At 60.3% G+C, this 56428-nt stretch carries 61 protein-coding genes and 1 tRNA gene (2 of these 62 only partly in view); 29 read left to right on the forward strand and 33 right to left on the reverse strand.

The features are described from left to right. The 3 genes in view from mutL to RJT48_RS02280 are tightly spaced (at most 42 nt apart) and all read right to left on the reverse strand, a layout consistent with a single transcriptional unit that may run on beyond the window. Positions 1–392: the beginning of a DNA mismatch repair endonuclease MutL gene (mutL, locus tag RJT48_RS02270; RefSeq protein WP_311170605.1), read on the reverse strand. Its footprint begins 1345 nt before the window's first position; 392 of the gene's 1737 nt are visible here — the first part of the coding sequence; its start codon is at positions 390–392; its stop codon lies off the left edge, out of view. Next, complete coding sequence (mutS, locus tag RJT48_RS02275) at positions 385–3240, reverse strand: DNA mismatch repair protein MutS (protein ID WP_425604690.1); 2856 nt, start codon at positions 3238–3240, stop codon at positions 385–387. The genes mutL and mutS overlap by 8 nt, the downstream gene beginning before the upstream one ends. 42 nt (positions 3241–3282) lie before the next feature. After that, positions 3283–4011: a TVP38/TMEM64 family protein gene (locus RJT48_RS02280; protein WP_311170606.1), complete on the reverse strand. Its 729-nt coding sequence runs from the start codon at positions 4009–4011 to the stop codon at positions 3283–3285. 225 nt (positions 4012–4236) lie between these two features. On the opposite strand from RJT48_RS02280, the gene RJT48_RS02285 reads away from it, so the two are divergent. Genes RJT48_RS02285 through yciH form a run of 4 tightly spaced genes read left to right on the forward strand, consistent with a single transcriptional unit; the run spans position 4237 to position 9297 of the window. After that, a complete protein-coding gene (locus tag RJT48_RS02285) occupies positions 4237–5199 on the forward strand; it encodes an AAA family ATPase (RefSeq protein WP_311170607.1) in 963 nt (320 codons plus the stop codon). A gap of 10 nt (positions 5200–5209) precedes the next feature. After that, complete coding sequence (locus RJT48_RS02290) at positions 5210–6739, forward strand: DUF58 domain-containing protein (RefSeq protein ID WP_311170608.1); 1530 nt, start codon at positions 5210–5212, stop codon at positions 6737–6739. Next, positions 6736–8952: a transglutaminase TgpA family protein gene (locus RJT48_RS02295; RefSeq protein WP_311170609.1), complete on the forward strand. Its 2217-nt coding sequence runs from the start codon at positions 6736–6738 to the stop codon at positions 8950–8952. The genes RJT48_RS02290 and RJT48_RS02295 overlap by 4 nt, the downstream gene beginning before the upstream one ends. A 51-nt stretch (positions 8953–9003) precedes the next feature. Further along, a complete protein-coding gene (yciH, locus tag RJT48_RS02300) occupies positions 9004–9297 on the forward strand; it encodes a stress response translation initiation inhibitor YciH (RefSeq protein WP_311170610.1) in 294 nt (97 codons plus the stop codon). Positions 9298–9431: 134 nt separating this feature from the next. Here yciH and RJT48_RS02305 read toward each other — a convergent pair whose 3' ends face one another. The 3 genes from RJT48_RS02305 to RJT48_RS02315 all read right to left on the reverse strand — a co-directional run bounded on the left by RJT48_RS02305 (position 9432) and on the right by RJT48_RS02315 (position 12109). Further along, positions 9432–9722 (reverse strand): hypothetical protein, encoded by a 291-nt coding sequence (locus tag RJT48_RS02305; RefSeq protein ID WP_311170611.1) that lies wholly within the window; start codon positions 9720–9722, stop codon positions 9432–9434. A 146-nt stretch (positions 9723–9868) separates the two neighbouring features. Then, positions 9869–11431, reverse strand: a complete 1563-nt coding sequence (locus RJT48_RS02310; RefSeq protein WP_311170612.1) for a sensor histidine kinase — start codon at positions 11429–11431, stop codon at positions 9869–9871. Between the two features lie 264 nt (positions 11432–11695). Then, the gene (locus RJT48_RS02315) at positions 11696–12109 is read right to left on the reverse strand and encodes a type IV pilin domain-containing protein (RefSeq protein ID WP_311170613.1); all 414 of its coding nucleotides are present in this window, start codon (positions 12107–12109) and stop codon (positions 11696–11698) included. Positions 12110–13279: 1170 nt separating this feature from the next. Here RJT48_RS02315 and RJT48_RS02320 point away from each other — a divergent pair. Genes RJT48_RS02320 through RJT48_RS02330 form a run of 3 tightly spaced genes read left to right on the forward strand, consistent with a single transcriptional unit; the run spans position 13280 to position 17045 of the window. Then, on the forward strand, positions 13280–13759 hold the full coding sequence (locus RJT48_RS02320; protein WP_345784723.1) for a (2Fe-2S)-binding protein: 480 nt from the start codon (positions 13280–13282) through the stop codon (positions 13757–13759). Next, the gene (locus tag RJT48_RS02325; RefSeq protein ID WP_311170615.1) at positions 13756–16131 is read left to right on the forward strand and encodes a xanthine dehydrogenase family protein molybdopterin-binding subunit; all 2376 of its coding nucleotides are present in this window, start codon (positions 13756–13758) and stop codon (positions 16129–16131) included. Before RJT48_RS02320 ends, RJT48_RS02325 begins: the two co-directional genes overlap by 4 nt. After that, entirely contained in the window at positions 16131–17045 is a 915-nt protein-coding gene (locus RJT48_RS02330) for an FAD binding domain-containing protein (protein ID WP_311170616.1), read from the forward strand. The genes RJT48_RS02325 and RJT48_RS02330 overlap by 1 nt, the downstream gene beginning before the upstream one ends. A gap of 68 nt (positions 17046–17113) precedes the next feature. Here RJT48_RS02330 and RJT48_RS02335 read toward each other — a convergent pair whose 3' ends face one another. Continuing rightward, positions 17114–18139: a tyrosine-type recombinase/integrase gene (locus RJT48_RS02335; RefSeq protein WP_311170617.1), complete on the reverse strand. Its 1026-nt coding sequence runs from the start codon at positions 18137–18139 to the stop codon at positions 17114–17116. Positions 18140–18477: 338 nt separating this feature from the next. Between RJT48_RS02335 and RJT48_RS02340 the strand changes: the two genes are divergently transcribed. Next, a complete protein-coding gene (locus RJT48_RS02340; protein ID WP_311170618.1) occupies positions 18478–18744 on the forward strand; it encodes a winged helix-turn-helix domain-containing protein in 267 nt (88 codons plus the stop codon). Between the two features lie 494 nt (positions 18745–19238). On the opposite strand, the gene RJT48_RS02345 is transcribed toward RJT48_RS02340, so the two are convergent. The 9 genes from RJT48_RS02345 to RJT48_RS02385 form a co-directional block, all read right to left on the reverse strand. Beyond that, positions 19239–20513, reverse strand: a complete 1275-nt coding sequence (locus tag RJT48_RS02345) for a hypothetical protein (RefSeq protein WP_311170619.1) — start codon at positions 20511–20513, stop codon at positions 19239–19241. Between the two features lie 397 nt (positions 20514–20910). Further along, positions 20911–21885 (reverse strand): hypothetical protein, encoded by a 975-nt coding sequence (locus RJT48_RS02350; protein ID WP_311170620.1) that lies wholly within the window; start codon positions 21883–21885, stop codon positions 20911–20913. Next, positions 21878–22666, reverse strand: a complete 789-nt coding sequence (locus RJT48_RS02355; protein ID WP_311170621.1) for a DUF8125 domain-containing protein — start codon at positions 22664–22666, stop codon at positions 21878–21880. The genes RJT48_RS02350 and RJT48_RS02355 overlap by 8 nt, the downstream gene beginning before the upstream one ends. After that, positions 22666–23205 carry a DUF8063 family protein gene (locus RJT48_RS02360; RefSeq protein ID WP_311170622.1) on the reverse strand — a complete coding sequence of 180 codons (540 nt, stop codon included), beginning with the start codon at positions 23203–23205 and terminating at the stop codon, positions 22666–22668. The genes RJT48_RS02355 and RJT48_RS02360 overlap by 1 nt, the downstream gene beginning before the upstream one ends. A gap of 4 nt (positions 23206–23209) precedes the next feature. Continuing rightward, positions 23210–24901 carry an Env/VP5 family phage fusion protein gene (locus RJT48_RS02365; RefSeq protein WP_311170623.1) on the reverse strand — a complete coding sequence of 564 codons (1692 nt, stop codon included), beginning with the start codon at positions 24899–24901 and terminating at the stop codon, positions 23210–23212. After that, positions 24898–25437, reverse strand: a complete 540-nt coding sequence (locus RJT48_RS02370; protein ID WP_311170624.1) for a hypothetical protein — start codon at positions 25435–25437, stop codon at positions 24898–24900. The genes RJT48_RS02365 and RJT48_RS02370 overlap by 4 nt, the downstream gene beginning before the upstream one ends. After that, positions 25430–25687, reverse strand: coding sequence for a hypothetical protein (locus RJT48_RS02375; RefSeq protein ID WP_311170625.1), 258 nt, complete (start codon positions 25685–25687; stop codon positions 25430–25432). Before RJT48_RS02375 ends, RJT48_RS02370 begins: the two co-directional genes overlap by 8 nt. A 7-nt stretch (positions 25688–25694) precedes the next feature. Then, positions 25695–26102: a DUF8023 family protein gene (locus RJT48_RS02380; RefSeq protein ID WP_311170626.1), complete on the reverse strand. Its 408-nt coding sequence runs from the start codon at positions 26100–26102 to the stop codon at positions 25695–25697. Positions 26103–26107: 5 nt separating this feature from the next. Next, a complete protein-coding gene (locus RJT48_RS02385) occupies positions 26108–26479 on the reverse strand; it encodes a hypothetical protein (RefSeq protein WP_311170627.1) in 372 nt (123 codons plus the stop codon). Positions 26480–26618: 139 nt separating this feature from the next. Here RJT48_RS02385 and RJT48_RS02390 point away from each other — a divergent pair, with 139 nt between their 5' ends. Continuing rightward, complete coding sequence (locus tag RJT48_RS02390) at positions 26619–27947, forward strand: HEPN domain-containing protein (RefSeq protein WP_311170628.1); 1329 nt, start codon at positions 26619–26621, stop codon at positions 27945–27947. Positions 27948–28006: 59 nt separating this feature from the next. Here the strand turns inward: RJT48_RS02390 and RJT48_RS02395 are convergent, their stop codons facing one another. The 7 genes from RJT48_RS02395 to RJT48_RS02425 all read right to left on the reverse strand — a co-directional run bounded on the left by RJT48_RS02395 (position 28007) and on the right by RJT48_RS02425 (position 33702). Continuing rightward, positions 28007–30058: a DUF8148 domain-containing protein gene (locus RJT48_RS02395; RefSeq protein ID WP_311170629.1), complete on the reverse strand. Its 2052-nt coding sequence runs from the start codon at positions 30056–30058 to the stop codon at positions 28007–28009. A 524-nt stretch (positions 30059–30582) separates the two neighbouring features. Continuing rightward, on the reverse strand, positions 30583–31620 hold the full coding sequence (locus RJT48_RS02400; RefSeq protein ID WP_311170630.1) for a tyrosine-type recombinase/integrase: 1038 nt from the start codon (positions 31618–31620) through the stop codon (positions 30583–30585). Beyond that, positions 31617–31787, reverse strand: a complete 171-nt coding sequence (locus RJT48_RS02405) for a hypothetical protein (RefSeq protein ID WP_311170631.1) — start codon at positions 31785–31787, stop codon at positions 31617–31619. The genes RJT48_RS02400 and RJT48_RS02405 overlap by 4 nt, the downstream gene beginning before the upstream one ends. Before the next feature lie 35 nt (positions 31788–31822). Continuing rightward, entirely contained in the window at positions 31823–32167 is a 345-nt protein-coding gene (locus RJT48_RS02410) for a hypothetical protein (protein ID WP_311170632.1), read from the reverse strand. Positions 32168–32252: 85 nt separating this feature from the next. Further along, the gene (locus RJT48_RS02415; RefSeq protein ID WP_311170633.1) at positions 32253–33095 is read right to left on the reverse strand and encodes a hypothetical protein; all 843 of its coding nucleotides are present in this window, start codon (positions 33093–33095) and stop codon (positions 32253–32255) included. After that, positions 33092–33289 (reverse strand): hypothetical protein, encoded by a 198-nt coding sequence (locus RJT48_RS02420; RefSeq protein WP_311170634.1) that lies wholly within the window; start codon positions 33287–33289, stop codon positions 33092–33094. The genes RJT48_RS02415 and RJT48_RS02420 overlap by 4 nt, the downstream gene beginning before the upstream one ends. 149 nt (positions 33290–33438) lie before the next feature. Continuing rightward, positions 33439–33702, reverse strand: a complete 264-nt coding sequence (locus tag RJT48_RS02425; RefSeq protein WP_311170635.1) for a hypothetical protein — start codon at positions 33700–33702, stop codon at positions 33439–33441. 462 nt (positions 33703–34164) lie between these two features. Between RJT48_RS02425 and RJT48_RS02430 the strand changes: the two genes are divergently transcribed. The 5 genes from RJT48_RS02430 to RJT48_RS02450 all read left to right on the forward strand — a co-directional run bounded on the left by RJT48_RS02430 (position 34165) and on the right by RJT48_RS02450 (position 36310). Further along, on the forward strand, positions 34165–34431 hold the full coding sequence (locus RJT48_RS02430; protein ID WP_345784724.1) for a winged helix-turn-helix domain-containing protein: 267 nt from the start codon (positions 34165–34167) through the stop codon (positions 34429–34431). A 208-nt stretch (positions 34432–34639) separates the two neighbouring features. After that, positions 34640–34981, forward strand: coding sequence for a hypothetical protein (locus RJT48_RS02435; RefSeq protein WP_311170637.1), 342 nt, complete (start codon positions 34640–34642; stop codon positions 34979–34981). Between the two features lie 8 nt (positions 34982–34989). Then, positions 34990–35391 (forward strand): hypothetical protein, encoded by a 402-nt coding sequence (locus RJT48_RS02440; RefSeq protein ID WP_311170638.1) that lies wholly within the window; start codon positions 34990–34992, stop codon positions 35389–35391. Next, positions 35384–35584, forward strand: a complete 201-nt coding sequence (locus RJT48_RS02445) for a hypothetical protein (RefSeq protein WP_311170639.1) — start codon at positions 35384–35386, stop codon at positions 35582–35584. Before RJT48_RS02440 ends, RJT48_RS02445 begins: the two co-directional genes overlap by 8 nt. Before the next feature lie 120 nt (positions 35585–35704). After that, positions 35705–36310, forward strand: a complete 606-nt coding sequence (locus RJT48_RS02450) for a site-specific integrase (protein WP_311170640.1) — start codon at positions 35705–35707, stop codon at positions 36308–36310. On the opposite strand, the gene RJT48_RS02455 is transcribed toward RJT48_RS02450, so the two are convergent. Further along, positions 36311–36568: a DUF8053 family protein gene (locus tag RJT48_RS02455; RefSeq protein ID WP_311170641.1), complete on the reverse strand. Its 258-nt coding sequence runs from the start codon at positions 36566–36568 to the stop codon at positions 36311–36313. Positions 36569–37098: 530 nt separating this feature from the next. Here RJT48_RS02455 and RJT48_RS02460 point away from each other — a divergent pair. The 9 genes from RJT48_RS02460 to RJT48_RS02500 are packed head-to-tail and all read left to right on the forward strand — an operon-like array spanning position 37099 to position 44729. After that, positions 37099–38604: a hypothetical protein gene (locus RJT48_RS02460; protein ID WP_311170642.1), complete on the forward strand. Its 1506-nt coding sequence runs from the start codon at positions 37099–37101 to the stop codon at positions 38602–38604. Positions 38605–38610: 6 nt separating this feature from the next. Further along, complete coding sequence (locus RJT48_RS02465) at positions 38611–39054, forward strand: hypothetical protein (protein WP_311170643.1); 444 nt, start codon at positions 38611–38613, stop codon at positions 39052–39054. 46 nt (positions 39055–39100) lie between these two features. After that, the gene (locus RJT48_RS02470) at positions 39101–39457 is read left to right on the forward strand and encodes a hypothetical protein (protein ID WP_311170644.1); all 357 of its coding nucleotides are present in this window, start codon (positions 39101–39103) and stop codon (positions 39455–39457) included. After that, positions 39457–39954 (forward strand): hypothetical protein, encoded by a 498-nt coding sequence (locus tag RJT48_RS02475; protein ID WP_311170645.1) that lies wholly within the window; start codon positions 39457–39459, stop codon positions 39952–39954. The genes RJT48_RS02470 and RJT48_RS02475 overlap by 1 nt, the downstream gene beginning before the upstream one ends. Then, complete coding sequence (locus RJT48_RS02480; RefSeq protein WP_311170646.1) at positions 39951–40187, forward strand: hypothetical protein; 237 nt, start codon at positions 39951–39953, stop codon at positions 40185–40187. Before RJT48_RS02475 ends, RJT48_RS02480 begins: the two co-directional genes overlap by 4 nt. A 58-nt stretch (positions 40188–40245) precedes the next feature. Beyond that, positions 40246–40686, forward strand: a complete 441-nt coding sequence (locus tag RJT48_RS02485; protein WP_311170647.1) for a hypothetical protein — start codon at positions 40246–40248, stop codon at positions 40684–40686. After that, a complete protein-coding gene (locus tag RJT48_RS02490; RefSeq protein WP_311170648.1) occupies positions 40683–42443 on the forward strand; it encodes a hypothetical protein in 1761 nt (586 codons plus the stop codon). The genes RJT48_RS02485 and RJT48_RS02490 overlap by 4 nt, the downstream gene beginning before the upstream one ends. Next, the gene (locus RJT48_RS02495) at positions 42436–43353 is read left to right on the forward strand and encodes a hypothetical protein (RefSeq protein WP_311170649.1); all 918 of its coding nucleotides are present in this window, start codon (positions 42436–42438) and stop codon (positions 43351–43353) included. Before RJT48_RS02490 ends, RJT48_RS02495 begins: the two co-directional genes overlap by 8 nt. Further along, positions 43350–44729 (forward strand): hypothetical protein, encoded by a 1380-nt coding sequence (locus RJT48_RS02500; RefSeq protein WP_311170650.1) that lies wholly within the window; start codon positions 43350–43352, stop codon positions 44727–44729. Before RJT48_RS02495 ends, RJT48_RS02500 begins: the two co-directional genes overlap by 4 nt. Before the next feature lie 462 nt (positions 44730–45191). On the opposite strand, the gene RJT48_RS02505 is transcribed toward RJT48_RS02500, so the two are convergent. Then, a complete protein-coding gene (locus RJT48_RS02505) occupies positions 45192–45452 on the reverse strand; it encodes a hypothetical protein (protein ID WP_311170651.1) in 261 nt (86 codons plus the stop codon). 661 nt (positions 45453–46113) lie between these two features. Between RJT48_RS02505 and RJT48_RS02510 the strand changes: the two genes are divergently transcribed. From RJT48_RS02510 to RJT48_RS02535, 6 genes are all read left to right on the forward strand, one after another. Further along, positions 46114–47544, forward strand: a complete 1431-nt coding sequence (locus tag RJT48_RS02510) for a hypothetical protein (protein ID WP_311170652.1) — start codon at positions 46114–46116, stop codon at positions 47542–47544. A gap of 1 nt (position 47545) precedes the next feature. Beyond that, positions 47546–47854 carry a hypothetical protein gene (locus RJT48_RS02515; RefSeq protein ID WP_311170653.1) on the forward strand — a complete coding sequence of 103 codons (309 nt, stop codon included), beginning with the start codon at positions 47546–47548 and terminating at the stop codon, positions 47852–47854. Further along, positions 47851–48351, forward strand: coding sequence for a hypothetical protein (locus tag RJT48_RS02520; RefSeq protein WP_311170654.1), 501 nt, complete (start codon positions 47851–47853; stop codon positions 48349–48351). Before RJT48_RS02515 ends, RJT48_RS02520 begins: the two co-directional genes overlap by 4 nt. Positions 48352–48567: 216 nt before the next feature. Then, complete coding sequence (locus tag RJT48_RS02525; RefSeq protein WP_311170655.1) at positions 48568–49008, forward strand: hypothetical protein; 441 nt, start codon at positions 48568–48570, stop codon at positions 49006–49008. Further along, positions 49005–50420, forward strand: a complete 1416-nt coding sequence (locus RJT48_RS02530) for a hypothetical protein (RefSeq protein WP_311170656.1) — start codon at positions 49005–49007, stop codon at positions 50418–50420. Before RJT48_RS02525 ends, RJT48_RS02530 begins: the two co-directional genes overlap by 4 nt. A 50-nt stretch (positions 50421–50470) precedes the next feature. Beyond that, positions 50471–51424: an alkaline phosphatase family protein gene (locus RJT48_RS02535; protein WP_311170657.1), complete on the forward strand. Its 954-nt coding sequence runs from the start codon at positions 50471–50473 to the stop codon at positions 51422–51424. 72 nt (positions 51425–51496) lie between these two features. Here RJT48_RS02535 and RJT48_RS02540 read toward each other — a convergent pair whose 3' ends face one another. The 8 genes from RJT48_RS02540 to tuf form a co-directional block, all read right to left on the reverse strand. Beyond that, a complete protein-coding gene (locus RJT48_RS02540) occupies positions 51497–52258 on the reverse strand; it encodes a site-specific integrase (RefSeq protein ID WP_311170658.1) in 762 nt (253 codons plus the stop codon). Between the two features lie 473 nt (positions 52259–52731). Further along, positions 52732–54375 carry a DUF7845 domain-containing protein gene (locus RJT48_RS02545; RefSeq protein ID WP_311170659.1) on the reverse strand — a complete coding sequence of 548 codons (1644 nt, stop codon included), beginning with the start codon at positions 54373–54375 and terminating at the stop codon, positions 52732–52734. Continuing rightward, complete coding sequence (locus RJT48_RS02550; RefSeq protein WP_311170660.1) at positions 54372–54839, reverse strand: hypothetical protein; 468 nt, start codon at positions 54837–54839, stop codon at positions 54372–54374. The genes RJT48_RS02545 and RJT48_RS02550 overlap by 4 nt, the downstream gene beginning before the upstream one ends. Continuing rightward, entirely contained in the window at positions 54836–54958 is a 123-nt protein-coding gene (locus tag RJT48_RS02555; protein WP_311170661.1) for a hypothetical protein, read from the reverse strand. Before RJT48_RS02555 ends, RJT48_RS02550 begins: the two co-directional genes overlap by 4 nt. A 190-nt stretch (positions 54959–55148) precedes the next feature. After that, on the reverse strand, positions 55149–55415 hold the full coding sequence (locus RJT48_RS20730; RefSeq protein ID WP_425604691.1) for a DUF7563 family protein: 267 nt from the start codon (positions 55413–55415) through the stop codon (positions 55149–55151). Between the two features lie 284 nt (positions 55416–55699). Beyond that, a tRNA-Ala gene (locus RJT48_RS02560) sits at positions 55700–55771 on the reverse strand. Between the two features lie 121 nt (positions 55772–55892). Next, positions 55893–56201: a 30S ribosomal protein S10 gene (rpsJ, locus tag RJT48_RS02565; protein ID WP_092538099.1), complete on the reverse strand. Its 309-nt coding sequence runs from the start codon at positions 56199–56201 to the stop codon at positions 55893–55895. Further along, positions 56202–56428, reverse strand: partial view of a translation elongation factor EF-1 subunit alpha gene (gene tuf / locus RJT48_RS02570; RefSeq protein ID WP_311170662.1) — the final stretch only. Its footprint extends 1039 nt past the window's final position; the window shows 227 of its 1266 coding nt (coding positions 1040–1266); its start codon lies off the right edge, out of view; it ends in the stop codon at positions 56202–56204.

Genomic DNA, 56428 nt, shown 5'->3' on the forward strand with positions numbered 1-56428 from the left:
GTTCCCGCCGGGCCGCTGTCGTTCGTCAGGATTTCGAGTCTGGCGACGGTCGCGATGCTCGCGAGCGCCTCGCCGCGAAAGCCGAGCGTCCCGGCCGCTTCGATCGATCCCTCGGGCGGCAATTTGCTCGTCGTGTGTCGCTCGACGGCGAGTTCGGCGTCGCGCCGGCTCATCCCGTGGCCGTCGTCGCTGACGCGGATCCGCTCGGTGCCGTCGCCCGCGACGTCGACGTCGATCCGGCTGGCACCCGCGTCGAGCGCGTTCTCGATCAGTTCGACGACGACGTCCGCGGGCCGGGTGATCACCTCCCCGGCGGCGACGCTCGCGACCGTCTCCTCGGACAGGCGGCGAACGTGGTCGCCGCGTATCGACGCCGACGGATCGTCACTCATCTAGTTTGCGTCGTAGTTCCTCCAGCGTGTTGAGCGCTTCGAGCGGCGTCGTCCGCGCAACGTCGAGGTCGCGGAGTTCCGCGAGGACGGCGCGTTCGGCGTCGCTCAGGTCTTCCTCGCTGACGCCGTCGTACCCGTCTGAGTCCTCGATGCCGTCGACGTAGGCCGCGAGGGTGTCCCCGCGGTCGGTGGACGACCCGTCAGGTGGTTCGGAATCGCGGTCGACGTTGGCGTCCTCACTTTTCGCACCGTCCGACGAAGAGTCCGCTTTCTCGCCTCCCGACCCCGCCCGGATGTAGTCGTGTGCGCGTTCGACCACCGTATCGGGAACCCCCGCGAGTTTCGCGACCTCGACGCCGTACGACGACGACGACGGGCCGTCGGCGACGCGGTGGAGGAACGTCACGTCCGAATTGGAATCGTCGGCGTTGCCACCGTCCGCGTCGCCGACGGTCCCGTTCTCCGCTGCCGTCTTCCCGGACGCCGAGCCGTCTTCGCTTTTACTCACCGTGAAATGCAGATTGAACGCCGCCGGGAGGTCGGCCGCGAGATCGGTCAGGTCGTGGTAGTGTGTCGCAAACAGCGTCGTCGCGCCCACCTCGTCGTGGATGAACTCCGTGGTCGCCTTCGCGATCGCGAGGCCGTCCGTCGTGGAGGTCCCCCGGCCCACCTCGTCGAGGAGGACGAGCGACTCCTCGGTGGCGTCGTGGAGGATCTCGGTAAGTTCCGACATCTCGCGCATGAACGTCGATTGGCCGCCCGCGATGTCGTCGGAGGCGCCGACGCGGGTGAAGATCCGATCGAGGACCGGCAACTCCGCCGCGTCGGCCGGGACGAAACTGCCGGCCTGGGCCAGCAGACAGATCAGCGCGACCTGCCGCATATACGTCGATTTGCCGCTCATATTCGGCCCGGTGATGACCGCGACGTGGCCCGGTGTGAAGTCGATCCCGTTGGGGACGAACTCCGCCTGCGTCCGCTCGACGACCGGGTGGCGGCCGGCGTCGATCCGGAGCGTGTCGGCGCCCATCTCCGGTCGGACGTAGTCCGACCCGGCGGCGACGGCAGCGAACGACGAAAGGGCATCCAGCCGAGCCAGCGCGTCCGCGAGCGACTGGAGCCGTTCGGTCGCCTCTGCGACCCGGGCGCGGACGGAACAGAACACGTCGTACTCCAGGGAATCAGCCCGCTCTGCCGCCGAGAGGATCTCGTCCTCCCGCCGCTTCAGTTCCGGCGTGTAGAACCGCTCGGCGTTCTTCAGGGTCTGCCGCCGCGTGTAGTCGTCGGGCACGGCGTCGAGGTTCGGGTTCGTCACCTCGATGTAGTAGCCGTGGACCTGGTTGTAGCCGACCGCAAGCGAGTCGATCCCGGTCCGCTCGCGCTCTCTGGCCTCCAGATCCGACACCCACTCGCGGCCCTCCCGCTCGGTCGCCCGGAGGTCGTCGAGTTCGTCGTCGAACCCCCCGCGAATGACGCCGCCTTCGGTGATCTCCTGTGGCGGATCGCTGACGATCGCCCGCTCGATCAGGTCGCGGACGTCTTCGAGTTCGTCGAGTTCCCCGCGGAGGTCACGGAGCGCCGCCGACTCCGCCTCCTCGAGTGCGGCTTTGATCTCCGGGACGACCCCAAGCGTCGTCTGCAGCGACCGGAGGTCGCGGGCGTTCGCCCGCTCCCGGGAGATGCGCGCGGCGAGTCGTTCGAGGTCGTACACTTCACGAAGGTACTCGCTGACTGTCTCCCGCGCCAGCGGTCGGTCGAGCAGCTCGCCGACAGCGTCGTGTCTGCGCTCGATCGCTTCGGCGTCGACGAGCGGCCGCCGGAGCCACGCTTCGATCCGCCGGCGACCCAGCGCCGAGGACGTCCGATCGACCGCATCGAGCAGCGTCTCGCCGCCGCCGGGGTGCCGCGATTCGAACAGTTCCAGCCCCCGCATCGCCGTCGCGTCCAGGCGGAGCGACCGCCGGAGGTCGTACCGGCGGATCCGCGAGACGTACGAGAGCGCGCCGTCGTCGCCCTGGGTGTACTCCGCGTACCGCAGGAGCGCGCCGACCGCGCGCCGTTCGATCGGAGCCTCGAGCACGGCCGCGGGCGCTGCGACGTACGACGCGAGCGTCTCCTCGGCGGTCGCGAGTTCGAACGTCGTCGGATCGCGTTCCGTCACCATCGTCTCGAAGCCGAGGGTCGCCGTCTCGACGGCGGCGTCCGGGCCGACGAGGAGTTCGGCGGGGGCGAGCCGTTCGAGTTCCTCGCGAATCCGGTCGGTCGGCGCGCTCGTCACCTGACACTCGCCGGTCGAGACGTCGAGCGTCGCGAGCGCTGCGGCCTGTGACGCGCCGCGGCCCTCGTCTGTCGGCTCGGCTTCGACGATCGCCCCGAGGTACGTCGCGCTCGCGCGGTCGAGCAGTTCGTCGTCGACGACCGTCCCCGGACTGACGACGTTCGTCACCGCTCGGTCGACGAGCCCCGACGCCTCCTCGGCGTCTTCGACCTGGTCGGCGATGGCGACCCGGTAGTCGGCGTCGAGCAGCGCCTCCAGATACGACGCCGCGTTGTCGATCGGGATGCCCGCCATCGGATAGGTGCCGGTCGAGTCCTCCCGCTGGGTCAGCGTCACCTCGCAGACGCGCGCGACCGTCTCCGCCGCCTCGCAAAACGCCTCGTAGAAGTCACCGACCTGGAACAGCACGATCGCGTCGGGGTGTGCCTCACAGAGTTCCAGGTACTGCGAGAGCATCGGCGTGAGTTCCTCGCGCCGCTCGCGCATCGTCGCGGGTGGGCCCTCCGGCCGCCGCGTCTCGTCGTCGCCGTCCGTCGCCGTCGACGACACGGCGGACTCCGCCCGTTCCATACCTACCGCACGGCGGTCGAACACCAAAAGCGGACGGGATGGCTACTCGCCGCCGAACCGCCGAACGAGTCGATCGCGGTTCAGATAGCCGAGCGCAGAGACAAAGAGAACGGCGGCCGCGACGACGGCTGCGGCCGCGAACTGGTCTGTGCCCAGCAGTCCGCCGACGACGTTTGCGACGAAGAACGCCGGCGCCCGGCCGACGACCGCGAGCAGGATTAGCTGCCACAGCGGCAGTTTCGTGAGCCCGCCCGCGAAACAGATGACGTCGTCCGGAAGCCCGGGAATCAGGAAAAAGAGGAAAAGCGTCACACGGACGTACCGATCGCTGATCGAATCGAACGTCGAGAGCGCATCGCTGTCGACGATCCCCTCGACGTACGCCCGTCCGAACCGACGTGAGAGCCAGAACGCGGCCGCGCTGCCGAGGGTGATGCCGATCATATTGTAGAGCGTCCCCCACCACGGGCCGAAGAGATACCCGGCGACGACCGCGAGAATCTGTCCCGGAACCGGTGCGACCACCACCTGCAGCGCCTGAAGGACGATGAGTGCGATCGGCGCCCAGATCCCGAAGCTCCGGATGAACGTCCGGAGCGCCGCGGCGTCTGTCAGAAACGCAAGGTGCGACCGCAAAAGCAGTATGACGGCGACGAAGCCGACAGTGACGGCCATCAGATGCCGGAGGAACCGACGCCGACTTCGCTCGGACGCAAAGATCTGTGTCGTCTGGATCCACGCGCGAATCCGGTCGAGAGTCGAATCGGTCACGGTTCGATGGGAGCAACGACACAGGGCTACTTGTAAACCCACGACAACTTACTTCGGGGTATCGCGGACGAAGGCTCGTCCGTTGATCGCCGCCTGTTCGCCGATCACTCTTCAATTGGGGGACGATGACACCCAGCAAAGTTACGTACGCGCAGCCGTTATGTAAGAGAGCGTGAGACGGGTGTGATGCGACGCTCGCCGCCCGAGCTCACACGATTATATACTATGACCGACGCAGACGCCGTCCCTGACCCGGACTCCGTTCCCTCGCTTCCGGTCGACGACGCGGCCGAACTGACCACGCGCATCGTCGACAACGTCGAGCGCGTCATCGTCGGCCATCCCGACGCAATCGAGCACATCCTCGTGGCGCTTTTCGCCCGTGGCCACCTGCTCTTGGAGGACGTTCCCGGCGTCGGGAAGACGATGCTCGCCCGGGCAGTGGCGACATCGCTCGACTGTTCGTTCAAGCGGGTACAGTTCACGCCCGATCTCCTGCCGTCGGACGTCACGGGCGTCAGCGTGTTCAACGAGAAGACCCGGGAGTTCGAATTCCGCGCCGGCCCGGTGTTCGCGAACGTCGTCCTCGGCGACGAGATCAACCGCGCGCCGCCGAAGACGCAGGCGGCCCTGCTGGAGGTGATGGAAGAGCGGCAGGTCACCGTCGACGGCGACGCGCGCCCGGTCCCCGATCCGTTCACCGTCATCGCGACGCAGAACGACGTCGAACCGGGCCAGACGTACGACCTCCCGGTGGCCGAGGTCGACCGATTCACGAAAAAGATCCGGCTCGGCTATCCGACCGAGGCCGAGGAGACCAAACTGCTGGGACGTCTCGCCGGCGATCATCCGATCGAGTCGCTCGAACCGGTCGCGACCGTCGAGGACGTCCGCCGCGCACGGCGGACCGTCGCCGACGTGACCGTGCGGGAGCCGGTCCGTGCCTACGTCGCCCGGCTCGCGAACCACACCCGCGAGCACGCCCGACTCGGCGTGAGTCCGCGGGGGACGATCGCGCTCGTCCGGGCTTCACAGGCCAGAGCGGTCTTCGAGGGACGGGACTTCGTCACGCCCGACGACGTCCAGCGTGAGGCACCGACCGTGTGGGGGCACCGAATCAGAACCGATACCGACGTCGAGGGCGCCGCGGTCGTCGAGAGAGCGCTCGACGACGTCGCGGTGGAATAACCGAGGAGAGATGCGACCCACACGACGCGCTTACGTGGTCCTCGCTGTGGTTGCGGGGGCCATCGTATCGGGGTCACTCTTCGGCGCCCGATCGCTCGACGCCGTCGTCGTGCCGGCGCTCGTCGCGCTCGTCGCCGCCGTGGTGCAGGTGTGGCGCGCGCCGACGCCAACCATCGAGCGGACGCTCCCCCCTGCCCGACCCGCCGGGACGAGCGGGACGGTCGACTTGCGACTCGATGCGCCGCGGTCGTACCCGGCGACGGTCTCCGATCGACTGCCACCCGGAATCGACGGCGACGGCGGAGGCGTCGACGGCGATGGCAGAGATCCCGAGGCTGACAGCGACGGCGAGGTCGATGACGAAGATACTGAGGCCGATGGCGACGACGCGGAATCGACGGAAGCGACGGCGGCGGTCGTCGACGCGACGATCGGCGGCGACAGCGTCTCCTACGAGATCACCCCGCGACGACGCGGGGAACACGAGATCGGGCCGGCGACGGTCGTTGTCACGGACGTTCTGGGGCTGGTCGCGCGGACGATCCGGGTGGAAAACCGCGGGACGCTGCTCGCCTTTCCACCGATCCGTCGGCTCGCGCCGGGCGCCAGGACGGAACTGCTCGCCGCGTCGGGCGCAGTCGATCCCCGACCGAGCGGCCGCGATATGTTCGATGGACTGCGCGAGTACGTCCCGGGCGATGCGCTCCGCGACGTGCACTGGAAGTCGTCGGCCAAGCGCGGAGCGCTCGTCGTCCAGGAGTTCGCCGGTGAACCGGATCGGGACCGTGTCGTCGTCGCTGCCGGCCTTGGGGCGGTCGATGGGGGCGGGCAGCGTATCGATTCCGGCAACGACGGGGTCACAGCAGGCGATCGCAGTACCCAAAACACTCGGGACACCGAATCGGACGACCGGGGCACGGATCCACACGCGAGGGGGCCGAGGCCGGATACTGGAGGTATACCTGCGGGTGCGGTCGACGCTGGCGACGAGACTGGACCTGCCCCTGCGGACCTCGGTTCAGCCCAGATCGACGTCGAGACGGTCGATGCGATGGCCGAGGCGGCGGCCACGGTCTGTCTGTCGGTGCTCGATGACGGCGTTCCCGTCTCGCTGATCACCTCGTCGGGGACCGTCACCGCGTCACCGGGGGCCGAACGTCCGATATTGGACCACCTCGCGACAGCCGAGGGAGGGCCGGTACCGGCAGTCGACGCCGACATCGTGGTGACCGCTGCTGCTGGCACAGCGTCGATCCGGGCTGGCGGCGTCGTCCGGTCCTTCGCGGACCTGCTGGTCACGGACTCCGGTTCGCTTCTGGACGACTCCAACGGGAGCGGCGCGAACGATCGGGAGCGTCCCATCGACAGGTGGACCGGAAACAACGACGCCGTGCGGTCGCGGCATCGCAATGACAGTCCCGGTGATTCAGTTGTGTCACAGCCTCGTGAGGAGTATCCCGAGTCGCGCCGCGGGCAGCACCCTGAGTCGCGTCGCGGGCACCATCCAGACGCGTCATCGACAGACGGGAGGCGCCGATGACCGAGCTGTCCGGTTCCCTTCGGCGGGTCCCGGCGGAGCCGGCCCTCGCCGTCCTCGGGTTGCTCGCGCTGACGTGGTCGTACGCGAGCGTCCTCTGGCACGTCACCGACGTCGTCGGCGGGCGGACGGCGTTCGTCGGGGTCGTGATCGCCTCCCTGGCGCTTGCGGCGCTCGTCGGCCGCTACGTCGACGTTCGCGTGGCGTTCGTACTCACGATCGGACTGCTGATTCTCGGCTCCGTCGCGTACCTGGCGACGCTGCCACGGAGTCAACTCGAACTGTTGACCGCCGAGCGCATTCTTCAGGATACGATTGCGCTTTTCACCGGGCTCTCGGTCCTCCGGCTCGTCGGTGCCGGCACCTGGGCGATCGCGGTCGTTCCGGGGCCGGTGTTCCTCTCGTGGTATCTGGCGATCAGGCGCCGGTACGTCGCCGCCGCCGCGGCCGGGAGCGTCGCGCTCGGGCTGGTCGTCCTCACGGGCGACGCAAGCGGAACGACGACGATCGTCGGCGTTGCCGGGGCCACGACAGCGGTCGCCGCAGACACCTTCGACCGGCACGGAGCCGGGACGACACAGGTCGACGTCCTGACCGCGCTCGTGGCAGCGATGGTCGTCTTCTCGGCGACGCTGTCGGTCGTGCCCGGTGCGGCGGGGTCGCCGATCCTCCCGAACCGCGGTTCGCCGACGGTCGAGGGGAGCATCGTCGACGCCCAGGACCGCGTCGAGATCGTCGGCAGCATTCGGCTCTCCCCGAAAGTCCGGTTCACTGTCGAGAGCCCACAGTCGGACTACTGGCGAACGGCCGTCTACGATCGATACACCAGCGACGGCTGGGTTCGGACCGGGAACACCCGTCCCTACGACGGCCAGCTTCGCGGGCCACCGGGCCCCACCGATCGCCTCGAACAGACCGTGACAGCCGAAGACGAAGTGGCCGTTCTGCCGGCGGCGGCAGCGCCAGTTCGGCTGGATGGTGAGGTAACCGACCGTACGGTCGTGACGCCCCAGGGAACGATCAAGCCGACGACGACGCTCGAAGCCGGCGACACCTACACCGTGACGAGCCGCGTTCCGAACGCGACGAGCGATCGACTCCGGGCGGCCGGGACCGACTATCCGTCGCAGGTCACCGAGCAGTACCTCCAGCTCCCCGACAGCACCACCGACCGCGTCCGTGAACGCGCAGCATCCGTGGCAGGCGACGAGATCACCCCCTACGACAAGGCCGTCGCCATCGAGGAGTATCTGGAGTCGGAGAAGGAGTACTCCCTGAGCGTCCCCGCACCGAGCGGCGATATCGCCGACCAGTTCCTCTTCGAGATGGACGCCGGCTACTGTACCTACTACGCGACGACGATGGTCGTGATGCTTCGCTCCCAGGGTATCCCCGCGCGGTTCGTCACCGGCTACACGGCCGGCGAACAGGTTGGCAATGACAGCTACGTGGTCCGCGGCCTCGACTCCCACGCCTGGGTGGAGGTGTACTTCCCGGACGTCGGCTGGGTGCGCTTCGATCCGACCCCGGGTGGTCCGCGGCAGACTGCCGAGTCGGCCCGACTCACCGAGGCGCGGCAGAGCGGGGAGGAGAACGTCGACCTGACGACCTCGAATGCGACGGCCGCGCCGGTACCCGACGGCAACAGCGGGACGGAAATCTCGCCGTCACCCACGACCGAGTCGTCGTCGCCCGCGAGCAACCAGACGGCGGTGAACGGGACACTGGGTCCCGCGGGGAACCCGGAGATGGAGGTCGTCACGTCGACGCCGACCGAGGACAGCGGCCCGCTGCCCGGGCTCCCCTCCTGGCGTGCGCTCTCCGTCGGGTTCGTCGGGCTCCTCGGCATCGCCGCGGGCGCACACCGGACCGGGAAGCTCACCCGTATGCGTCAGCTCCTCGCAATCCAAGGCCAGCGTCGGAGCGAGGATCCCGACATCGACGTGATCCGTGCACACCGTCGACTCTCAGTACTGCTCGAACACGAGTATCGGGCCCGTGATCCCGGCGAAACGCCGAGAGCGTACCACCAGTCGCTAGTAGATGCGGGCCTGCTCGTCGAGGACTCCCGGCGCCGGGATGCCCGCCGGCTCCTCGAACTGTACGAGCGTGCACAGTACGGTCCCGGTGTGGCCCCAGTGGAGGCTGACGAGGCGGTGACGACGGCCGACCGGCTGGTCCGATCGGCGACGCCGATCCTGCGTCGGTTCAGCTGAATCGGGGTCCCGATACTGTTTAATATCCCCATCTTGTAGTCTCGGGCTGTAATGTCGGAAGTCTGCTCGACGTGCGGACTCCCTGAGGAGCTTTGCGTCTGCGAGGACGTCGCCAAAGAGTCCCAGGAGATCACCATCCGCATCGACGAGCGCCGCTACGGAAAGGAGGTAACGGTCATCGAAGGGTTCGACCCCAAAGATGTCGATATGGACAGCCTGTCCTCGGATCTGAAATCGAAGTTCGCCTGCGGCGGCACGGTCGAGGACGGCGCCATCGAACTCCAGGGGAACCACACCGGCCGCGTGGAGGACTTCCTCCGCGAGAAGGGCTTCAACGTCGCGTGATCGGTACCTAACCTTCCCGGGCGTCCCGCGTCGAGCGGTTTTTGCTTCTAACGCTCCGAGCGCCAGCGCCGTTCTTCGCCGTCGCTACGTACTCGGCTACCCGGAACGTCCCCGCAGGAGTGGCCCTCCGTCCGTCAGGACTCGCCCCAGGCGTCGTGGGCTTGGATCTCCTCGCGGACGCTCTCACAATCCCCGCCGCTGGTCAATCCGAGTGTGTCGGCCGCCCGGGCGGAGGTCTGTCTGTCGGCGACGCTTTCGCCGCTCGCTTCGGATTCGAATCTGTACGTCGATGTCGAGGACTCGCCGAGCAGGCTCGATCCGGACTGCTCGATGGTCGTCGGGAGCACGCGGTGTTCCGCGAGCGTTCGAATCAGGTCTTCACGGCCGCTGTCCGCTGCCTCTTTCATCTCTGTCTGAACCGCCATAGTCGATGTTGCGCGCGGCGTTCCATTCAATTTTCCGGCGGGTGGAGTCAGCCGTGTCCGAGCCGTATTGCCTGTGACGCGTGAACCAAGAACCGAATGCAACGCGTCTCGAACGACGGTGTTCGGCCACGAAGCCGACTTCGCCCTTACTCGAATGGGCTGCTCATCCGTTCGATCCAGGGGACGACGTGCCTGTATCCAAGCGGCGTGAGGACCCCGAGCACGATGCCCCACGCGAGATGACTGAAAAACAGCGTCGTCGAGAGGTTCGGAATCGCGGCTGCGATCCCGATCAGCCGTAACCAGATCGGGGCAATCACTCCGGCGGCGACGATCCACAGACACACTGCCCACCCGATACCGATACTCACGTAGGCGGCGATGTTATCGCGGTACTGCTCCGGTGTGAACGACGCGAGTCCGGCGAACACGAACCCAAACACGACGCTGTGAAACTGGTGGGTGAGCCAGCCGACGACCGCGTTCTCGATCCCGTAGAAGACCCCGATCGCCGCGACGGAGCCACCGAGTTGGTTCCCGACGACGCCGTACGCGACGCCGGCGAACAGCGCGGCACCGAGCGTGACTACCAGCTGCGGGGCCGCCGGACGAACAGCGGAGAGCCGCGTTTCACTCGCCTCAAACCCGATGTTCCGCGTCTCGGCGAGCGGCAAGATCACCGTAATCGTCGTCCCCTCCTCGTCGATTTCGGTTTCGATACCCCCGCCGACGCTCTCGACGAGCAATCTGACGATGTTGAGTCCGAATCCCGCGCCGGGATCGTCGAATCGCCGGATCTCGCCCTCCTCCAAAATTTTCCGTTGACTCTCGGGCAGACCGGTCCCGTGATCGCGGACGCTGACTCGAACGTCGGTCGCGGTCGGGGTTACCGAAACCTCGACCGAAGGGTCGTCGTCGGGCGTATGCACGATCGCGTTTTCCATCAGTTGTCGGAACACGTGATCGAGGCGCTCGTTGGCACGCACGGTCAGTACCTCCTCCGGTGCGTCGACAGCGATAGTGGTGTTCGGATACTCCTGTAAGACCTGCTGTCTGCTGTCGGCGAGACACGCTCCGAGTTCGATCGGGAGGCTTTCGGTCTCGGTGCCGACTCGACGGGTGAGGTATCGCACCTCGTCGATCGTTTTCTCGATTGTGTCCGCGCGGTCTTTGATAATCCGTTCGGCGTCGGGTGTCTCCTCGCCGTTCACCGAGGCGTAGCCACGAATGACGGTGACCGAATTGAGCACCTCGTGGCGAAGCAGTCGGTTCAGGACCTCCAACCGGTGGGTCTGGTGCCGGAGCGTGGACCGTTGTTCACGATTGCGAGCGGCGTACAGTCCGATCAGTGTGCCCCCGACGCTCCCACCGATGAGAAAATTCGAGAGGTACGTCTGGGACCGAATCGTACTGAACTCGGGAACGCCAGCGGGCGTCGTCCCGAAGAGAGTGAGCACGACCAAAACGAAGGTCGCCCCGACCCCGATGACACACCAGCGCGCCGTCGTCTGGACCAGCGACGGCTCGACGTCGAGTACGGTCAGCGCGACGCCGAAGGCCGCCAGTCCGAGTCCGAGCGAGAGAGGCACCACGCCCGCGAGGTAGAACCGGAGCGAGGTCTCGTGAATCGTTAGGGTTACCGTAAATCGAGTGAGGAAGAATCCGACCCCAGCGATAACGAGACCGCTGTAGTTCGCCCGGGAGGCCATCAGTTGATATAGTCTATCATACTAAATTAATGTTTGTTTAGTAAAGGACGGTGATAGAAAGGAACTCCTGTGGTTGTATTCGACTATTTGGGAATCTCAAATACGTATCCTTAGGTCATATCCAGAATAGGGGTGGGGTTTTGTGCTTTTGATGTTACTTTACGATCTAATCGGATTCAGCGATCAAAAAGTTCGACAATTTGTCTGAAATAGTGTACCTGTAGCTACGGCCTCATAAAAGTGAAAATAGAAGGAATTCCTGGATCAGTTGCTCGGGGCGGTGCTTTTGGCGATCGTCGACGAATCACCACTCTCTGGATCTTGCCAGACAAGACGGACGTCCTCGCCTGGCGTGTAGGTCGCCGACTCTATGATCACATCACCAGCGGAGTACGTCCCGCCGGGGTTCTGGTAAGTGCCACCGGTTACGCCTGCAACAGTTATAGAACTGTTTTCAAGCTGATCGCCGGACTCGTGGACAACGGTCACATCTGTTCCTGTTTGGTTGTATTGGAAGTCCACTGTCGCTTGCGGCGCGGTATTCTGCAGCGACCCGCCGAGGTTGAGCACGAACGAGCCGATGACTGCTGCCAGGATCACGGTGATTGCGACCATCAGGATCACACCGATCACCGGCGAAACGGCGCTGTCGTCTGTGAAGAGGTTTCGTAGTTTCATAGTTTGTGCGACACAAGTACGAGGGTATTCCCCAGCAACCCACCCCGTGTCTGAGAGTAAGTACACACTACTTCCATATAAGTCTCTCCTTCAAATTATACTAAATGATATTTACCGAACAACTGCTAGAGTCTCGGAGCGGGACCGGAGTGGGGAATCACTCCGAGACACTGCACCGTACTGTGTTGCACGTGAACCTCACGCGAGGTCCGACTAAGCAATACCAAGCAACCAATATAGACGTTTGTATTTTTACTAATCCGTGAGCGCAGTGACGCTGATGAATCCATAACGTTCGATACTGACGCGGATTTGTACCTCGTCAGGGTTTCTACGACCGATGACGGATCTGTCTCGGCAGCATTTGTTACTAGAGAACCCGCTGGTTGAATGTCGGCTCAGTGGGACTTTCTACAGAGAACCAAGGGGAGTGCCTCGAGGCTTGACCTCGGAGGTGAAGCCGACCAATACCTTAATGACCGATTTCCTCGAAACAATTAGTACAGTCAGAGAACCCAAAAGACGGATGAAAGACCTTAATCCAACGCTGACTGCGGCAATCTGGAAATGTGGTGCCTCTCAACATCCGCGCCTCTGGCGCGGTGAGACGGGTACTATCGGGCGGGCTGGAGCCGCCGACCCTCACGGATACAGCGAGTATTCGGGCGTTAATTCCAGCCGACCGCACGCGAGAGGTTGAGGGGAATTAAATTCGCCTGCGGGTTCGGTGCGGAACCCAAAACGGTGAAGCCTCGGGGCTTGCCCCCGAGGTACTTCACGCCAACGCACGTGCACTGACTAGACAATGGCGTTAATGGCACGGATATACTGTTGCTCCCAATACTGACGACAGACGAGAGCGGTGCCGCCATCGAACGGTCTCTATAGAACGATGGGACCATCAAATGGGTTCGGGGATGGATCTCGGAGTATTTGACAAGCGGTCAGTCGAGCGTATCCTTCGGATCTGGTAATAATTACTATCTGGAAGTTAATCTCCAAAACGTTCCGTGCACCACCGCAAGATATTTACAATTATCCCATAACTTCTGGGCAGAGGTCGACACCAGAAACCGGTGCCACCCCTTCGTATACCACGGGGACGGCAGGTCGGTGCTGGTGGATTTCAAACTGCATTACGCCCCAGTCGTTGCCCCTCGTCCGACAACTATGACAAATGTTGACATTTCACTGACGGTGAACGGAACAGCACAGGAACTCTCGGTTGAGCCCCGAACGCTCCTCGCTCATGCACTCCGCGACGAACTCGGGATCACGGGGACGAACATCGGGTGCGAAAGCGGGCGATGTGGCGCCTGTACCGTTCATCTCGACGGGAGTGCTGTCAAGTCCTGCACGCTACTTGCCGTGCAGGCGGACGAGCGAGAGATCACAACCGTCGAAGGACTTGCGACCGACGGCGAACTGCACCCCGTTCAAGAAGCGTTCAACGAGGAACACGGTCTCCAGTGTGGCTACTGCACACCCGGGATGCTTCTGACTAGCACCGCTCTCATCGAGCGGGAGGAGACCCTCGATGAGGAGTCGATCCGCGAGGGTATCTACGGTAATCTCTGTCGGTGTACCGGATACCAGAACATCGTCGAAGCGGTCGAAACAGCACAGTCTAGGATGGAGGACGACCAATGAGCACAGACGAGCACGAATCGCTGGTCGGCTCACCAATCGAACGGCGAGAGGACCTCAGTCTCCTCACCGGCCGCGGAGACTACACCGGCGACATCGAACGCAACGATCTGACCCACGCCGCAATCCTCCGTAGCCCACACGCCAACGCTCGAATCGAGGGTATCGAAACGGCGGCAGCGGAAACGATGGATGGGGTCTCTGCCGTCTTTACGGGACGGGATATCGCCGACAGCGGCATCCCCAATAACATCCAGACTGGGTGGAAACTCCCCGACCTCGCGGAGCCCCAACAGCGAATTATGGCGACGGATACCGTCCACTACCAAGGGGAACCAGTCGCGGTGGTCGTCGCCGCTACCCCCGCTCGTGCTGTGGACGCCGCAGCCTCGGTCGAGGTGTCGTACGAACCGCTTCCGGCCGCTGTTGGGCCGAGTGACGCGGTCGAGGACGAAGCACCGCTCGTCCACGAGGACGTGGAGAACAATCTCGCCTTCGACTGGGAGATCGGTGACGAGGTCGAGACCGAGGAAGCGTTCGAATCTGCGGAATATACGGCGAGTATCGATCTCACACAGCAGCGTATCATCCCTTCCCCGATGGAGCCGCGGGCCTCCCTCGCTGATTACGACGCCGCTACCGGCGAACTGACCCTCTGGCTTACGTCTCAGAATCCACACTTACACCGGACGCTACTTGCCACACAGACCCTCGGTATCCCGGAGAGCAAAGTTCGCGTTATCGCGCCGGAGGTCGGCGGCGGCTTCGGGAACAAGATCTACCACTACCCCGACGAGGCCATCGTCTCTTGGTGCTCGATGCAGCTTGACCGACCGGTGAAGTGGCAAGCAACCCGCAGCGAGGATAACCACGCAGCGTGTCACTCCCGAGCGCACGAAACACACGGGGAAATCGCTATCGCCGAAGACGGCACCATCGTCGGCCTCCGCGCCGACACCTTCGCCGATATGGGCGCCTACCTGCAGTTCTTCGCACCGGCCGTCCCCACGTTTATGTACGGCTGCCTCTTTCCCGGCCAATACGGGATCTCAAACGTACACTGTCGCGTCCGCGGGACGTTCACGAACACAGCACCGGTCGATGCGTACCGTGGCGCGGGTCGTCCGGAAGCCACGTTCCTCGTCGAACGACTGGTGGACCTCGGCGCCCGTGAGGCCGGGATCGATCCCGTCGAACTCCGACGACAGAACTACATCCAGCCCGACGAGTTCCCGTTCGACAACGGTGTTGGCCTCACGTACGATAGCGGGAACTACGAACGCTCGCTGGATACGGCTCTCGAGAAGATCGATTACGGAGAACTCAGAGAAACCCAGGAACAACTCCGAAAGAACGGGCGATACCTCGGAATCGGAATTGTCGGGTACGTGGAAGCCTGCGGTATTGGACCCTCTAGAACCGCCGGGGAACTCGGCTCTACGGTTGGACTCTGGGAGAGCTCTGTGGTCCGGTTCAACTCCTCTGGAACTGTGACTGTCTTCTGTGGCACGTCCGGCCACGGGCAAGGACACGAGACGACGTTCGCACAGATCGTTGCGGACGAATTGGGTGTCGACTACGAAGATATCGAGATTGTTGAAGGCGACACCGAACAGACTCCCGAGGGACGAGGCTCCTATGGGAGTCGTAGCGGTCCAGTCGGTGGAAGCGCGGTCGTCTCAAGTACACGGAAAGTGGTCGAGAAGGCACGGAAAATCGCCGCCCACCAGTTCGAGGCGGCACCAGAGGATATCGAGTTCGACGATGGGACGTTTTCCATCAGAGGAGCTCCGAGCAGATCGGTCGGCATTCAGGAAATCGCAAAGGAGGCCTACACAGGGTTTGACCTGCCGGAGGAGATGGAACCCGGTCTCGAAGCCACTGCATTCTACGATCCGGAAGACTACACGTATCCATTCGGCACACATATCGCACTCGTCGAAGTCGACCCGGAGAGCGGGGAAATCGATATCGAGCGTTATATCGCCGTCGACGATGTCGGGAACCAGATCAATCCACAAGTCGTCGAAGGGCAAGTGCACGGCGGCGTCGCACAGGGGATCGGACAGGCGCTCTACGAGGCCGCAGAGTACGACGAATCCGGACAGCTCCGGTCTGATTCGTTCGAGAACTACGCTGTGCCGGCCGCCGAGCAGATCCCAAGTATCGAGACTGATTCAACCGTAACGCCGTGTCCGCACAACCCGCTCGGGGTGAAGGGTGTCGGAGAGGCGGGGGCAATCGCCTCACCGCCCGCTGTGGTCAACGCCGTCGTCGACGCACTCGAACCGTTTGGAGTCTCCCATATCGATATGCCACTGACACCCGAAGCTGTCTGGACTGCGATCAACGAATCGAACGGAGGCGACAACTGATGTACCCAACGGATTTCGACTACTATCGTGCAGAGACGCTCGACGGAGCGGTATCGTTACTAGCAGAGCATCGTGCTCAAGAGACGGCTGTCCTCGCGGGTGCGCACGGGTTGGTCCCGCGGTTGAAGTCTCGGGAGGTGACGCCGGACGTCGTGATTGATATCGGTCGAATCGACGCCCTCCGTGGAATCGACTCGACCGAATACGGCCTCCGTATCGGTGCTCTCACCCCTTATGTCGATATTGTTGAATCAGATGCTGTCTGGGAACAGGCGACAGTGATGGCGGAGGCAACGGAAAACATCGGCGACTTTCAGGTCCGGAATATGGGCACTATCGGTGGGAACATCGCGCAGGCACATCCTGCGTCGGATTTGCCGGCTGCAGCACTTGCGGTCGATGCGACGATCGCCGCTGCAGGACCCAACGGGGAACGGCGAATAGATCCCCGCTCGTTCTTTTCGGGTGCGTTCTCGACGGCTCTCGACGACGACGAAATTATCACCCACCTCGAAATCGAACCCCAAGGTGAGCGGGGAGCTGGCGCGTACGCAAAGCGAGCAAGACAGTCCCTGGGGTACGCAGTAGTCGGGATCGCCGTCTCACTCCAGATTGACGATGGCGTCATCCGATCATCGCGCGTCGCAGTCAACGGCCTGGTGGATCATCCGATACGCCTTCCCGCCGTCGAGGACTCGCTGCAAGGTGAGAACGTCTCGGCGGCGACACTTGAGGCGGCTGCAGCCCGTGCAGGTGAAGACGTGAGCGCGGACGAAATATTAGATGACTCCGACGCATCGTCGGTGTTCCGTCATCAGCTCCTGCGCGTCTACACCAAGCGGGCGCTGGATTCGGCAGCCGAACGCGACGGCTTCGACACTACTTCCGAATCAGAGCTCACTGGGGGTGAATAAAAAAAGCCACCTTGCGATTACCGAACGAGCGTGACGCGAATGGACTCGCCGGGTAGGAACCCGGAGGATCATTCGAAGACCCCCGACGATTCGAGCACATCTTTCCGCACCGACATCTTCTCCTGCTCAGTCCGGATGTCGTAATGTTGGTACAGAACGTCGAGCGTGACGTCCATCCGTTCGCTGACTATCTCGGGGGTCGCTCCGGTATTCAGGTAGTGAGTAATCGATCCCCGACGGATCGCGTGCGGACCACACGAAGACGGGCAGCGACTCGGATACCCATCCGCGCCGCGAGCTTCGCAATCCTCCGGGTCGCGATCGTGCGGACACCCGCGGTACTCACACGGCTGGGTCGCCTGATTGACCCACTTGTAAATTGTATCTCCGGTCGGTCGACCGTAGCGGGTAGTCAGCAGTGGTTCCCGTCCGTAGTCGTCTGTGACGTCATAGCGCTCCGGATGATTAACCGCGTCTTCGACGACTTGGTAAACGTTCGCGCCGAGATAGATCCAGCGGTCCCCGTCTTTTCCGTTTTTCAGTTTGGTTCCTTTCTCCGGTCGGTGTTCGAGAACGACTGCGTTGTCTTCCGGGCGGAGATCATCGACGTCGATCGAGCGGAGCGCTGATCGACGCATTCCAGTTGTCCAAAGAAGGAGCATCATAACGTGGCGCGGGCTCGCGTACTGGTATCGATCAAGCGTGTCGATGATCGACTCGGCCCGATCGGCAGAAAGATGATCTTCCCGAGACTCAGCTCCGTCAGGGAGATCGGGGGCGTGAAGTTTCTCGTGGAGTCCTTCTCGAACGGCATCCATATCAGCCCACCAACGGAGGGCTGCCCGGATCGAGGTGAGCTGTTTCTGTAGGGTGATCGGAGCGATATCACCCCGGCGCCAAGCAACGAAATCGGCGAGATCACGTCCGGTGAGTTCATTTAAATTCTCAATCTCCCGCTCGTCGCACCATTCGAGAAAGAAGTTGAGTCTAGTTCGACCGTTGTTCAGGGTCGATTCTCGAACCGATGGCTCCCGGTACTGGAGGAACCGCTCGACACCTTCCTCGGGATTGAGCGGCTGGAGTTCCTTACTCATCGGGACCTCCTCCGGAGCGGGACCATTGGCTGCCGGAGTTCTTTTCAAAACACAGCGCTTCGTATATCGTGCGGGCTTTGCCCGTGTGGCTGGCTTCACTCATCACAGGGAACGAAGCCATCTTGTGGGGTCGTGTGGCAGCACGGCCCCGCTCTTCATCGAACGACTATAGCCGTCAGTATCCTACTCAGTGGCCTCGCAGATCCAGCAAGACGCCCATTGTGCATAAATGCACTGGTTGTTACAAAACAGCCAAACTGTTCTTAAATAGTCTATATGTTATAATTAAGACCCTGTGGTAGTAAGCGCACAATTGAATGCGAAAATCCGCAGCTTGGATGACACTCTGGGATGACCGAATTCTGGAGATAATTCGGGAAGAGGACTCAGGGACAGCTACCGAGCTTGCGGATCACGATTATATCCGCGTTTCCCGATCTCAGATATCACGTAGACTGAAGAAATTGGCAGAACACGGACTACTGCGATCATTAGGAAACGGAGTCTACGTAATTACAGATGCTGGGACAGAGTATCTTGAAGGAGATTTAGATGCAGATGAATTGCCGGAATCGAGTGAAGATCATAGCTCTTCGACGGCATAATGTCCGGTCGAAAATCGGCAAACTGGATGCAACAGGTTGACGAGAGAATTTTAGAACATCTCGCCGAGGATAGTTGGGCCACCCCAGCGACGATTGAGTCTGATCCCCAGTTTGAGAAATTAGATGTATCGCGGAATCATATTCGCGAGCGGTGTAACGAACTAACCAGGCGTGAGCTGATTGCGCCTGTTTATGATGATATGTACGAGATCACTTCGTGGGGGTTAGCGTACCTGCGTGGAGATCTCGACGCAGGCCATCTTCCCCGGTGGTGAATGATTAGATCGCGCGCCCCCCCACAAGGAGGGGACGCGCGATCTACTAGCGGTTACCCACCTAGAAAGTCATATGTGGGTAGGTGGATTGGTGGAGTAGAGCTTTTGGAATCTTCTTTACGAGGTATACAGATATGAAATAGCCATTAGGTAGACGTGCATATTGATATCTGAAATATTAGTCAGCCAACGTGGACTTGAGAACAGGCTGGAGGGGTTTCAAGTATTGACTTCGACCGGTTCATGATAAAACTCCGGGTTCTCAAGTGATCCTTCGATCCGGATCGGATTATCTGCACCGTAGACAGGATCGCTTCTGTAATCTTCCCCGATCTGTTTCTCCAGTACGCTATAGCTTATTTTTCCGAAGTTCTCTATCTTTTCCTTTTTCTCCTTTGTCGGGTTCAATGCGAAGTCCTCTGCTTGTTCCTTTATCTCATCAGAAACTGTTATCCGGTATCCATCAACAGGTCTCGATGTCCTGTCGTTTAATCCGTCATCGATCATATTTACTGCTGTTGATACAAGTTGCATTCCTGGTCTTTCTATGTCTATACCCATTTCTCTCATTTTCTCTAGTTTTTCCTGTTCGAAGTCTGTCGCGTAGTGTTCTGGCCACATTGGTGCTCCCTGGGTGTTTTCGTGTATCTTGAAACGTCCTCCTTCGATAGGTTCTCTGTAGGCACTGTCTTCAGGATCTCTCAACATCGAACGGAATGTACTTGTGGGGTGTGCTTTGATGTTTTCCACGTACTTGTTCTGAAGTTCTCCGCCCTTTTCGTAAGTTAGAAGGCTTAAGAGGTGTGTCATTCCTCCGGTTCCTACTGTACCTCCATCCTCTGTTTCTCTCATGGAGCCTTCAATCATCTGATCTTCAAGTCCTGTTGGTTCTGTGGATGAGATACCTGAAAGTTCGTATTCTGGGAACTCCAGTCCAAGTTCTTCTACGGCGTATTCAGCGATGTTTGGTGCCAAGAATGCTTTTCCTCCACTTGAGGTAACGTCTGTTACTGTGTCTGTGGCGTGTATTAATGCTCTTGTGAATGCGACAGGGTCGTCTTCCTGTTGCATCTGTTCAAATATGTGTCCTTCAGTTGCAGATGAAGTATCAAGTGCTTCCTCAGGGTTTTCATAGATTTCCTGAGTTCTCTGTACGATTTCCTCAACTGTTCCTTCGAACTCTTCTCTCCCTGCAACGTCAGTAGCCTCTCCTGCCAGGTATCCCCTCGCTCTTTCGACGTCGTTCCCCTGCATCGCCTTCCAGTCAGATTCCGTTACCGTATTCCGGACGATCTGCCAGTCCTCTGCGTCTTCCGGCGGCTCCTGCCCTTCTGCTGTCCCTCCAAGTGTTCCGGTTTCATCGACGAAGAAGTACTGGAACTCTGCTTCCCGTGGGTCAAATTCTTCCTCGTCGTTGCCCAAGATCGCATTACAGCCAGCTAGACCCGTTACCCCGACACCGCCGATCGTTGCGAGAAGCCGCCGTCGGTTCATTACCTGACAGTATAGACTACCAACACTTCAACCTCTGTATACTCACCACTCGCTGCTCGGAGTGACTGAACAAAGCTACGAGATTATTCAGAGAACGAGCAAACTGGGGATCTCGGATGAAATCCAAATTTCCCGATCTCGCAGCCATTTCTAATAGATCTCAGAGCGGTTTTACCCCGTTGTGATACAGCGTTTGTCTGTATTGAACGAATCCTAAAGCGGTGCGAGATAGTTTGAAAAGATGATATGAATCCCTCCGCGGCGACGGTACGGCCACGTTCCGGGCGTGCGGCGCAAGCGCCGTTCCGGGCTACCGCTGGGTCCGTTGCGTCTCGCTCCGGTCACAGGTGTCCGCGACCGCAGCCACGTGGGACCGCCCCCGGTGGGGAGGGAGAGTTTACTCTGCTGGGCCTCGATCCCGTAGTTCTGCTAAGAGCGCAGGCCAGGAGAGATCGAGATCGAACAGGTTCGATCGAAGGTTCCAGCTCCAGGGGGCGGGTTCATCGGGATCGTACTCGACTGCCGTCGCTTCGAGCGATTCGATCGAGCCACCAAACAGTTGTTCCGTCGGTCGATCGGAGTCAGCAGGCCAGCGCCGGTAGAACTCGACTGTTTTCGGCTCAGTCTTGTAGAACGCCAGCGACGTGAGCCGCTTCATCTCCGGATCAACGTCCTTGCCCGTGTGACCGATCACGATCACCAGCTCGACACCGAGTTTACTCATCCGCTTCAGAAGGGGGGACCACTGGGTTGCGACGTCGTGGGAGTTCGTCCGTGCGTCGAAGTGCGTCGAGCCTTCGTCGATCACGACCGCTTTCGGACGATCGCGGTGTTCCAGCAGGCCGACGGCGAGATCGTGGCAGGTCGTCACCCGTTCGTCGACGATCCCCGCGCGGGCATTGCTGAATACGAGGAGATCCTCCCAGAGAGTTCGACCGAGTTCAACCAGCAGCCACGCCGTGTTTGTCTTTCCCGTGTTCGGATCGCCCGCCGCGAGGACGGTCGAGAGTGCGCCGTCGCGATCGAGTTCGTCGAGGATGCGCGATGGAAGGGTAAGAGCGCTCGCGTCGAGATCCTGTTCCGTGATCCCGACGAGATGCGAGAGCACCGATCCGTTTCCGTGGGAGACTGCTTCTGTCGCCCGATCGCTCCGGAAGCTGGCCAGTACCTCAGTCCCGAGATCGGACTCAGCGAAAGTCGCGTGATCCTCGGAATCTCGGAGGACCGACTCGACAAAGGAGAGGTTCGATCGATGATTCTCGTCGTCGACGACACCAGTATGCGGATAGAAATCCGCGTTCGATTCGAGCCGTCCGTCGATCTGCTCGCGAAGCTTTGCAGCTGTCAGGAGTTGTTCGTTGAAATCACTCATCGGTAGTCAACTCCGTTCGTCCGTTCCCGAGGTCGCCGTCGGGATCGAGATCATCCGGATCAGTCTCAGCCTCTTCGGGAGAGAGATCAGCCTCTTCAACGAGGTCGTCGAGAGAATCGTCGAGATCGAACGATTCGAGCTGATCCTCGATGGCGTTGTGTAGTGACTGGCCGCCGTCAGGGAGTGATCCTTCCTCGAAGGTACGGACGACGGAGAGAGTTGTCTCACGGACAGCGTTGCGGATGATCGTGAAGGCCGAGGTTTCGAGGACGAACCCACGGCGGGCATCGTCTTCGAGCTGTCCACGGCACTCGTGGACCGCCTGGAGCGCCCGGAGGAGTTCTGGGTCGTCCAGGGTGCCGCGCCAGGTGCCAGTCGCTTTCATCGCTTCGAGATCGACGTCCTTCGCAGTGTAAAGGTTCGGCGTCAGCTGGGTGAACGATCCCTTTCGCGATTCGAGTTGCTTGAAATCGGTGTACGGGAAGCGGTAGAGAGCGCCGTCGAGGTAGCGAGCGTCGAGGTCGACGAGGAAGATGTAATTGGGATTGTACAGCATCGAGACGACCTTATTCCCGACGACGTAGCCGTACGGGAGGACGATCGCCCCGGAGAGGCCGACGATCTTCCAGAAGCGCGGTACCTGGACGTCGAACCCGACGATCATCGCGAGGCCGCCACCGACGGCGAGCAGGCCGACGATCGAGAGGAAGCGAGCCTGAATGAAGTCGACGAGTCGACCAACGCCGGTCGAAGCGTCAGGGTCGCGAACGTGGTCGTTCATCAGGCCACACGCTCCGTGTTGGTGTCGTCGCCCCGGAGTCGGCGGAGTACCAGGACGAAGGTTGATAGCGATACGGACAGGGCACCACCGAGGCCAGCAGCTTGCGCGTCAGAAGCGCGCCAAGGGCCGCCGATCAGTGGGTTATTCTTCTCGACGATCTTTCCGTACAAGACGTCGCCATTGTCGATGGTAACGCCGACGTCGCCCGAGCCGACTGCTTGCGTCATCTCGAAGCGGAGGGTATTGCGTCCCTCAGAGATGGTGAACGTCTGTCGGGAGAGTTCGCCCGAGGTTCGCATCGCTTCAGTCAGTGTGACTCGTTGGGTTTCGGTCGAGAGGAGATCGAGGACGACAGTATCTCCGTCAAGCTGCGCCGAGCAGATAGCGAGGGTTTCGTCGACGGTTTCGGTACACTCCTGTTGCGTGGAGTTGTCCGAACCAGGAACCTCGACGGAGACGTTTGTATCCTGTGCGACTGCGGTTGCAGGCAGTATAGCCAGAGCTACCAGGGTCAGTGCTACGAAAAAATGGAGTTTCATTGGTTCAGTTGTTCGCGAAGAGCAGGGCAGCGCCGCCCGCGCCGATCAGGGCGACGGCCTCGCCAGGGAGCCCGAACATCGAGAAGCCTTCGAGCAGGGCACCACCTCCACCAGAGGTTTCCTCCTCGTACTTCTCGATGAGTTCCTGGTTCTGTTCGTTGAGATCGTCCCACTCCTGTTGAGTGATGTAATTGGTGTCATCCTGTGGCTCAGAGTTGGTGAACGAGAGGGAGTCCTCCGACTCACCAGTCTCCTCGTTGGTGATGGATTTGACCGTGAAGGACGATTTGATCTGTACCGTTTCGTACTGGGTTTCGTTGGTCGGGCTCTCGAACTCGATCGTATCAACCTCAGTGATAGCGGTTTCGAGTTTGTCCGTCAGGTCGACGGAGTAGGTGCCGTCACCGTTGTCCGTAAAGTCCGCCGGTTCGACTTGGACAGTCTCACCGGCAGTGGTTGTGACGTTGTAGACGACGTTCTCGTACGGTTCAGCCGTGAAGGTGAGCACACCTCCGTCGATAGCAGTTTCGACGCGGGACCAGGTTCCGGTCCCAGTTCCGACGTCGTAGGTGAAGTAGACGTCACCGGTTAGGTTGGCAGGGTCGTAGGTGTTGCCGACCTCGATGGTGGCGGTGTCAGTGAGGCCGAGCTTTCCGACGAGAGTGACCTGCTCGTCGCGAGGGGTGTAGGTGATCTTCGCCTTGCGCTCAAGATCCATCGGGATGTTGAGCGCGATCAGATCAGCCACAGCCTGCGGGTAGCCACCGTCATCGGTCATCATTTCGGCCTGTTCGCGTGGAGAGAGGAGGTCAGTGACCTCGACTTCTCCCGACTGGACCGAACCGTAGACATTGCTGACCCAGGTAGAGATGCCGTTACGAACATCGTCGAAGGTGGTGTCTATCTTTTCGAGAATGTTCTCCCAGGTAGTGTGATCGAGAATCGTGGCGGTACTCCCGTCATACGTAACCTGCAGTCTCGCAGTGTAGTCGTTCCCGTTACCATCGCCGTACTGGTCGATCGGGTCGATGTACATATTCGACGCGTCGATGTCTTGGAAGGTCATCACGTCGAACGATGTACCATCAGGGAGCGTAACGGTATCGTAGGTCGGAGAAGCTTTTGAGACACCCCTATCCTCACCAGACCCAGTATGGCGGATGTGAGTTGTAGACGCATCCGGATGCGCTTCGAGAGCATCAAATGCGTTCTTGAACTCGTTTGCGCCCTCATTCCAGCTTTTGAGAGCATTCTTTTTGACAGTCGTATGATACTGGTCGATGGTGTTATTCGCAGCATCGAGGACTTCGGACTCAGTGGCCGAGTTGTTGATAGCCTTGATAGCAGCGAGTTTCGCGTCACTGTAGGCCGTGTGGTCGATGCTGTCGATGATGTTCTGATTATCGACGAAGGTGCTCTTATCGCTGGATTCGCGCTTTCGGAAGGACTCGTAGGTCTCTTGTTCGAGAGCATCCTGGGTGAGTCCTTCGGGATGATCGTCAGCGCCGATCACCTCGTACTCACGGAGCGCCCATCCTGCAGCGACGGCAGCGCCGACAGCCAGGGCAGCAGGGAGGATGGCCTCAGACTCTTGGACCGGGCCGTTGTCCAGGGCCATCGAGCCGCCGCCGACTACGGCAGCGCCAGTCGCAGCGCCAGCGCCCTTGATGAAGGTGCGGCGGGAGATCGAGGTCATCGGTCATCCTCCTTGAGGAAGATGTAGCCGCCGACGAGCACGACGGCGATCATTCCGGCGGTCTTTGTGTCGATGCCGCTCGAAGGGGTCGAGCCGCCACCCGAGTTCGGAGTTCCAACAGCGATGTACGTAGCGTTGGTGGTCGTCGAATCGCCCTCGACGACAACCCGGTACTCGGAGTAGTTGGCAGAGTCGATCGAGGTGTACTCGTAGTTTTCTACGGTCCCGTACGGGGCCTCGATCTGTACCTTTTCGACCTGGGTTTCAGTGCCGTTCTCGACACCGTAGAGTGTGGTGTTGACGGTTTCGACGTCGCCGGTACTGTTGTCCAGGTCGACGTAAATATGGTCAGTCTCGTTATCGACTGTCATATTCTTCTCGACCAGAACGTCAGTGCCGACAGACGCGAAATTGGTCGTATCAGTCAGGACAGCAGCAGCAGCGGTCCCACTGATGAGCGCCCCTCCTACGACGAGCAGGAGGAGCGCGGTGGCAGCGGTACTTCCAGTTTTCCAGTTTGAGAGTTTGTTACGCATCGGTTTTCTCCTTGAGTTCCGCAATTGCTTCGTCGTCGAGGCCGTCGATGCGCGACTGCGTTGACGGCGGATCGACGAGCGAATACCCGAGCAGGAGCGCAGCGATCGCGGGAACGACCGAGATCATCGACGGGCCGGAGTAGCCAGCCAGTCCAGTGATGGTCGCCGCGATCGTCGAGAAGCCGAAGCCCATCGTGATGATGGACGAGGCAACGCCTGCACGGTTCGAGTCGTCGAAAAATTGGGACATTAGCGGCTCACCTCACAGCGACGAACCAGCCGAAAAGGGTCGCGAAGAACGCGAGCTGTGCGCCGAGGGGATCCCCGATTGCGTTGAGGAAATCGGGAACCTGAGTCGTGTACTGGTAGCCGAGGGTGAGAACCGGAACGATCCCGAGGGAGATCTTCTCCCAGTCCTCGTAGTATTCGAGTGCTTTCGTCTCCGAGGACATAAACGCGATCGCGTAGACGGCGATCCCGCCGAGTGCCGCGTGTTCGGCGGTGAGCGTATAGCCGCCGAACCACTGCAGGGTGAGATCCGTGATCCCACCGAACTGGTACAGCGACGTCGCGACGAACACGACCGAGATGATCGCCGGAAGCGTCCGCAGGTTCGCGTAATCACCGACAGCATCAGTAATGCTGTCTGAGTAGTGCGACGTCATCGGAATCACTCCGTGAGCTGCCGCACTTCCCAGAGGTTGTACTCGACTTCCTCATCCTGTCCCTCAGGGGTGAACGTGCGCGTCTTCTCAGTTTTCCTGAACCCGAGGACGAGCCCCTCAGCGGAGCCGTGTTTGTCTGCGAGAGTGTCGAGCCGGCGGTCGATCTGCCCGTTCGAGAACATCACAACGATGTCGCCGAGCCCGCGAGCGATTTCGAGGACGTCGTTGTCGTATTTCTGAGTCTCCTGCCGCTTGCGGAGTTCGCCCACGACAGTCTCGCCTGCGTCGAGTTCGATCCATTCTGCGTCGTCGTCACCGGATGATTCCGGTGCGTCGACGGGTTCCATCTCGTCGAAGCTTGGGGTTTCAGTCGACATCTGCGAATAGAACTATAGCTGGAAGTATCCTAGAGATACCGACGCTACGGTGAAAGTGAATACTAAGATCATAATCGCTCTACCCGCTCGATTCGAATACCACCCCAAAGTGTAATAGAATCAAAATTCATGTGATTGTATGAGCGAATCGACTGAAGAATCTGAGTTTGATATTGACGATGAGAATTTGTATGATTCTTTGTCAAGTTATATTGAGTCTGTCCTAAATATAGTGAGTTCTCTTCCGAATACTGATTTGGAAAACCGGAGGACAGTACCACAGCCTCAAGAGGGAAGTTTTGTAGAAACAAACGCTCAGGATATCGACGTAGGTAAAGCGAAACAACTCGCTGAAAGCATAGCTTGGGAGGAATTCCCCGGGTATTCTGAATGTGAAAGTGCATTCGAAATTAGTGATTTGTACAGTAAAGAGGCGGGCTATGCAGTTGATATGGGTGTGATTGAAGATATAGATACGCAAGACAAACTGGTGAAAGAAAATTCGCTCCCCAAGTTCTTAACCAGATACCTGATAAAAAATGGCGAACTTGAGTATGATGAAGAAAAGCTCGAACAAACATATACTGAATTCGAGGACTATCTAAAAAGTGATTCCATCAAATATCGCGGAACAGCTCTTCTAAGTGGATTTGAAATGGAGCCTGAAGAATTGGAACTTGGTTCAGATCTTAAGATGAGAGAAATTGGAGAAGATGAAAAAAGAGATCTACTAAGATATGGTCGTGCCTACCGCACTCAGACACCCGGAGGTTATTATGTTATTGAGAAAACATATACAGTCAATAAATTTGAGGGAAGCCGTCGTGGGCCCGCTACAGAGTCGTTCCATAATCTAATACTCGGATTGAGGCTTTTTGACATTGAGGGAGACGTAGGTTATACTGCATATACTGTAGAACCTCAGTCACCATTCCATATTGAAGCAAATCCACGCGCTGTGGGCCATGTAACACCAATATATGGAAAACCTTATCAATTACAAGAGGATAATGCTGAGGATTTCGTGGAGTTTTGGCGGAAAATTGGAAAATATCTTAGTAGTCCCCCGGAGAGCTATAGAATTGCAATAGATAAGTTTTCAACGTCGTTCAATAGGACTAACGAGAATGATAGGCTTCTTGATTCGGTAATCGCATTGGAAGCGATATACCTGAAATCTACTGAAACTCAAGAAATGTCCTATCGTCTGTCGCAAAGAGGTGCTCTCTTGTTAGGAAATACTAAGGATGAGGCTAAAGAGATCCAATCTACCCTGAGAGATGCATACAACCATCGTAGTAGTCTTGTCCACGGAAGTTCAACAGATGTTGAGCAAGATTCAGTAATTGAACTCCACGAACTTACCCGAAGGTCGTTGTCTAAATTCCTTCACTCATATGCAGATGACAAAGACCACCAAGAAATCCTAAGTGAATTAGATGAGGAAGCAATAACTCCTGCTAATTGATAATACCAATTTTCAAGAGTCTAACCAGTGACCAGCCTAACCAGAGTATCAGACGCAGCCTAAGACTCTCCCCACACTTGGGCGAGTGGCGGCGGTCGATCAGTATTTTCAGAGACCGACGGCGCATCAGCATCGTGGATATTCTCCTCTAATACTTCAAGGGATGCGGCCTGAGAGGACGAGACGGGCATATCCCAGTAGGCGAACGCACCGAGATAGTCGATCGAGACCCAGTAATCGGTCGACAGTTCTCGGAGAGTCGCCTGTGCGCGTCCAGAGTCGAGGAGTTCATCGAGATCAGGCTCGTGGACCCACGTTTCTGCGTATTCGCGAGAGAGTTCGATCACAGTATCTTGTGACGCCCACTCAGATGCGTCGCGAGCGTCACTTTCGAGTTCAGCCTCTTCGGGATCGATGATCCGCTCGATCCCGCGGGAGGTCGACCAGAATTGCTTATCGGTCGCCCAGTAGAGAGCGAGCTTCCAGACTGCTGCCTTTGAATCGTCATCGTCGGCGGTGACCGTCTCTCGATCCTCGAAGGATTCCGCGACGTCGGAGAGTGCGCCATACGTGGCACTCAGATACTTCCCGAGGTACGACCCAGCGGTTTTCTGAAAGATGATCTCGTCGTCGCCTTCCATATTGACGAGATCGTGCTGTCCGGCACGCTCCGCAGCCTCTTCGCGGGAGAGATCGTTATCACCGTAGCGGTACCAGTCGACCCATCCTTGCGAGGAGTTGAACCGCACGCCGTCGAGATCGTGTTCTCGCCGGTACCAGGTGAGAATCGTATCCTCGGTGAATTCTTGGATAGTTTGCCAAGTCCCCTCCTCGACGAGCGAGGAGCCGACGAATGGAACGATATCTTGAATCCCGTTGTCGTCGGGATCGTCGGGATCACCAGCTGGGCGGAGATCGTCGCGGTAGACCAGCGGGCGGACGTCGACGACTTCGCCTTGGCCGTAGTCGGACCACTTCCGCGACAGCTCACCTTTGTCGATAAGCCAGGGCATTCCGTCAGATTCGCGCCGCGGCGGATCGAAATACAGCGTATGGAGATGTGGCAGGCCACCGGAGGCAAATTCGAGGACTTTCAGGTAATCAAGCGTCTTTCGAGGCCGTCCAGTCACCTGGCCGTCGAGTTCCGGACGCCAGCCAGGAACGTCCGAGTCTCTTGTATTTGCCTTCGTTGAAGGGTTTGAAGACAGATACTGCTGGAGCCGGTGAAAGTTCGGATTGATGTTTTGTATGGAACCGAGCAGCGAGTCGTGCTGTTTTGGGTCAGTCGTGAGTGTCGTAAAGGCCGCAGTCGCGCCCGGTTCCGCTCGCGCGTCGAGCGCGTCCTGGAGGCGAGCGAACGAGCGCCCGTGCCGGTCTTCGGAGTTGAATCGTGTCTTGTACTGTTTGGTCATCCGGCGGGTTTCGGTCCCCTTTCGGGATCGAACGTGGACGTCGAAGGCGAGTCGGAAGTCATCGATGCGCCGGATGTAACGAAGGAGGCCTTCAGCGGCAGCCGACTTTTGCGCGTCTGAAAGGTGAGATTTGACGGAGGAGAGGACGCGCCGGACGAAATCGCGGTCGGAAAGCGTGCCGTCGTCGGGGGTGTCTGTTTCACTAATGCCTGATGAAATCAAGTCAAGAAGCCGCAGTGTGGGAACCACCCGGGTCGACGAACCCGCGCTTTCGAGATCGACGAGTCCGGCGGCTTCGGCGGCCTTCGTGAAGCGGTATGCAAACTGGTACTCGGAGTCGCTGCCGTCGAGCTGATCGACGGTCGAGGTTTTCTCTGAAATGCGATCGAGGGCAGCATCGTGACGTTCTTCGGCGCTGTTCCAGTCGAGATCAGCAAACCCGACGGTGTTGCGCCAGGGGTCAGTTCCGTAGAGTCGAAGGCCGTATAGTCCCACGTGGACGAGACGAGAGCGGAGTATTCCTTCCGGATGTTCAGCAACGAGTTGGAGGAGCCGCGCGCGGTCGCGATCGCGTTCGGTGTACGATCCGTCGAGGAGCCGGCCTCGACCCAGGAGCCCCTCCTCTTCGAGTTCTTCGAGGAGGTAGTCCCTGATGGGGGATGTGTTACATCCGTCCGAGATCGAGGTCCCCGCGCTCATCAGCCGAGGGAGGGGGCCGTATCAGTGGAGGTATCACGCGCATCCTGGTACCGATCAAGATGAAGATCGGACAGAGCCGCGTGAACTGCCCAGAGGAGTGTGGGATGTATCCGATCGACGGGATCACCTCGATCGAGTACCGGGACGGAGTGACAGGATTCACACTCACGGTAGCGGGTCCGAGACTGGGTGCGCGGATTGATACACCCCGAGGCACAGGCCCGACAGTAGTATCGGACATACTCTTGTCCAGGCGGACCAGTCACTGGGACCACCTCCGGTTTCCCTCGCTGAAATCACCAGACAGCGGCGGGCCGGATTCGAGATCATTGGTAATTCGATCAGGCGGCCTGTTATTTTCATCTGATATAAGTGAGTAAGTAGCAGGAGCAGCCGCTAAGAAGCAGTATTTCCTACGAACTCTAAATGACGAAAAAGTTAGATGGACTCGCCGGGAGAGCGTTAACCGGGCTCCTTTGCACAGACTGAATTCGTGGAGTGAGTTGGCGAATTCTCTCATCGGTTTACTTATCTTGGAGATGCTCACGACGGACAGCCATCTTCTCGTCTGGCTGTCGGGCGTCGTAGTGTCGGTACAACACTTCGAGCGAGACGTTCATCCGCTCGGAGACGACCTCCGGAGACACGCCTCGAGCGAGGTGGTCAGTGATCGACCCGCGCCGCCACCCGTGGGGGGATCGCGACGACGGGCACTTGCTGGGCGTATTCGGCTGCCCGTAGGCCTCGCACGACTCCTGTTCGCGATCGTGGGGACACTCGTCCCACCGGCAGGGCTGGGTCCATCGGTACGAGATATCGCGGAGCGTCGAATCGCTCACACGGCCCTGTCGAGTCGTGAACAGGGGACCACGACCGTGGTCGTCCCGGACGTCGATCCGATGAACGTCGATGTATTCCTGGATCAGCTCGAAGAGGCGTTCCCCGACCCAGATCCAGCGCTCGCCGTCTGTCCGGTTCTTCAACGGCGTCTCGGTCTCCGGGCGGTGATGGATCGCGATCGCGTGGTCCTCCTCGCGAAGATCGTCGACGTCGAGACCGCGCATCGCACCGAGGCGGATCCCCGTCTGCCACCACAGCGACAGAACAACGTGCTCGCGAGTCGCGAATCGATAGCGGTCCAGGTACTCGAGAATCTCCTCGGCGACCTCCGGATCGACCTTCACGTCCCGGGCTTCGGCGCCGTCCGCGACCTCCGGAGCGTGAACACGCTCGCGAAGGCCGGGCTCGACAGCATCGAGATCGGCCCAGTACTCCAGGGCGACGCGGATCGCCGAGAGTTCCTTCTGAAGGCTGATCGCTTTCACCTCCTGGCGACGATCGTGGACGAAGTCCGCGAGATCACGACCCGAAAGATCGTTCAGGTTCTCGATCTCCTCGTCGCGACACCACGCGAGAAACTGCTCGAGCGTGGTCTGGTTGTTCTGGAAAGTCGACGTCGCGACGTTCGGCTCCCGGTGCTCCAGGAACCGCTCGACGCCCTCCTTGGGGCTCATCGGGACGAGGTGCTCGCGGAGGCGCTCGTGGCTCCCTTCGTCCCTCATCGTGATGATCCGGGGCCGATCTCCGCGTACTCGACGGGGTGATCGGTCCGCTTCCGATGGACGATCTCGTTGACAGCTGCGAGCACCCGATCGCCTTCAATCAGGTCCTCGTAGGGACAGCCGTGACAGACCACGTGAAAAACGGCCTTTTCAGGTCGCTCAGACACCGCCCCCACCTCCGTCGGATCGTTCAGTATCGTACTCAGACATGACGATCACCTCCCGCAGTCGCGAACTGCGACAGACCGGTCTGGGTCGGCGTCGAGGCCGTCGACTCCGAGCCGTCAGATCGGAACTTCAGGAACGCGTCACACTCCCAGTTGGGACAGCTCCCAAACGATGGCGAGCACTCCCCCGGATCACCGCAGATCGTGCTCACGAACTCCGTTCCGCACTCGGGACAGACGACGTCGACGTGCGGGACGTTGTAGGGCTGTTCGATCACCGCGTCGGTCCGGCGCTCCCGAGCGAGTCGCGTCTTCCGTCGCGAGTCAGACGGAGTCCGGAGATCCTCGTCGTTCACGAGGACCCACCCCACGGTTTGCACTCGGCGTCGTTCGGATGGATGTTCCCGCAGACAGCGCAGGTGATGATCTTCCCCTCCGCCGCGTCCGAAGCGGACTCAGCGCGGCTCAAGGGCGCTCACCTCCCAGCACGCGAAGGGCTTCCCGAAGCATCTCCTCGTCGGCGCCGTTCGCCGCGTGGAGGACCTGCCGAACGAGCCGGTCCTTCTCACCGATATGGTCGGGCTCCGGCCACGGGACGCCCTTCACCTCAGTCCAGAGCGTGTACATCGCGTCCTCGTCGAACTCGATCTCAACGCGGCGCTCCTCCGTGGCGACCAGAAGGACGTAGCCCTCCGAGTCGAACGCCGGGCCGTAGACGATTCCGGACGCGCTCGAGACCTCGTAGCGGTCCGTCGCGACACCGCCGTCGGTCTCGAGCCGAATCTGGTCGAAATCTCGCTCCCGCTCGATCGCCGCGCGCCACTCCGCGAAGTGACCGCTGTCTCGATCCTTGTCGAGACAGTCCCAGCACCGGAGCGCCGCGTGATTCGTCCGGCCCTTCGTCGGGTAGACGCGAACCGCGGCCGGATCCTCGCACCCGGAGACGTCGCAGACAAGCCCGCCGTCGGTCGCGACGCCCTCGCCGCGGTCGACGTCGTCCTTATCGAGGTCCACGTAACCGGTGAACGGACCCCAGCCGATCCGACAGTCGTCGCACTGCTGCCACGTGATCGACTCGCCGGGAAGTCCCCACGCGCCGACGTCCATCAGGTCGCCGCACTCCGGACACGGATGGCCCATCGGCCGACCGCCATCGGATTCGATGGCCTCGCCGCGGTCGACCTCGCCGATGTCCTCCTCGAGGCCATCCTGAGCGAGCCGCGCCATCTCCTCCGTGCGATCCATCAGCGAGCACTCCCGACACTTCCGCTTCGGCGTGGGCGCACCGCAGTCGACACACCCGCTCATCGCCCATCACCGTCCCAGCGGCCGCAGTACGCACATTGTTCCTTCGGACAGAAGCGCCGCGATCCGATCTCGTCGCACCAGTGGGACACGGCCCGATCGGCCTGCCGCTGGGGCTTTTCCCGCGTCAGTGGCGCGCCGCTGCCGTCAGTTCGAAGGCTGTACTCCTCGCTCGTCGTGGATTGATCTCTGTACATAGTACTCGCTCGAAGGAAACCGGTCTCGTGACCGCACGGTTCTAAGGTCCGCTTAGCAGGCGCTCGCGCTGTTATGCCCTCTATAACTAAACCGCATTTAGGGCAATCGACACCCGCCCTCCCCGCTGACGTGATTCGATCGGGAACGCTCACGGCCGTTCACCGCCCTTGTAAAGGTCGACATAATCGCCTACGTCCGTCGTGAGCTTCACTTCCTCGCGGGCGAGCATCCGCCCGGTCTTCTTGTCCCGCAGGTCCTCGAACGCGGGATCCACGTCGTCGTGCGACCGAGCGCACGCTGAGCAAATAAAGTGATAATTCGAGGGCGTCCAGTCGCGGTGGCCCCGCGGACAGGTGTACCGCCACCGATCCGCCTCGTCGTCCAGGTCGATCTCCGTAACAGCCTGAGACATCACACTCGATCCCGACGAGAATCCACCCAAAAGGCCCGAGCCTTGTACGCGGACTGAAAGTGAAACTAAACGTTTCACGCACCCGCGGCACGGTGATCGGGGGACAGCGGCGGTGAAAGTGAACGGTCGTTTTCCTTCCGGAATTCCGGAGTCGTTTCCGGAATCGGGCGATACAGTCGTCGTACCGAGAGTTTCAAGTCCCGGCAGCGTCTTTGCGTTCATAGGCTTTCGTGCCTTCTTCACGGAAGCCCACGCGGGCCCGCTGGTGCCAGCAGCGGTCCGCACTTTTTGGGAAAGGACCCGGCCGGCGAGCGACGGGTCCGCGAAGTGCTTCCGTTGATACACTGTCATAATAGCATTTACTTAATTCTACTGCACGATTTCGTGTTTGATAGAACACGGTTAACTATTCACCTCTCTATTGTTCGATACGAATTATATGATAAGAAAGAACGACGTGGTATGCGACCGCGGGTGTCGTGGATGAACCAAACAGACGACCGGGTTCTGGAGCTTTTAGAAGAATCCGGATTGATCCTTTCACCAGCGGTAATCGCTAAAAACCTTGATTACAGCAGGAATTGGGTTTCTCGAAGGCTTGGAAAAATTGTTGATGCTGATCTGGTAGAACAAATAGACGATGGATATTACCGGATCACCGACCGCGGCCGCGCATACCTCGCTGGGGAGCTCGACGCCGACGACCTGGAGATCGTCGACGAGGAGTAAGCGGCGATTAGACCTTAACCAACATCGAGCGAGCCGACGGTTTAGTGTTGGTTAAGAAAGCGCCGCGCCCACGAGGTACCGCGCTCGTGGGGAAAGATAAAAGTCAGACGTTCGAAGTGTTCAGTCCGTATGAGAAGTGGTGTATGGCGGGCTGGGGCCCGCACTGGGGTAGTGACGACAACGGTTCCTGAATCTGTCGGTGGTCGCGATGAGTGACCACAATCGGGAGGATGTCGCGATCTCTTGGAGCGAGGAGTCAAAGGAGGAGTTGTCCGATCTTCAGCAGGAGATTCTGGTGACATCGCGGCTGAACCCGGAGATGAACGCGACCGATATCGCGAGTGAAACGGGAGCATCGGAGTCTTGGGTACGAAAGACGCTGAACGAGTACGAGGACGATCTGGAGATGGAGAAGGAGACATCGTCTTCAGGCGGGTCAGCACTGGGATCGCTGATAATGCTTCCATTCAAACTGATCGCCGTGACGTTCAAGTTCGCGCTGTGGCTCGTGGCACTTCCGTTCAAGATACTCGCGAAGATTCTCGGGTGACACTGTAGATGGCAGCAGAGCAGACGATCAGCCGGGCTCTTCGAATGCTTGAGGCGATATACCTCCTTCTGCCGATTGTGGCTATTTTACTCCAATCTATGGTGCGGTTTTACGCGGAGGATGAGAGCGTCACTGACTGGGAAAAATCGAAGGCATTTCTGATTGCAATCGGCGGGTACGCACTGTTAGTGGTGAGCGCTGGCGCGGTTTTAGTTACGCTATCAGCGCATAACGTCGATACGTTCCTATTCTTGGCCGCTGTCGGTTCTCTCGTGGGATTGGTGTTTTTCGGAATGGCGGTGTTCTATTTGGTCAGCCACGTGATGACTGAGGAAGGGCGGTCACCGAAGGATGAAAGGACCCACCAATCGAAACTTGAGACTGAGAACGATGGGGGAAAGAATGACTGATTTCGAGGAGGTGTTTAGAGCGATTGTAGCCCTCATCGTGTTGGCAGCTATCGCACCCGTGTTTCAGCAACTCTTGACGCAGTATAATACTGGATACGCTGATCTGCTGAGGTCTGTTTACGAAATTGCCTTCATCGCTTTGATCGTGTTCGCACTTTTGGGTCTGATCCTGGCGGTTGCGGATATGTTCTGAGTATTTTCTTCACCGACTTGTGTAACAACTCGGAAACGAACGGCCGAAATCGGCCCTGATGCCGGCCCGATCACGGCCGACCCCTACGCTTATACTGCAAGGTTCTCACGGGAAATCGGAATGAGATTAGAAGCTACCTCAAAGCCAGATCAGTACCACGTGTGGATGACCGACGACGAGCTCGAGGATCTCCGCCGGGCCGCGGCGACCCACCGCGACGACCTCGTGATCCAACTCGGCGGGTACGTCGGCCTGCGGGCCTTCGAGATCCCGCAGATCTGCCCGAAACACGTCAAGCGGACCGACGACGGCGATCACTACCGCCTCCGGGTACCGCGCGGGAAGGACACGACCGGGAACGGCGGAAAGCCGCGCGACGCCTACCTCCCGCGGGAGGTCGAAGGCGACATCCACCGCTACAAGAACGCCGAAGGGATCGGTCGCGACGAGTCGCTTGTCGATATCTCCGAGCGTGCCGTCCGAGACGTGGTCAAACGCACGGCCGAACGGGCGGCCGACCAGACGGGAGACGAGGACTTTCAGTACGTGAGTAGCCACGATCTTCGCCGACGATTCGCCCAGCGGCTCCTCGTCGACGAGCAACTGAACCCTCGCGTCGTGATGACCGTCGGCGGGTGGGACTCCTTCCAGGCGATCGAGCCCTACCTGAACGCGCCGACGCCCGACGTCGTCAACGAAGCCTTCGAAGAAGCAGGTCTCGGGTAGTCAGTCGGCGGTTCGTGGACCGAGACCTTCGTCGAAAAGCCGCTGAGCGGCGAGCCGCTCGACGACCTCCGACTCCTGGAGATCCGGAAGGTCGCCCTCCTCGGAGATGCGGACCGCGTAGGACCTGCGGCCGAGCCGCTCGACGTCGACGGTGACTCCATCGGGTACTTCGCCGTCTGATACGACCTCGTCCTTCTCGAGGTACTTCTTCGGGATCGTGACGACGCCGGAACCGCTGTCTTTTCTGAGTTTCTGCATAGCCGTCGGCTGATGACCTCTTGGTATAAAACTAACTCCTGTCAGGTGTTCGTCGTGTGAATCCTGCGATTTCCCTGAAATACTAAGGAAGGGGTCATCACGCGCGTGTTATCGACCGAGACGGTCGATATCAGTATGAAAGGACAATCGGGGGAAGGAATCGAGACGCTTCCCCACGGCGGCGTACCGAGATCTCGATCGGAGGCGCGATGACCGACGCGCTCGACGAGCAGCGGCAGATATTCGAGCGCGTCGAGCGGATCCAGCGTGATCGTGCCGAGAGACAGGTCAACGTCCCCGGCGAGACTGTCGCGGGGAAAATGTGACCGTCTTCGCGTCGATGATGGCCCTCGCCGTGACGGCGATCGGGCTGATCGTCGGGACAACGGCGCTTTTAGTCCCAGTGCTCACGATCGCCGAGCCGGTTCTGACCGACTCGGGACCGACTCGACGAGGATCAGTTGTCGCAAGTAACGTGTACGATCGGCTAACAGCGGGTGGCGTCCGGAACCGCCGACGACGAACACATTATGAAACGTAAGACGCTGTTTTCGATCCTTCTCGTGTTCGCAGTGGTGGCTTCCGGAACAGTCGGAACGGTCGCCGCCGCGGGCTACGGGATGAACGCACAGGCAGAGAATCACCCGGACACGTGGTTCCAGGAAGACGAGCTGACGATCGAGTCACACGATCAGTCCTCGATGGACTGGCTCGAGTACGAGGGCGATAACGGCGACATCAAAACGATCGACGCCCACGTGAACGGCACCGACGGCGACGCGAAGGTCGCCTACCGCGCGGATCAGCTCGAGGCCGACGCCCTCGGCCAGTTCCCGCGGTACTCCGACGAGGAGAACAACACCGACACGTGGCTGAACACGAGTCAGTGGACGTCGACGACCGGCGTCACCGTCTCCGATACCGACGGTGCGACCGCCGCGGGCGTTCCGTCGATCGAGATCGCCTCGGACGGCTCGTTCACCGATGGCACTACTGGCAACGCCGAGTACACGCTCTCGGATCCCATCACGTCGGACGTCGAGAAGCTGTACCTCCAGTCGATCCTGAACGTCGATACGCTCGATAGCGGCGCGGTCGTCGAGGTCCAGGTCCGCGACGGTGACGGCGACTACGTGAACGCGACGATCGACTCCTCGGCGACTGCGACTGCCGAGGACACGATCGCGAATCAGACCGCGAACGGCGTGATCTACCAGCGCCAGCTCGGACAGTTCGCCGTCGAAGGCAACGGCGACGGATCGCTCGACGCTGTCGAAACCGTGCGCGTCGAGATCCGCGACGGCGACGGGACCGTGACGATGACCGGTCTGAACGTTCAGAAGAAGTCCCGCTGGGACTTCGGCGAGGAGCGTGTTCTGGACACGTCTACGGACGATGACGACGACTACACGAGCGAGACGGTTCGCGAGCGCCCGATGGGCGGAGAAATCGAGATGTCGAGCCTTCAGGGGCTCGGTGAAGAGTTCTCGAGTGCGACCATCCACAAGCTGACGTACCTGAACGTTGAGTACCGGCTCCAAGACAAGCCGGATTCGGTCTCGATGGCGTTCACGGAAGCGAAGAATTACCCCGGATTCCCGACGCTGCTGGATCTCTCGTGGCGTCGGACGATCCCGACGGCCTACGATATCAGCCACGGGAACCTTGAGCTGAAGCACCGCCAGACGTTCATGTCTGAGCGGTACATCCAGATCCGATACGCGGAGGGCGTCGGTGAGACGTCGACCGACGACATCGCCGACAGCTCCTGGATCGATCTCTCGTCGAGCCTCGGAGAGGAGAACACCGAGATCACCGCGGACAGCACGGTCCAGCCGGACACGACCTACGTCGTGGAGTTTGAGGTCAAACTCCTCGAGGATCAGGTCAGCGCCCTCGAGAAGTCCGGCGGAGCCGGTGGCTTCTGGGGCTCGGACGGCGGTGGCGGTCCGTTCTCGTCGCTGTACAACTGGGTTGCAGGCGGCGTTGTCGGCCTGCTGAGTATGCTCGGCATCAAGAAACGAGTGGGGGCCTGATCGACGATGGCACCACGCCTCGACCGTGCGCTGACCTACATCAACCGAGCCGACTCCCTTGGGGGATTCGGCGAGTCGTTCATCGCCGGCGCTGGCGGGCTGGTGCTGGCGTTCTTCGCGATCATCATCGGCATCGGGGAGGCGTTCGCGAACCTGCTCACGAGCCCCGTCGACACGTTCTCGACGGTCACGTCGGACTTGCTACTCGCGACGTTCAGCGCTCCAGCGCGGTTTATGCAGGATGCGTGGAACACAGCCGCCATCCAACTCGGTCTGGATCCGTGGAACACCCTGGGGCCGTTTGTCGCCGTTATCGCCGCTGGAACTGTCGTCCTCACGCTGATGGTGTTCGCGTGGTACGTCGACTCCATCGACTCGGACACACTCACCGGCATCGACTTCCCGTTCATCAACCGGGACACGGGCGGCGACCTCGAGGACGAGGTGTAACGATGTCGCCAGTGTCCACCTTCGCGACGACAACGGGGGAGAAACGATGAGTTCCGACTCCTCTGCGTCGGAGTTCGTGAAGGCCGGGACTGGCGAGATCAAGATAGCAAAGCTCGTGAGCACGCTCTTGGGCGCGGTCTGGCTGACGATCGCGGCGGGCTGGATCGCGGTATCAAGAACGATCGTCCAGATACACGTCTCGGTGCTGAACGCGGTAGCGCAGATGTACAGCGGTATCATCCGTGCCTTTGCCACCAACACCGTGGAGGCCTCGGAGGCGGCGTGGGGCGCGGCGTTCCGCGCTGCCGTCGAGGCGGATCCGCTGCTTGCACCGATCATCTTCTCGATAGAGATCGTCGTTGTTTCGGGACTGCTCGTGACGGCCAGTCGGAGGTGGATCTGATGTCCAGTTCGGAACCGGGCCCAGGATCCACGACGAGCGACGGAAATGTCCTACCCGACTACGTTTCCACGCTTGAGCATCTCGTCCCGCTGGCGACGGCGATCGCGACGGCAGGGTCGAACCCGAAAGCCTGGCTCGAAGACTTCATCTTCAGGAAGATCGGGGAGTGGGTCGTCGGCGGGATCCTCAACGGGACGCAGTTCGTCCTCGGATGGATCATCTTCGCCTACGAGCGAACGACGTCCATCCTGATCGGCGTGATTCCACAGCTCCAAGCACCGTTCACGATTCTGGAGAACGCCGTTGTCGGCGTGATCGAGACGATCTACGGGGCGGCGATCGGCGTCGCACAGACGGCTGGGCTCGCCGGGCCTCCCGCGACCGCGTTCGCGACGGTCCTGATAGGGACTGTCCTCTTCGCGACGGCGTGGGGCATCCTGAAAGTGATACCGGGAAGCGACTTCGTCGAAGGAGCAGCGGGGGCGTTCAGACGATGAGTCTCAAAAATACGATCGAGGGCGGAACAGCGCTCCTCGGCAACCTGTTCGTGTGGATCGCTCACTCCGAGACGATCTGGTTCGGGATGCTGGGGAGTTATCAGACGTATCTCGCACCAGTGTACAATCTTCCCGATCTCCGGGGGCCGATGGCGTTCGCGACGCTGCTGTACGTCGGCCTTCGTCTGGGAGATCTCTGGGAGAGACGAGAGGAGGTAGAAGATACACTATGACCTACGAACATCGACAGAATAGACGACGAACAGACCGCCGCCTCGAGGAGGTGTGCCGATGCCGATCGACGTGATCGGCTGGGCCTCGTCGCACGTGGGACTCGTGTTGACCGCGATCATCGGGCTCGTTCTGGTGACGTGGGCCTACGAGGCGGCTGACGAAGCCGACGACGCGATCGAGGCTGCCCAGGAGTTCGGCTCGCGGACGAAAAGCGGTCTCGGCAGCGGGACGAACGTCGTGCTCACCGGCCTCGTGGTAATGGTCGGGTGGGCCGCGACGACGTTCGCGACGGCTGGTGAAGCGCTCCAGTTCGTCGTTTCGCTGGCTCCGTCGGCGCCGGTACTGACAGCGTCGGCGTTCACGATCTCGCTGGGAGCGATCGGGATCGCGGACCTGATCGTCATCAAGTGGTGGCACTTCGCGCTGCTCTCGACGGCGATCGTGGTGTTAGCGTTCGCGTATCGGGTCGATCTCTCAGCGGAGGGAGTCGGCCGGTGAGGCGGACCGTCGCGCTCGTGGCGCTGGCGCTCCTGATGGTCAGCAGCGGTGCCGCCTCGCCCGCTTTCGCCCAGGACGGCGGCGACGCGGGCGCGGCGGATCGTAACCTCACGCTCGAGGAGCTCCTCCCGGGCGGTAGCAAACCCGCGAACGCGCCCGATAGCGTCCGACAGAACGGACGGTACGGAGAGTTCGTGGTAAAATACCTCCCGACGGGACTGCTCGTTGACGAGGGCGAGAACAGTGCCTCGTGGCGGTACCTACAGCCAGGAACCACGATCAAACGGAACTACCTCCAGCTGTGGTCGAAGCGCGCCTACGGCGCGGAGAGTCAGGAGTACGTCGTCGAGATCGCCCATTTCACGGTCGGACAGCAGACCGTGACCGATGAAGAGGGTAACTCGAGAAAGCGGAAAGTCGCCGAGAACGTGACCACGTACTCGCGGACGATCTCCCTCGGTGGCGGATACGATTACGCGAAAATCGACCTGCGGCCGCACTACGACGGCCGTGTGCGGACCGTGATGTGTACGCGACAGCCGAACGAACCGAGCTGTCTCTCAAACCCCGGCGACACGCGCTGGACGTTCTATCATTCGTCGTCGAAGGCGACGATGTCGATCGAGACGAACAGCGCCGGAGCACGGCTCTCGTGGGGAATCGTGCTGATCCTGCTCCCGTTCTTCGGGACGACGGTGACGACGCTGTACGGTGGCCGGAAGTTCGTCGAGAAGGCAAAGGCCGGACCACAGATCTCGGCGATCTGGTGGTTCCTCGCGGCGGTTGGGGGTCTGATGTTCCTCGTTGTCGCCTGGGACTGGCTCTCGGGGACGCTGATACGTGCGCCGTGGCTCGTCTCCGCGGCCGCGGGCGTCCTCCTGGGCGTGATCGCCGTCGAGTGGTTCGGTAGGCGCACTTACGGCGCCGGCTTCCTCCAGTTCCAGCTCGAAGACGGGTTCGATCCGACGGATCCCGACGCCGTCGAGAAGGCCGCGAAGGACGCCCACGAGGACCCGGATGCGGGGAGCGCCCAGGATGCGCCGGGTGTCCTGAAAGCGTCGTTCCATATCGCCCGGTTCGCCCGTGGCGACAAGGGCGAGCGCTCGGCGATCCGGAAGGGGCTCCGAAAGTTCTGGGCGCGGGCTCGCGGCGCCTCGGCCGACCTCGAGGTCGACGGGAATATGCAGACCCGGATCGACGTCGAGGGACCGATCGAGGAGCTCTACCTGCTCGATCCCGAGGAGGAGGACCCGCTCGAATACGAACCCGAGGGCCACTCGATCGAGTTCCCTGATCTGATCACCTACGAGGAGACGGAGGACGGCGAGACGATCCGTAAGATCCACCCGATGCCGTACCTCGGGGGCGGCTTCGCGCTGGGCTTCTCGGCACTCGCCGGATCGCTGCTCACTGGCTCGTGGCCGCTGGGGCTGTTCGTGGGCGGCTTCGCGCTGTTCGCGTTCAAGATCGCCCAGCCGAGCAACGGGCGGCTATTCGCGAACCTCGCGCCGATCCACTACCACCACGCGGTGGCGTCGATGTTGACGCACGCTCGCGGACTCGCCGACGCGAAGTCCTGGGACGACTGGTTCCGGAACTACGCCGAGAGCGAGGCTGAGAGCCACGCGGACCGGAAGGAACTGCTGGACGACCGCAGTGAAAGCCAGATGGAACGCCTCTTCGACCGGTACGTCGGAAGCGATTCCGGTGACTCCCCGGTGAGAGGCGACTCGGAGGAGGCTCCCGCCGATGACTGAAGCCGTTCCCGACGGTCTCGATCTCGACGTCGAGGGGCCGGCCGACGGCCTGCGGACCGTCCTCGAGGTCGCCGACGCGGCAACGACGTGGGACGCCGAGAGCGTCCGTTCTCGGCTTCACGACGATCTCGAAGACGCCGGGATCGATCACCCGACGCGGCCGGCGACGTCGAAGCTCACGCACGATCAGATGGACCTCCTGGTCGATCTGCTGGAGGGCTTCCACTCCCGGCGCGAGTTCCTCCAGTGGCAGCAGGATCTCGTGATCCAGACCGTCGGGCAGCTCGAGGACTCGTGGTACTCGCGGACGGCCGCGAACGCGCCCACTGTCTCGGCGCTGCTCGGCGAGCCCTGGGGGAGCACCGAGGAGATGCCGGTCGAACTCGCCCGGGAGGTCCGCCGGGGGATCGCCGCGCAGGACATCCTCCCGGCGTTCCACGCGGGTCACGAAGTCGCCCGCTGGGCGGCTGTCGAGCGCGTAGATCACCTGGACGACGACGGCGACGAGGACGAAGATCTCGACCCGATCGACCCACGGGCCCAGGAGTACCCCCTGATGCGCCCGGCGTTCGGGGAGCTGTACGGACAGCAGGAGGCCGCCCTTCAGGATCTGCTGGATGGCTTCGAGAGGTCGGAGGATCTGCTCGCGTGGTCCCACCGCGTAACGTCCGCGTCCTACGCGGAGATCGATCGTGACACGATCACAGCACCGTACTTCGAGACGCCGCTCCGAGAGCGGCTTCTCGGCACGTCACCGACCGAGGAAGAGCGATTCATCCGCGAGTCGTGGGCGTGCGAGTACTTGCTGCCCGCGTTCAATCGCGCGGCAAACGCGCTCGGACAGCGCGCCCAGGAGGTTACGGCCGGGCGTGCGTACCAGGGCGACTCTGGAGATGGATCTATCACATGAGTGACGACGACAGGCCGCCGGAGATCGGCGGCAACGACGATCGCGAGGGGCACAGTATGCTGGACATCGTCCAGGATCCGGAGTTACTCCGGGAGCGCGTTGAGGGCGTCGAAGCGCCTGCACTCGATCAGACGCGGGAACTCACCGGTGACGACCGGGCGCACTCGGTCGGGGAGAACCTCCGCCGTGCGTTCGGCTTCCGGACGTGGTCGAACGTCCTCGGGGACCTGGAAAAGATGGATCATCCGGCTTTCGAGGACGGGACGCACCCGATCATCCAGCATCCGAGGGCGTTCCTGGATCACCTGATCCACGTCGACGACCTGGACAAACTCCGCCTCGAGCACGACGACCTGTCGGGGCTCTCGAAGCCTCGGCAGGCGCTGTTCCGGTGGCTCCAGGCGAACCCTGACGTCGTCCAGGAACTCCGGATCGGCGGTACCGACTGGGGAGCGTTCGGCCCGAAGGGCTCGGGGAAGTCGACGATGGCGATCTCGTTGATGATCCGGCAACTCGAGATCAATCCTGACGCAGTGGTCTGGCGCGGGTCTCCAGCCCGTGCGGAGTGGCTACCGCTTCGTGCCTGGACGCGACTCTGCCTCCCGGCCGGGCTCGACGTCGACGCGGTCCTCGATCCGCCCTCAGACGAGATGGAATCGATCGAGATCGACCTCGAGGAAATGGTCCACGAGGTCGTCCGCTACGAATCAATCCGGGAACTGAACCACGAGGTCCTCGAGGAGGGGATGTTCCACGTGGTCTACCCGGATCCGAAGTTTCGCGGCGCAACGAAGGCGTTCCGTGAGGCCGACGAGATCCAAGAGATCGAGCACGTCAGCGCGTGGGATGTCGAGCGCGACGAGGAGGACGATCTCGACCCGCAGGACGTGACGCCGCAGGAGATGTGGTGGTTCGCGTGGTGTATCGATAAGATCGATCACGGGCCGCCGATCTGGGTCTCGCTGCTCGCCGACGAGATCGGCAACTGGATGCCCGAGCACGCGAGCAACGACTATCACCGGCTCTACGACCGGATCGCGGCGTTCCGGGACAAGTACGTCGACGCTCGCCGGAACAAGTTCTCGGTGTTCGGGATCGGCCACGATCCCGAGGACCTCGCCTCGCTCGTCCGGAAGAAGCAGCGCTGGCGGATCACGCTCGCTGGAGCGGATAACCCGACGGGCGAGACGACCGGGATGGGCGAGTCGCCGATGAACCGGAACTACACGAACCGGATGCAACTGGGGCAGGCGATGTCGTGGAACTCACAGCACTTCGCTGACTTCTCCTGGAGCGACATCCCCTCGCAGTTCAAAGTTCCCGGGCAGTTGCACATCAGATTCCCCGAGATTCAGGAGGTGCTCGCGAGATGCTGAGACCCGGGTTCACCCGGATTTTGGCGGACCCGGAGGCTTCTGAAAAGCAATCTGCACAAGTCGCCGGAAATCGAACGGTTCGGGTCGAAATAAAGCGAATCAGCGCGAGATTCGCGCGGCGGGCGCTGTCAGCGACTACGCGCCCACGCGTAGAACAGAGACTAAAGTCAAGCCCCCTCCCCTATCGATGTGATCAGGCGCTGGAGGTGGCGAGATGAGATCGAGATTCGCCTCGGCGCTCGTCACGATCCTGCTCGTTACGTCGGTCCTCGCCGGGGCAACCGGACCGGCGCTCGCTCAGAATTCGGGTTACGTGGGCGTGCCGGATAGCAACGTCACCGAGGACCTGCCGGCGGGCTCGAGCGTCGACCTCGCGCCGTCGGATCTCCACGGCTCGGTGATGGCGAGCGATCACGCCGACAGCCTTCAGGTCGTGATCACGACACCGGAGCGAGCATCGGACTACGTGAACGGATCGCAGGTCGGCAGCGGCGACGTCGCGCTCGTGTTCAAAGACGACAGCGAGCACGAAGGCCGGACGGTCGCCGTGCCTGCGGACGCGATCCGGCAGGCGGTCGGCCACATCCCGAACGTCGTCCACGGCGTACACGAGGACGGTTCAAAGTGGACGAGCCAGGTCCGCGCGGAGAACGGACTGCTGTACTTCGAGATCCCGAAGTTCTCGAGTAACTCGGTGACGTTCTCCGGGACCGTCGAGATCACGGCGACGCCCGCGACCGATGGCTCGTCGTTCTCTTACGATCTCTCCGGAACTGACAGCCTCTCGGATCCAGTGGTAAATTTGACTGGTGTATCTAACAGGGCAAATAGGTCAATATCGGGGTCGGGATCGGAGACTGTGGATATAGCAGGGAATACAGAGCCGACAGGAGTGGATTCCACAAATCCGGAGGTATCAATTACCGGCGATAGAGAACTTGTCGAGTTCAATCTTAGCGGCACGCAAACGCGCAACGTATCGTTTAAATCCCGATTTGTCCAAAGTATAGACCTTTATGTCGTCGAAACTGGACCTACAGACGGATCTCAGGATATATTGTACCGAATCGGAGAATCTGAAAATTGGACAACATTGGCCGATTTGTACGTTAATAGTGGAGACACGTACACAATCAACGAGACAATAAACCGATCGAGGGACGGTAAGACTCTCCAAATCCGAAATGAAGGGAGTCCAGCAAGGGTCTACTTCGATATTAGGTCCGGTCCGGTTGGGACTATAACCGGGGAAGTCGACGGCAAAAAGTTCATTGAGACCAGCTTAAGTGATGGAGAGTCAACCGAAACAGAAGTAGATCTCCAGTCGGGGTCTCAAAACGTTAATATTTCTTCAGATAAGGGACTCGCAAAGTGGACGCTAAACGTGTCTGAACGGACGAAAAGCGTTGATCCCGCCGTCGAACTTAACGGCGCGAAGAAGAGCTACAGCGGGACTCTCGCGGACGGTGAGACGACGTCACTGACGTTCGACAACGGCACGCTCCAGAAGGGAACGAATCGGCTGAACGTCTCGGTTGGCGACGGGACCCTGAGCGCTGATGCTCCCGATCCGAGCGTCGATCTCGAATACTCCCACGAGGCGAGCACGTCGATCTCCACCGAGTACTTCAGCAACGGACTCGCCGAGCAGTACAACGTAACACACACGTTCTCTGCCACACAGACGGACGTCACGCTTCGAGTCCCGTTCTCGTCGACGATCTACCGCCTCGCACAACTGGAGTGGTCGATCGATGGCGGCTCGTGGAGCAGCGTCCCGGACGATCGCTACTCGTGGGAGAACAACACGCTCGTCGTTGATCTGAAAGACAGCGATACCGACGGCGATGTCGACGCGGGCACGAAGATTCAGGTTCGCACGGAGGGCCGGATGGTCGATGTGAACAACGGGAGGATCTCGGTGCCAGAGCCGACCGATCCCGACGCCGCCAAGATCGACAGTAAGATCAAGATCGAGAGTCGATCGAGCGACTTCAACATCGTCGTCGGAAGCGGCGAGCGACTCCACTACGCCTACCAGGAGAGCTGGAATACCGTCGAGGACTCCAGCGTGATCGCGAGCGATGGCACCCAGCAGATCTACCTGCCGAACGCCGACTCTGGCGATACCGCGAGGATCACGACTGCTCCGGTGGAGGTCGTCCCGCAGTCCGGAGACGCTCGTGTTCGTGTCCAGGACTCGGATGGACCGACGATCAAGGTCAGCGGCGGACCGGCTGCTGTCGGAGACGATGTGAAACTCCGATACTACGCGGTGACGAACGGCAAGAGCTACGAAGCCTACAGCGTCAGCCGTGACCGTCCGATCTCGAAAGATACTGCCGAGAACGGCGTCGCAGTGTTCTCGATCGACGACAGCGAGGAAGTGCTTCGGCTCCAGCTCGCCGGCAGCGACTCCGGCGGCAGCGACGACGGCGACACGTCAATCGGTGTGGGCTCGTGGCCGCGACCCGACCCCGGAACGACACTCCAAGAGATCGGCGTCGTCGTCGCATGGGCCGCGCTCGCGGTACTCCTCGTGGCGGCGACCGGCCGCTCGGAACTGACCGGGCGTCGCCGCTGGATCCTCGTCGGATCCGTCAGCATCGGCACGGGGCTGCTGTCTATCGAGGTGCTCCGACCGGGCACAATCTCGACGGCGATCGGCACGGGCCTCCAGGACGTCGTCCCGCTGGCAGGGCTGGCCGCGATCGGGATCGTCGGGTACTCGGTCTACTCCTGGTTGCAGGCTCGTGAGAAGGAAGCTGCAACGCCGGAGACATCGGTCGACTTCAACGTCGGGAGGAACGAGTAAGATGTTCCGAAATTTCGCGCGGCAGGCGATCACTGCCCTCGGAATCAAAGGAGTGAGCACGGTCGCGCTCGTGTTGCTGATCTCGATCGCACTGTACGCTCACAAGGCGTCGGCGGCAGGGAGAAAAGTCGTCTACGCGGGATCGACGGTCACGCACGACCTGAAGGTCGTCGCGATCGTGTTAACGGTGTTGCTCGTGCTGGGCGTCGCGACGCTGGACATCCAGCGCGGTCAGGAGTTGCTGCAGTCCGGAATCGAACAGATCCGGCGCTCTGGGATCGCCGATCGAGTCGCGAGGTGGTTCACGTGAGCCGCTTTGTAGACGTCGATCTCGGAAAGTTGCTGACAGCGGGGACGCCGGAGACTCGACGGGCCGTGTTCCTCGGCGGTCTCGCGCTGCTGTCAATCGTGAACTATCTGGATCTGGTCGGCGTCCTGGCACTCGGCTGGACGAACAACAACATCGGGTGGTTCGCCGCGTGCTGGACGTTGCTCATCGGGGTGCTCTTCGAGCCGGACGGGGAAATCCTCGCGCGAGCGGCCGACCTCGGTTATGCGTTCGTCGGGACGCTCGTGCTCGTGGTGGTTGCACTGGTGTCGTCGCCAAACGTTGGGATGACGTACCTGTTTCAGGCGACACCGATCGGACAGGTCGTGTACGCTGTCGTGCCGACGGTCGCGAACAGCCTGTTCGTGCTGTCGATCACGTACGGAAGCTACGTGGTGTTGGACTGGATCTCGGAGTATCGGAAACTTCGCCAAACGACGCCCGAGGAGCGTGTCCTCGAGGAGGTGGACAATGATTGAACCAGTGGTCACGACCGTTCGTCAGCTGATCGTCTCGGATCCACTGCGGACCGTGGCCGTTGTTGCGATCGTCGGAGGAGTCGGGGCATCGAAATTCGATCAAACGAGAATAGCTCAGTTTTTGATCGGTGTCGGACTCGCGTTCGTCGCGGGCCGATTAATTGGGCCGCAGTTGACGAATATGGCGCTCTCGCGCCTTACAGAGGTGATCCCAGTATGATGGAATTCGAGATAGGTGAGGAAAAGAGAGATAATACACTCGGTCGTCGAGAGCTGCTCCTCAGCATCATCGTATCGTTTGCTGCGGGAACAGCAACTGCGGGTCATCGGGGTCAGGAGGTGATTCTTGGCGGGGGAGGGGCCGGTGGGACGGCCAGATCTGTCTCAGCTGGGGAAGTCCAGTGGATTCTCGGAACCTCCTACAGCGCGGCGCTCGAGGAGGTAACGCAATCGACGGCGATCCTGCTTGTCACGGGCGGAGATGGGTGGTATCTCGTCGAAGATGATGCATCGGGAGTCGAACGAATACCGTTAGAGATCATCGATATGGAAGCAATAATCGCAGATACGATCACGGAAGTCGAATCGAACGTTGACCGATATCCGGTGTTGGGAATCGCTCGCCAAACCGGTCACGTGGAGGTCATCGAAGAATGAGCACGACGTCACTCAGCATTCCGAAAGGGACTGTCGACGATCGTCCGAAGGCCAGCGCCTACGAACCCGGCCAGGAGTTTCTGGTGATCACTGACAGTGGCTATCGGCTGACGAAAGTCAACGATGCGGGCGATCAGTGGATCCCGGCGAATATGGATCTCGACGGGGCCGATATCAAGAACGCCGGATCGCTCACTACAGGCAAACAATCACTCACTGGACTCGCTCTTGCAGTTTACCGCGACCCCGACTCTGGAGACTGGACCGAAGAGGCGTTTACGTCGATCCAAGATGCAATCGACGCCATTCCCGCAGGGGGTGGTATAAAAAAAGATGCGGGGAAGGTGATTATCGGATCGAAAGGCGGCGACGGCCAAGACGCAACCTGGTTTGAGAGCATTACCATAAACAAGCGGATTATCGTTGAGGGTGTCGGGATTTCGACGAAACTTCAAGCGTCGTCTGGCAGCGATCCCGTAGTTGAAATATCAGACTGTGACGACGCAATCCTCAGAAACCTATGGGTCAATCACAAAGGGAGTGGTCCAGCAATCGCACAGACAAGTCCAGGGAATGAGGCTCATATCGGCCCGAACGTCAACGTGGACTATGCGGGGACATATGCGCTCGATCTCGTTGAATCGAACCGCACACAGGTCTGGCAGTGCGAAATCAAAGGCGGCGGGATGGGAACAAACGAGGGCTGTGTTAGAATCGGGTCTGGCGTGAATGATTTTCAAATGAGTGACTGCATCATCCACGACGAACTTTCGAACTCGATCCCTCACTTCATCTATTTCGACCAATGCAACGGTGTTCAGTTAGACAATATTAAGTTCAAATTCCGCGATTCGATGGGGAAGCCATTCGTCTATAACGGACGGGTCACCGACCTCCAAATGTCCAATATCACCATTAAGCCCTATGATTCGGGGACTGACGCGATGGGGAATCTACGATTCGATGCGGGAAGTGGTACCGCTCACGTCAATGCACGGTCGTTCGAGTCAGGAGCAGTCCTTGAACTTGGAAACGCGAAAGACTTCGATTTTTATGGGTACCTCCCATCGAGTCTCGGCTGGAGCTTAGGAACGAGAACTACCGTCAACGGCTACGGCGAAAACTCGGGCGACCCGCGTTCCACAGGCGGATGGAACGGCAATGGAGCACGAGCCGCAGGCAAGCTCATTCACGATAATCCAAACGGAACGTGGTACTTTTACAATGATAACGATTTCCGTTGGGAGCACTTCGATCCACTTGGACCGACGGATCTGGGATCTGTGACTGGATCTTACGAGGGAGAACCCGCGCTCTCAGATGGGACGACGGCAGCAAATGCTCGTGCGCTGTATCATTGGGACGCGACAAACAATCAGTGGGTTCGAGCCGATGGCGGGGCGACGGTCTAAATCATCGGAAGGTCTTAATCCTCTTCAGGATATGTTGACAAGAGAACGTTATGTTTGAACGTATTTCACCGAGGGACCTAAGAGCACTCTATACTGTTGGCTCCCAAATTCTACTATCCCGCAGTACCGTTGGCAAAGCAGTTTTTGAGGAAGACTGGGACTTACTAATTGTATTAGATGCGTGCCGTGTTGATGCAATTAGAGAAGTTTCGAGTGAATTTGGGATATTACCCGACAACATAACTTCAGTCTGGTCTCAAGGATCAACGTCAAAGGAATGGGTCGAGCGGACTTTTTCAAACGAGAATTTAGAGGAGATAAACAAAACAGCTATGATTTCTGCTAATCCGTTCGCAGAACACATCCAAAGAGAGGAAGATACAACGCTTGATTGGTTGGAATTTCTCGACACATTCGCGGAAAACAATAAGATGGTAAGACAACTCATCCGTAGTAATCTGGTTGGACAACAGGATTTTGAATTACTGGACATACTATTACAAAACGATAAAGAAAATGCCCACCATCCTGAGGAAGTAACGGACCATACTATTTGGGTTGGTCGAAATACTAACCCAGATCGGTGTATTGTCCATTATATGCAACCTCACACGCCTTACTTTGTATCCTCTGAGGAATATGAGGAACTCACGGATTACGAGAAAGAGCCATTTGAAGCACTTAAATCGGGAGATCGAGATAGGGGAACCACCTTTAATGCATATTTAGATAATCTGCGATTCGTTCTAAATCATATTGAGACACTATTATCAAATTATGATGCCGAGAATGTGGTTATCACAGCAGACCACGGAGAACTATTTGGGGAATGGGGATTATATAGCCATCATGCTGGCATTCCTCACCCGCAACTGCGAAAAGTCCCTTGGATGAAAACTACAGCAGAAGACACGCAGGAACGCATTCCAGAGGTGTCTAAATCAGATGTCTACTCTGATTCAAATATATCGATAGAACAGCTTGAGGCTCTTGGATACCGCTAAAGAAGCAGGCTCTGTCGCCTCTTTCCGCGTCGTCAGCGTGAAATAAAGGTCGCGAAAAAACGATCTGCGGGCTCAGTTCTGGTGGATCGCGTCGAGTTGCCGAGCCGTGTTGCCCGAGTTCCTCCCGATGTAGACCTCGGCCGTGTCAAGATTCGCCCAGCCGAACATCTGCATCAAGGCCGTCGGGGCCAACCCACGAGCCGCGTGGAACGTCGCTGCCGTGGCCCGTAGGGCGTGCGGGTGGATCGACTCCGGATTCAACCCACCTAACTCGGCCGCCTTCTTCACACGACGATTTACTGCGGCACCACTGGCCTCGTAGCGAGAATACTCCGGCGAGTCGAAGTAACGCTCGATGTACATCGCGGCGCGCGGATCCCATCCGTAGTAGATCTCTCGGGCAGCCGCCTTCGTCTTCGGTACCCACATCCACTCGAGGGCGGTCTCCGTATCCAACTCCGCATCGTCCTCGGCGTACTCGACGCGCTGTTTCGCGAGCTGTCGACAGTAACCACACTGCCTGCCGTCTTTGCCCATCCGACAGCTGTCGTGTTCCGGGATGCGGATCATCTGCTCGCGCCAGTCGATCCAATCCTCGCGGAGGTGACAGAGCTCACCGCGGCGGAGACCCAGCCGGCCAAGCACGTAAACGGTAAAGACCGGATCCGGCTCGTAGTAGTACTGGGACTCGCCAAGTTCGCGAGCGCCCTCGAGGAGCCGCTCGAACTCGCGATCGTCGACGGCATCGGCTTTTGAGTGCCGGACCGGATCGGCCGACCGGCCGGCTGCGTGGATGGGATTACGACCGTGGCCCTGGCTATGCTGGGTGCTCATAGAGTCCTCCGTTGCTTCGTGCGGTTACGAGCGATGCTTCTATCCGTCGTCGGTGACGTAGATATCATGGCTTTCAGTCTCCCTGAAAGCCGGGCGTCGGGGCCCTATCCCCGGCGTCGCCTTTGATTTCTGAGCGACGTCTCCCGGCTCTCGCGAGGCGGTAAGACCGTCCGTTTGATAAGGCTTCTGCGGGTTGCAGATACAGTCAAACCGGGCTCGCTCGAAGCGCGTTTCAACTGGAGGGTCGAATTTTTGCGCAGCCGCAGGGGGTATTTTCTGTCTCTGTCCCTTTTAGGGACACTCTCTAAGGGGATCTTCCCACCTGCCGGGAACGGCCGCGACGGTTTCACTCCGTATCGGCCTGAAACAAACGATTCTCGCGGAAACGCGACTCCACGTGAAACCGGGGTTAGGTGGACGGGTACTTAAAGAAAAGAGGGTCAGGACGGTGTTGCCACTCAGCAGTCACCGCGCTACCAGGTGATATTTTCGCGCCTCACCAGGCCGTCATCGCGGTTCCGATGTCTAATCTCTCGGGCCTCGAATCGGAGCTCTACGAAGTCGATGAAGTCGCGACCGGCGCGAGACCACGCATCGAGCCCCTCTTGAAGTACATCCCTAAGCGTGGGTTCCGCATCCAGTTTATGTGTCGATAAGACCGTATCGAAGCGAATCTTACCTCGGTCACCGTCGAGATCGAACTCGGCGCCGTACTTGTCCATCCAGCGCTGGATCGCCGAGTCTGCGGCCGATCGCGTTTCGATGTTCGCGAGCTTCGCGACCCGCTCGACGCTGTCACCGACGAAGTCCTCGACGCGCTCGACGATCGCGGTGATCTCCTGGCGAATCTTCTCTGAGTAGTACCGGACGAGGCCGTTGTCGTTCACGACGACGTCGCCGATCTCCTCGAGGGCGCGGTAGATCTGACTCACCGAGTAACCCGTATCGTCGGCGAGTTCGTCGTAGCGAGCTTGGCCGCCGTCGGTCGCGAGCGTCTTCATCACGTTCCGGGCGCTCGGGGAGAGATCCTGAAGGACGGTCGTGATCAGGTTCTCCTGCTCGGCCTCCAGGGCGGGCGTCGGATCGTCCCAGTAGCCGATCGACCGCTCGGACTCCTCGATCTCGAAGTGATCGTCCTCGACGAACACGGTCGGATCGGCCTTGATCGGGATCCCGGCCCACCGGAGGACGTTCACCAGCGTCTCGTCAAGCTCGCGAACGAGATCGTCGCGATCGCGCCACTTCATCGAGTGGCCGTTACTGCTGTACTCGCCCGTGAATCCGTCCGTCGTGTTCAGCGACTTGTGGAAGGCAACACCGAACTTCGGTGACGACAGGGGATCGTCTTCGGTCTCCTCCGAGCGGACGTGTTTCGGGTGGTAGCTCTTGAGGCGTTTCCCCAGCTGGTGATCGGCCACGAGGTCCGACGAGGAGACCGGATCGAGATCCATCGCGTGCCGGTACCCGACGATCTCGGAGTTGTCGCCCTTGTAAACCCACTGTGAGCCCTTCTCATCGGCGAGAAGGTGCATAATCGAGTAGAACACGCCTGTCGACCGGGTGAGCTTCTTCGCGTACTCACGCTTCAGTCGAACGTACCGCTCGAGCGTGTTGATGTTCGAATCGCCGCGGATCCGATTGAAGTAACGACGGGAGATGTCGGTTCCGGCGTGATCCGCGAGTTCCTGGAGCGAGCGCTGGAGGAGCCAGTGATAGCCGTCGAAAGAGAGGTTCGACCCCTGGAGGTGAATCTGACAGCCTTCGCCGCCACACCATGGAATCTGAGCCTCTTCGCCATTCGGCTTCTTCAGCCCGTCCCACCGCGGCGACACTACGTAATCTGCTTTCGCCTCGGTATGGACGTTCTCCACGTGGATCTTCCACTCGTAGACCTTTTCCCCGTCGATCGGATCCGACGGTCGTGGGGCGAGTCCCGTATCCGAGTTGTAGGTGAGTCGGATCTGCCACTCTTCGCCGCCGATCTCCCGCTGGATCTCGGCGTACCCGTCGAGGTGTTGAATGCCCAGCTGGGTGATTGCCCAGTAAGGACTGAGGTCGTTATCAGTGAACCACAGAAACGCGTCGATCTCGTGGTAGGCGGGCGCCTGGTGGCTCACGGCTCACCTCCATCGGTCGCGACAGCTGGATCCTCCGAGTCGGTGATGTAGGCGTCGAGATCGCGGTCAAAGGGCGAAGAGGACTGATAGGTCCCTCGAGTCTCTCGCTCGTTACCGTCCTCATCGAGGAACACCGCACAGCTCTCCAGCGGAGGGTCTCGATCGATCTCGGTAGCCCGCTCGTCGCGATCGCCGTGTTCATCGAGCCAGATCCCGCGCTCGTCGAGAGCGTCGAGGACTCCCTGTCGAGGCTCGCGATCGTGGTGATCGGCGAGCTTCTTCTCGACGGCCCGCCACGCAGAGAGGACCTCCAGGGAATCGATTCCGGCGATCCGATCGCGGACCATCCGCTGGGCGTGGGGGTTGCCGATGAGATCACAATCGAGAAACCGAGCGGGATCCTCACCGAGCCGGTCTTTCAGCTTGGGAAACTCCACGCGATCTCGAGTCCGCCGACCGTTCATCGGCTGGCTACCTCCGTCGGTTCGGCCTCGAGGAGCGCGGCACACTCTCGACAGACGTGCTTCCCCTGGACGACGACCTCGGCGTCGTTGTCACACGCGCCGAAACAGACCTCGTTCAAGACCGCTCACCTCCGGGGATCCGGACTTTCGACCGTGGAGGAAGGCCGTTCTTCGGGGCGTACTGACGCTTCGCCGGCCGGTTCGGACGGCAGTCAAGACAGAGAACGACGACGTGCTCGGTATCTCCGGTGAGACAGTTCCGAGCCTGATCGGGCCGAGTGATCCGGCGCCCCCAGTCGTAGCACTGCGTCAACGCCCTCCACCTCCGACAGTCCCGCCGTCAGTAGCGTGGACTCGTGGCCCGCGATTCCGCCCGTTCTGATCGTCTGGATCGGGGTAGCGGACGGATCGCCCGGCGGCGGATCCCTTCTGAATCCGGGCCCGGGAGTCGCACGCGAGACAGCGGTGAGCGCGGCCGTCCTCGTCACCGAAGGTCCGGGCGAAGTCGCTGGAGACGTGGGAGCCGCAGTGAAGACACCGCGACTGACCCTCGGAGGACCTCGATAGGTCCATCATAGGTAGGCCCGACACCTCCCGTCATCCAGCGCGGAACAGTCCTGCTCTTCTTCCTCGATCGGGAGGCCGCAGAACTCACAGATCGGCCGCTCGCGAGCCTCCAGGCTCACGTGGACCACCTCCCGAGAGCGGCCGTTACTTCGGGTACGGCAAGGGGACCGACCCAGAAACTGGCGAACTGAACATACTTCGAGGGTTGATTACACCGGCGGCTCAGTGAAGAATGCTGAGCGGGACGCTCTGCGGCGAGGAACCGAAGCCTTCGTAAGAAGGCAGTACAGTAGTGGACTCGCCGGGATTTGAACCCGGGGCCTCTTCCTTGCGAAGGAAGCGATCTGCCACTGATCTACGAGCCCGCATTCCGATCGAAGACCGCGCGTCTTTTGTACCTTCTGTTTCGTCGGCTGCGAGGCGGATACTCCGACGCGAACGACGTCACGGCGGTGACGTCGACGCCTTAGCGCCGTGGCCGGGAGGTCAGTCCTCGAGAACGATCTCGATGCTGACGTCGTTGGGCACCTGGATCCGCATCAGCTGCCGGAGTGCGCGTTCGTCGGCGTCGATGTCGATGAGACGCTTGTGGACGCGCATCTCCCAGTGCTCCCACGTGGCGGTCCCCTCGCCGTCGGGGGACTTCCGCGTGGGAACCTCGAGCGTCTTCGTCGGCAGGGGGATCGGACCGCTGAGGTTGACCCCCGTCTTGTTCGCGATCTCGCGAACGTCGTCGCAGATGTCGTCGAGGTCATCCGGGCTGGTCCCGGCGAGACGGACACGTGCCTGCTGCATCTATCGCTCGTTGACCTCGAGGACCTTGCCGGCCGCGATGGTCTGTCCCATGTCGCGGATGGCGAAGGACCCGAGCTCGGGGATCTCGCCGGACGGCTCGATGCTGAGCGGCTTCTGCGGGCGCACGGTCACGACCGCTGCGTCGCCGGACTGGATGAAGTCGGGGTTCTCTTCGGCGACCTCGCCCGAGGCGGGGTCGAGCTTCTGATCGATCGATTCGATCGTAC

Source organism: Halobellus ordinarius (assembly GCF_031823395.1).
GTDB lineage: Archaea > Halobacteriota > Halobacteria > Halobacteriales > Haloferacaceae > Haloquadratum > Haloquadratum ordinarius.

Bases quoted from the DNA above. Each gene is read 5' to 3' on its own strand.
- mutS (WP_425604690.1), bottom strand. From the start codon at position 3,240: ATGGAACGGGCGGAGTCCGCCGTGTCGTCGACGGCGACGGACGGCGAC.
- RJT48_RS02285 (WP_311170607.1), top strand. From the start codon at position 4,237: ATGACCGACGCAGACGCCGTCCCTGACCCGGACTCCGTTCCCTCGCTT.
- RJT48_RS02290 (WP_311170608.1), top strand. From the start codon at position 5,210: ATGCGACCCACACGACGCGCTTACGTGGTCCTCGCTGTGGTTGCGGGG.
- RJT48_RS02295 (WP_311170609.1), top strand. From the start codon at position 6,736: ATGACCGAGCTGTCCGGTTCCCTTCGGCGGGTCCCGGCGGAGCCGGCC.
- yciH (WP_311170610.1), top strand. From the start codon at position 9,004: ATGTCGGAAGTCTGCTCGACGTGCGGACTCCCTGAGGAGCTTTGCGTC.
- RJT48_RS02305 (WP_311170611.1), bottom strand. From the start codon at position 9,722: ATGGCGGTTCAGACAGAGATGAAAGAGGCAGCGGACAGCGGCCGTGAA.
- RJT48_RS02310 (WP_311170612.1), bottom strand. From the start codon at position 11,431: ATGGCCTCCCGGGCGAACTACAGCGGTCTCGTTATCGCTGGGGTCGGA.
- RJT48_RS02315 (WP_311170613.1), bottom strand. From the start codon at position 12,109: ATGAAACTACGAAACCTCTTCACAGACGACAGCGCCGTTTCGCCGGTG.
- RJT48_RS02320 (WP_345784723.1), top strand. From the start codon at position 13,280: ATGACAAATGTTGACATTTCACTGACGGTGAACGGAACAGCACAGGAA.
- RJT48_RS02325 (WP_311170615.1), top strand. From the start codon at position 13,756: ATGAGCACAGACGAGCACGAATCGCTGGTCGGCTCACCAATCGAACGG.
- RJT48_RS02330 (WP_311170616.1), top strand. From the start codon at position 16,131: ATGTACCCAACGGATTTCGACTACTATCGTGCAGAGACGCTCGACGGA.
- RJT48_RS02335 (WP_311170617.1), bottom strand. From the start codon at position 18,139: ATGAGTAAGGAACTCCAGCCGCTCAATCCCGAGGAAGGTGTCGAGCGG.
- RJT48_RS02340 (WP_311170618.1), top strand. From the start codon at position 18,478: ATGACACTCTGGGATGACCGAATTCTGGAGATAATTCGGGAAGAGGAC.
- RJT48_RS02345 (WP_311170619.1), bottom strand. From the start codon at position 20,513: ATGAACCGACGGCGGCTTCTCGCAACGATCGGCGGTGTCGGGGTAACG.
- RJT48_RS02350 (WP_311170620.1), bottom strand. From the start codon at position 21,885: ATGAGTGATTTCAACGAACAACTCCTGACAGCTGCAAAGCTTCGCGAG.
- RJT48_RS02355 (WP_311170621.1), bottom strand. From the start codon at position 22,666: ATGAACGACCACGTTCGCGACCCTGACGCTTCGACCGGCGTTGGTCGA.
- RJT48_RS02360 (WP_311170622.1), bottom strand. From the start codon at position 23,205: ATGAAACTCCATTTTTTCGTAGCACTGACCCTGGTAGCTCTGGCTATA.
- RJT48_RS02365 (WP_311170623.1), bottom strand. From the start codon at position 24,901: ATGACCTCGATCTCCCGCCGCACCTTCATCAAGGGCGCTGGCGCTGCG.
- RJT48_RS02370 (WP_311170624.1), bottom strand. From the start codon at position 25,437: ATGCGTAACAAACTCTCAAACTGGAAAACTGGAAGTACCGCTGCCACC.
- RJT48_RS02375 (WP_311170625.1), bottom strand. From the start codon at position 25,687: ATGTCCCAATTTTTCGACGACTCGAACCGTGCAGGCGTTGCCTCGTCC.
- RJT48_RS02380 (WP_311170626.1), bottom strand. From the start codon at position 26,102: ATGACGTCGCACTACTCAGACAGCATTACTGATGCTGTCGGTGATTAC.
- RJT48_RS02385 (WP_311170627.1), bottom strand. From the start codon at position 26,479: ATGTCGACTGAAACCCCAAGCTTCGACGAGATGGAACCCGTCGACGCA.
- RJT48_RS02390 (WP_311170628.1), top strand. From the start codon at position 26,619: ATGAGCGAATCGACTGAAGAATCTGAGTTTGATATTGACGATGAGAAT.
- RJT48_RS02395 (WP_311170629.1), bottom strand. From the start codon at position 30,058: ATGAGCGCGGGGACCTCGATCTCGGACGGATGTAACACATCCCCCATC.
- RJT48_RS02400 (WP_311170630.1), bottom strand. From the start codon at position 31,620: ATGAGGGACGAAGGGAGCCACGAGCGCCTCCGCGAGCACCTCGTCCCG.
- RJT48_RS02415 (WP_311170633.1), bottom strand. From the start codon at position 33,095: ATGAGCGGGTGTGTCGACTGCGGTGCGCCCACGCCGAAGCGGAAGTGT.
- RJT48_RS02420 (WP_311170634.1), bottom strand. From the start codon at position 33,289: ATGTACAGAGATCAATCCACGACGAGCGAGGAGTACAGCCTTCGAACT.
- RJT48_RS02425 (WP_311170635.1), bottom strand. From the start codon at position 33,702: ATGTCTCAGGCTGTTACGGAGATCGACCTGGACGACGAGGCGGATCGG.
- RJT48_RS02430 (WP_345784724.1), top strand. From the start codon at position 34,165: ATGCGACCGCGGGTGTCGTGGATGAACCAAACAGACGACCGGGTTCTG.
- RJT48_RS02435 (WP_311170637.1), top strand. From the start codon at position 34,640: ATGAGTGACCACAATCGGGAGGATGTCGCGATCTCTTGGAGCGAGGAG.
- RJT48_RS02440 (WP_311170638.1), top strand. From the start codon at position 34,990: ATGGCAGCAGAGCAGACGATCAGCCGGGCTCTTCGAATGCTTGAGGCG.
- RJT48_RS02445 (WP_311170639.1), top strand. From the start codon at position 35,384: ATGACTGATTTCGAGGAGGTGTTTAGAGCGATTGTAGCCCTCATCGTG.
- RJT48_RS02450 (WP_311170640.1), top strand. From the start codon at position 35,705: ATGAGATTAGAAGCTACCTCAAAGCCAGATCAGTACCACGTGTGGATG.
- RJT48_RS02455 (WP_311170641.1), bottom strand. From the start codon at position 36,568: ATGCAGAAACTCAGAAAAGACAGCGGTTCCGGCGTCGTCACGATCCCG.
- RJT48_RS02460 (WP_311170642.1), top strand. From the start codon at position 37,099: ATGAAACGTAAGACGCTGTTTTCGATCCTTCTCGTGTTCGCAGTGGTG.
- RJT48_RS02465 (WP_311170643.1), top strand. From the start codon at position 38,611: ATGGCACCACGCCTCGACCGTGCGCTGACCTACATCAACCGAGCCGAC.
- RJT48_RS02470 (WP_311170644.1), top strand. From the start codon at position 39,101: ATGAGTTCCGACTCCTCTGCGTCGGAGTTCGTGAAGGCCGGGACTGGC.
- RJT48_RS02475 (WP_311170645.1), top strand. From the start codon at position 39,457: ATGTCCAGTTCGGAACCGGGCCCAGGATCCACGACGAGCGACGGAAAT.
- RJT48_RS02480 (WP_311170646.1), top strand. From the start codon at position 39,951: ATGAGTCTCAAAAATACGATCGAGGGCGGAACAGCGCTCCTCGGCAAC.
- RJT48_RS02485 (WP_311170647.1), top strand. From the start codon at position 40,246: ATGCCGATCGACGTGATCGGCTGGGCCTCGTCGCACGTGGGACTCGTG.
- RJT48_RS02495 (WP_311170649.1), top strand. From the start codon at position 42,436: ATGACTGAAGCCGTTCCCGACGGTCTCGATCTCGACGTCGAGGGGCCG.
- RJT48_RS02500 (WP_311170650.1), top strand. From the start codon at position 43,350: ATGAGTGACGACGACAGGCCGCCGGAGATCGGCGGCAACGACGATCGC.
- RJT48_RS02515 (WP_311170653.1), top strand. From the start codon at position 47,546: ATGTTCCGAAATTTCGCGCGGCAGGCGATCACTGCCCTCGGAATCAAA.
- RJT48_RS02525 (WP_311170655.1), top strand. From the start codon at position 48,568: ATGATGGAATTCGAGATAGGTGAGGAAAAGAGAGATAATACACTCGGT.
- RJT48_RS02530 (WP_311170656.1), top strand. From the start codon at position 49,005: ATGAGCACGACGTCACTCAGCATTCCGAAAGGGACTGTCGACGATCGT.
- RJT48_RS02535 (WP_311170657.1), top strand. From the start codon at position 50,471: ATGTTTGAACGTATTTCACCGAGGGACCTAAGAGCACTCTATACTGTT.
- RJT48_RS02540 (WP_311170658.1), bottom strand. From the start codon at position 52,258: ATGAGCACCCAGCATAGCCAGGGCCACGGTCGTAATCCCATCCACGCA.
- RJT48_RS02550 (WP_311170660.1), bottom strand. From the start codon at position 54,839: ATGAACGGTCGGCGGACTCGAGATCGCGTGGAGTTTCCCAAGCTGAAA.
- RJT48_RS20730 (WP_425604691.1), bottom strand. From the start codon at position 55,415: ATGATGGACCTATCGAGGTCCTCCGAGGGTCAGTCGCGGTGTCTTCAC.
- rpsJ (WP_092538099.1), bottom strand. From the start codon at position 56,201: ATGCAGCAGGCACGTGTCCGTCTCGCCGGGACCAGCCCGGATGACCTC.